At 27.9% G+C, this 57,671-nt stretch carries 62 protein-coding genes (2 of these 62 cut by a window edge); 2 read left to right on the plus strand and 60 right to left on the minus strand.

Annotated elements, in window-relative coordinates; translation table 11 throughout:
- The 26 genes from CJ192_RS02530 to nth all read right to left on the minus strand — a co-directional run.
- On the minus strand, nucleotides 1-148 hold the 5' end (the start) of the coding sequence (locus CJ192_RS02530) for a Mur ligase family protein (RefSeq protein ID WP_102197648.1). It extends 1,184 nt beyond the left edge of the window; 148 of the gene's 1,332 nt are visible here — the first part of the coding sequence; the start codon lies at nucleotides 146-148; its stop codon lies off the left edge, out of view.
- A 98-nt stretch (nucleotides 149-246) separates the two neighbouring features.
- Nucleotides 247-951, minus strand: coding sequence for a glucosaminidase domain-containing protein (locus CJ192_RS02535; RefSeq protein WP_102197649.1), 705 nt, complete (start codon nucleotides 949-951; stop codon nucleotides 247-249).
- 80 nt (nucleotides 952-1,031) lie between these two features.
- Nucleotides 1,032-1,601, minus strand: coding sequence for an orotate phosphoribosyltransferase (pyrE, locus tag CJ192_RS02540; RefSeq protein WP_102197650.1), 570 nt, complete (start codon nucleotides 1,599-1,601; stop codon nucleotides 1,032-1,034).
- Nucleotides 1,602-1,611: 10 nt separating this feature from the next.
- Nucleotides 1,612-2,511, minus strand: a complete 900-nt coding sequence (locus CJ192_RS02545; protein ID WP_102197651.1) for a dihydroorotate dehydrogenase — start codon at nucleotides 2,509-2,511, stop codon at nucleotides 1,612-1,614.
- A complete protein-coding gene (locus CJ192_RS02550) occupies nucleotides 2,511-3,227 on the minus strand; it encodes a dihydroorotate dehydrogenase electron transfer subunit (protein WP_102197652.1) in 717 nt (238 codons plus the stop codon). Before CJ192_RS02550 ends, CJ192_RS02545 begins: the two co-directional genes overlap by 1 nt.
- Nucleotides 3,214-4,080, minus strand: coding sequence for an orotidine-5'-phosphate decarboxylase (gene pyrF / locus CJ192_RS02555; RefSeq protein ID WP_102197653.1), 867 nt, complete (start codon nucleotides 4,078-4,080; stop codon nucleotides 3,214-3,216). The genes CJ192_RS02550 and pyrF overlap by 14 nt, the downstream gene beginning before the upstream one ends.
- Nucleotides 4,081-4,183: 103 nt before the next feature.
- Nucleotides 4,184-4,612 (minus strand): aspartate carbamoyltransferase regulatory subunit, encoded by a 429-nt coding sequence (locus tag CJ192_RS02560; RefSeq protein WP_004816407.1) that lies wholly within the window; start codon nucleotides 4,610-4,612, stop codon nucleotides 4,184-4,186.
- Nucleotides 4,605-5,534 (minus strand): aspartate carbamoyltransferase, encoded by a 930-nt coding sequence (gene pyrB / locus CJ192_RS02565; protein ID WP_102197654.1) that lies wholly within the window; start codon nucleotides 5,532-5,534, stop codon nucleotides 4,605-4,607. Before pyrB ends, CJ192_RS02560 begins: the two co-directional genes overlap by 8 nt.
- A gap of 57 nt (nucleotides 5,535-5,591) precedes the next feature.
- Nucleotides 5,592-6,125, minus strand: coding sequence for a CYTH domain-containing protein (locus CJ192_RS02570; protein WP_102197655.1), 534 nt, complete (start codon nucleotides 6,123-6,125; stop codon nucleotides 5,592-5,594).
- Nucleotides 6,125-6,805, minus strand: coding sequence for a metallophosphoesterase (locus CJ192_RS02575; RefSeq protein ID WP_102197656.1), 681 nt, complete (start codon nucleotides 6,803-6,805; stop codon nucleotides 6,125-6,127). The genes CJ192_RS02570 and CJ192_RS02575 overlap by 1 nt, the downstream gene beginning before the upstream one ends.
- Nucleotides 6,802-8,709, minus strand: a complete 1,908-nt coding sequence (locus CJ192_RS02580) for an ATP-binding protein (protein ID WP_102197657.1) — start codon at nucleotides 8,707-8,709, stop codon at nucleotides 6,802-6,804. Before CJ192_RS02580 ends, CJ192_RS02575 begins: the two co-directional genes overlap by 4 nt.
- Nucleotides 8,702-9,733: a metallophosphoesterase family protein gene (locus CJ192_RS02585; protein WP_102197658.1), complete on the minus strand. Its 1,032-nt coding sequence runs from the start codon at nucleotides 9,731-9,733 to the stop codon at nucleotides 8,702-8,704. Before CJ192_RS02585 ends, CJ192_RS02580 begins: the two co-directional genes overlap by 8 nt.
- The gene (locus CJ192_RS02590; protein WP_102197659.1) at nucleotides 9,730-10,299 is read right to left on the minus strand and encodes a histidine phosphatase family protein; all 570 of its coding nucleotides are present in this window, start codon (nucleotides 10,297-10,299) and stop codon (nucleotides 9,730-9,732) included. The genes CJ192_RS02585 and CJ192_RS02590 overlap by 4 nt, the downstream gene beginning before the upstream one ends.
- Nucleotides 10,300-10,350: 51 nt before the next feature.
- Nucleotides 10,351-13,851, minus strand: a complete 3,501-nt coding sequence (locus tag CJ192_RS02595) for an FtsX-like permease family protein (protein ID WP_102197660.1) — start codon at nucleotides 13,849-13,851, stop codon at nucleotides 10,351-10,353.
- Between the two features lies 1 nt (nucleotide 13,852).
- Nucleotides 13,853-14,554 (minus strand): ABC transporter ATP-binding protein, encoded by a 702-nt coding sequence (locus tag CJ192_RS02600; RefSeq protein ID WP_102197661.1) that lies wholly within the window; start codon nucleotides 14,552-14,554, stop codon nucleotides 13,853-13,855.
- A gap of 4 nt (nucleotides 14,555-14,558) precedes the next feature.
- The gene (smpB, locus tag CJ192_RS02605) at nucleotides 14,559-15,002 is read right to left on the minus strand and encodes an SsrA-binding protein SmpB (protein WP_004813238.1); all 444 of its coding nucleotides are present in this window, start codon (nucleotides 15,000-15,002) and stop codon (nucleotides 14,559-14,561) included.
- A gap of 1 nt (nucleotide 15,003) precedes the next feature.
- Nucleotides 15,004-17,106, minus strand: coding sequence for a ribonuclease R (gene rnr / locus CJ192_RS02610; RefSeq protein WP_102197662.1), 2,103 nt, complete (start codon nucleotides 17,104-17,106; stop codon nucleotides 15,004-15,006).
- A 77-nt stretch (nucleotides 17,107-17,183) separates the two neighbouring features.
- Nucleotides 17,184-17,411, minus strand: a complete 228-nt coding sequence (secG, locus tag CJ192_RS02615; RefSeq protein WP_004816836.1) for a preprotein translocase subunit SecG — start codon at nucleotides 17,409-17,411, stop codon at nucleotides 17,184-17,186.
- A gap of 109 nt (nucleotides 17,412-17,520) precedes the next feature.
- The gene (gene eno / locus CJ192_RS02620) at nucleotides 17,521-18,816 is read right to left on the minus strand and encodes a phosphopyruvate hydratase (RefSeq protein WP_004813233.1); all 1,296 of its coding nucleotides are present in this window, start codon (nucleotides 18,814-18,816) and stop codon (nucleotides 17,521-17,523) included.
- Nucleotides 18,817-18,837: 21 nt separating this feature from the next.
- Nucleotides 18,838-19,590, minus strand: coding sequence for a triose-phosphate isomerase (tpiA, locus tag CJ192_RS02625; protein WP_102197663.1), 753 nt, complete (start codon nucleotides 19,588-19,590; stop codon nucleotides 18,838-18,840).
- 9 nt (nucleotides 19,591-19,599) lie between these two features.
- Nucleotides 19,600-20,796 (minus strand): phosphoglycerate kinase, encoded by a 1,197-nt coding sequence (locus CJ192_RS02630; RefSeq protein ID WP_102197664.1) that lies wholly within the window; start codon nucleotides 20,794-20,796, stop codon nucleotides 19,600-19,602.
- 47 nt (nucleotides 20,797-20,843) lie between these two features.
- Nucleotides 20,844-21,851 (minus strand): type I glyceraldehyde-3-phosphate dehydrogenase, encoded by a 1,008-nt coding sequence (gene gap, locus CJ192_RS02635; protein WP_004816388.1) that lies wholly within the window; start codon nucleotides 21,849-21,851, stop codon nucleotides 20,844-20,846.
- Between the two features lie 74 nt (nucleotides 21,852-21,925).
- Nucleotides 21,926-22,852 carry a thioredoxin-disulfide reductase gene (gene trxB / locus CJ192_RS02640; protein WP_102197665.1) on the minus strand — a complete coding sequence of 309 codons (927 nt, stop codon included), beginning with the start codon at nucleotides 22,850-22,852 and terminating at the stop codon, nucleotides 21,926-21,928.
- 13 nt (nucleotides 22,853-22,865) lie between these two features.
- On the minus strand, nucleotides 22,866-23,324 hold the full coding sequence (locus CJ192_RS02645; RefSeq protein WP_102197666.1) for a tRNA (cytidine(34)-2'-O)-methyltransferase: 459 nt from the start codon (nucleotides 23,322-23,324) through the stop codon (nucleotides 22,866-22,868).
- Complete coding sequence (locus tag CJ192_RS02650; RefSeq protein ID WP_102197667.1) at nucleotides 23,317-24,150, minus strand: HAD family hydrolase; 834 nt, start codon at nucleotides 24,148-24,150, stop codon at nucleotides 23,317-23,319. Before CJ192_RS02650 ends, CJ192_RS02645 begins: the two co-directional genes overlap by 8 nt.
- Nucleotides 24,147-24,812, minus strand: coding sequence for an endonuclease III (gene nth / locus CJ192_RS02655; RefSeq protein WP_102197668.1), 666 nt, complete (start codon nucleotides 24,810-24,812; stop codon nucleotides 24,147-24,149). The genes CJ192_RS02650 and nth overlap by 4 nt, the downstream gene beginning before the upstream one ends.
- A 78-nt stretch (nucleotides 24,813-24,890) precedes the next feature.
- Between nth and rodA the strand changes: the two genes are divergently transcribed.
- Nucleotides 24,891-26,042 (plus strand): rod shape-determining protein RodA, encoded by a 1,152-nt coding sequence (rodA, locus tag CJ192_RS02660; RefSeq protein WP_004816750.1) that lies wholly within the window; start codon nucleotides 24,891-24,893, stop codon nucleotides 26,040-26,042.
- Between the two features lie 35 nt (nucleotides 26,043-26,077).
- Here rodA and CJ192_RS02665 read toward each other — a convergent pair whose 3' ends face one another.
- The 27 genes from CJ192_RS02665 to efp all read right to left on the minus strand — a co-directional run bounded on the left by CJ192_RS02665 (nucleotide 26,078) and on the right by efp (nucleotide 49,032).
- Complete coding sequence (locus tag CJ192_RS02665; protein ID WP_102197669.1) at nucleotides 26,078-26,614, minus strand: TIGR01440 family protein; 537 nt, start codon at nucleotides 26,612-26,614, stop codon at nucleotides 26,078-26,080.
- 59 nt (nucleotides 26,615-26,673) lie between these two features.
- The gene (locus CJ192_RS02670) at nucleotides 26,674-27,303 is read right to left on the minus strand and encodes a V-type ATP synthase subunit D (protein WP_004816436.1); all 630 of its coding nucleotides are present in this window, start codon (nucleotides 27,301-27,303) and stop codon (nucleotides 26,674-26,676) included.
- Nucleotides 27,296-28,669 (minus strand): V-type ATP synthase subunit B, encoded by a 1,374-nt coding sequence (locus tag CJ192_RS02675; protein ID WP_102197670.1) that lies wholly within the window; start codon nucleotides 28,667-28,669, stop codon nucleotides 27,296-27,298. The genes CJ192_RS02670 and CJ192_RS02675 overlap by 8 nt, the downstream gene beginning before the upstream one ends.
- A complete protein-coding gene (locus CJ192_RS02680) occupies nucleotides 28,666-30,417 on the minus strand; it encodes a V-type ATP synthase subunit A (RefSeq protein ID WP_102197671.1) in 1,752 nt (583 codons plus the stop codon). The genes CJ192_RS02675 and CJ192_RS02680 overlap by 4 nt, the downstream gene beginning before the upstream one ends.
- Nucleotides 30,401-31,021, minus strand: coding sequence for a hypothetical protein (locus tag CJ192_RS02685; RefSeq protein WP_004816500.1), 621 nt, complete (start codon nucleotides 31,019-31,021; stop codon nucleotides 30,401-30,403). Before CJ192_RS02685 ends, CJ192_RS02680 begins: the two co-directional genes overlap by 17 nt.
- Nucleotides 31,022-31,035: 14 nt before the next feature.
- Nucleotides 31,036-31,272, minus strand: a complete 237-nt coding sequence (locus CJ192_RS02690) for a V-type ATP synthase subunit F (RefSeq protein WP_004813208.1) — start codon at nucleotides 31,270-31,272, stop codon at nucleotides 31,036-31,038.
- A gap of 1 nt (nucleotide 31,273) precedes the next feature.
- Nucleotides 31,274-31,699 (minus strand): ATP synthase subunit C, encoded by a 426-nt coding sequence (locus CJ192_RS02695; RefSeq protein WP_004816693.1) that lies wholly within the window; start codon nucleotides 31,697-31,699, stop codon nucleotides 31,274-31,276.
- Nucleotides 31,700-31,709: 10 nt separating this feature from the next.
- Nucleotides 31,710-33,125, minus strand: a complete 1,416-nt coding sequence (locus tag CJ192_RS02700; RefSeq protein WP_102197672.1) for a V-type ATP synthase subunit I — start codon at nucleotides 33,123-33,125, stop codon at nucleotides 31,710-31,712.
- 17 nt (nucleotides 33,126-33,142) lie between these two features.
- Nucleotides 33,143-34,015 carry a V-type ATP synthase subunit I domain-containing protein gene (locus CJ192_RS02705; protein ID WP_102197673.1) on the minus strand — a complete coding sequence of 291 codons (873 nt, stop codon included), beginning with the start codon at nucleotides 34,013-34,015 and terminating at the stop codon, nucleotides 33,143-33,145.
- Nucleotides 34,016-34,019: 4 nt separating this feature from the next.
- A complete protein-coding gene (locus CJ192_RS02710) occupies nucleotides 34,020-34,997 on the minus strand; it encodes a V0D/AC39 family V-type ATPase subunit (protein WP_102197674.1) in 978 nt (325 codons plus the stop codon).
- Nucleotides 34,998-35,017: 20 nt separating this feature from the next.
- The gene (gene miaB / locus CJ192_RS02715) at nucleotides 35,018-36,370 is read right to left on the minus strand and encodes a tRNA (N6-isopentenyl adenosine(37)-C2)-methylthiotransferase MiaB (protein ID WP_102197675.1); all 1,353 of its coding nucleotides are present in this window, start codon (nucleotides 36,368-36,370) and stop codon (nucleotides 35,018-35,020) included.
- A 70-nt stretch (nucleotides 36,371-36,440) separates the two neighbouring features.
- A complete protein-coding gene (locus CJ192_RS02720) occupies nucleotides 36,441-38,519 on the minus strand; it encodes a bifunctional 4-hydroxy-3-methylbut-2-enyl diphosphate reductase/30S ribosomal protein S1 (RefSeq protein WP_102197676.1) in 2,079 nt (692 codons plus the stop codon).
- 1 nt (nucleotide 38,520) lies between these two features.
- Nucleotides 38,521-39,111 carry a lysophospholipid acyltransferase family protein gene (locus tag CJ192_RS02725; protein WP_102197677.1) on the minus strand — a complete coding sequence of 197 codons (591 nt, stop codon included), beginning with the start codon at nucleotides 39,109-39,111 and terminating at the stop codon, nucleotides 38,521-38,523.
- On the minus strand, nucleotides 39,101-39,751 hold the full coding sequence (cmk, locus tag CJ192_RS02730; protein WP_102197678.1) for a (d)CMP kinase: 651 nt from the start codon (nucleotides 39,749-39,751) through the stop codon (nucleotides 39,101-39,103). Before cmk ends, CJ192_RS02725 begins: the two co-directional genes overlap by 11 nt.
- Entirely contained in the window at nucleotides 39,744-40,967 is a 1,224-nt protein-coding gene (locus CJ192_RS02735; protein ID WP_102197679.1) for a BaiN/RdsA family NAD(P)/FAD-dependent oxidoreductase, read from the minus strand. The genes cmk and CJ192_RS02735 overlap by 8 nt, the downstream gene beginning before the upstream one ends.
- A 5-nt stretch (nucleotides 40,968-40,972) precedes the next feature.
- Entirely contained in the window at nucleotides 40,973-41,668 is a 696-nt protein-coding gene (locus CJ192_RS02740) for a pseudouridine synthase (RefSeq protein WP_102197680.1), read from the minus strand.
- Nucleotides 41,655-42,194, minus strand: a complete 540-nt coding sequence (gene scpB, locus CJ192_RS02745) for an SMC-Scp complex subunit ScpB (protein WP_102197681.1) — start codon at nucleotides 42,192-42,194, stop codon at nucleotides 41,655-41,657. The genes CJ192_RS02740 and scpB overlap by 14 nt, the downstream gene beginning before the upstream one ends.
- Nucleotides 42,187-42,900 (minus strand): segregation and condensation protein A, encoded by a 714-nt coding sequence (locus CJ192_RS02750; protein ID WP_039913935.1) that lies wholly within the window; start codon nucleotides 42,898-42,900, stop codon nucleotides 42,187-42,189. The genes scpB and CJ192_RS02750 overlap by 8 nt, the downstream gene beginning before the upstream one ends.
- The gene (locus CJ192_RS02755) at nucleotides 42,890-43,429 is read right to left on the minus strand and encodes an NUDIX hydrolase (RefSeq protein WP_004816420.1); all 540 of its coding nucleotides are present in this window, start codon (nucleotides 43,427-43,429) and stop codon (nucleotides 42,890-42,892) included. The genes CJ192_RS02750 and CJ192_RS02755 overlap by 11 nt, the downstream gene beginning before the upstream one ends.
- Before the next feature lies 1 nt (nucleotide 43,430).
- A complete protein-coding gene (gene recN / locus CJ192_RS02760) occupies nucleotides 43,431-45,122 on the minus strand; it encodes a DNA repair protein RecN (RefSeq protein ID WP_004816591.1) in 1,692 nt (563 codons plus the stop codon).
- Entirely contained in the window at nucleotides 45,123-45,575 is a 453-nt protein-coding gene (locus CJ192_RS02765; protein ID WP_004813173.1) for an arginine repressor, read from the minus strand.
- Nucleotides 45,572-46,411, minus strand: coding sequence for a polyprenyl synthetase family protein (locus tag CJ192_RS02770; protein ID WP_102197682.1), 840 nt, complete (start codon nucleotides 46,409-46,411; stop codon nucleotides 45,572-45,574). Before CJ192_RS02770 ends, CJ192_RS02765 begins: the two co-directional genes overlap by 4 nt.
- Nucleotides 46,404-46,589, minus strand: a complete 186-nt coding sequence (gene xseB / locus CJ192_RS02775; protein WP_102197683.1) for an exodeoxyribonuclease VII small subunit — start codon at nucleotides 46,587-46,589, stop codon at nucleotides 46,404-46,406. Before xseB ends, CJ192_RS02770 begins: the two co-directional genes overlap by 8 nt.
- On the minus strand, nucleotides 46,579-47,760 hold the full coding sequence (gene xseA / locus CJ192_RS02780; RefSeq protein ID WP_102197684.1) for an exodeoxyribonuclease VII large subunit: 1,182 nt from the start codon (nucleotides 47,758-47,760) through the stop codon (nucleotides 46,579-46,581). Before xseA ends, xseB begins: the two co-directional genes overlap by 11 nt.
- Nucleotides 47,761-48,150 (minus strand): transcription antitermination factor NusB, encoded by a 390-nt coding sequence (gene nusB, locus CJ192_RS02785; protein ID WP_102197685.1) that lies wholly within the window; start codon nucleotides 48,148-48,150, stop codon nucleotides 47,761-47,763.
- Nucleotides 48,150-48,464, minus strand: a complete 315-nt coding sequence (locus CJ192_RS02790; RefSeq protein WP_004813168.1) for an Asp23/Gls24 family envelope stress response protein — start codon at nucleotides 48,462-48,464, stop codon at nucleotides 48,150-48,152. The genes nusB and CJ192_RS02790 overlap by 1 nt, the downstream gene beginning before the upstream one ends.
- Nucleotides 48,465-48,474: 10 nt before the next feature.
- Nucleotides 48,475-49,032, minus strand: coding sequence for an elongation factor P (efp, locus tag CJ192_RS02795; protein WP_004813166.1), 558 nt, complete (start codon nucleotides 49,030-49,032; stop codon nucleotides 48,475-48,477).
- Between the two features lie 139 nt (nucleotides 49,033-49,171).
- On the opposite strand from efp, the gene CJ192_RS02800 reads away from it, so the two are divergent.
- The gene (locus CJ192_RS02800) at nucleotides 49,172-50,350 is read left to right on the plus strand and encodes a nucleotidyltransferase family protein (RefSeq protein ID WP_102197686.1); all 1,179 of its coding nucleotides are present in this window, start codon (nucleotides 49,172-49,174) and stop codon (nucleotides 50,348-50,350) included.
- A gap of 9 nt (nucleotides 50,351-50,359) precedes the next feature.
- On the opposite strand, the gene CJ192_RS02805 is transcribed toward CJ192_RS02800, so the two are convergent.
- The 7 genes from CJ192_RS02805 to nifJ form a co-directional block, all read right to left on the minus strand.
- Nucleotides 50,360-50,842 carry an ATP synthase subunit B family protein gene (locus CJ192_RS02805; RefSeq protein WP_004816705.1) on the minus strand — a complete coding sequence of 161 codons (483 nt, stop codon included), beginning with the start codon at nucleotides 50,840-50,842 and terminating at the stop codon, nucleotides 50,360-50,362.
- Nucleotides 50,842-51,333 (minus strand): pantetheine-phosphate adenylyltransferase, encoded by a 492-nt coding sequence (gene coaD / locus CJ192_RS02810; RefSeq protein ID WP_004816816.1) that lies wholly within the window; start codon nucleotides 51,331-51,333, stop codon nucleotides 50,842-50,844. The genes CJ192_RS02805 and coaD overlap by 1 nt, the downstream gene beginning before the upstream one ends.
- Nucleotides 51,311-51,871 carry a 16S rRNA (guanine(966)-N(2))-methyltransferase RsmD gene (gene rsmD, locus CJ192_RS02815; protein WP_004813159.1) on the minus strand — a complete coding sequence of 187 codons (561 nt, stop codon included), beginning with the start codon at nucleotides 51,869-51,871 and terminating at the stop codon, nucleotides 51,311-51,313. The genes coaD and rsmD overlap by 23 nt, the downstream gene beginning before the upstream one ends.
- On the minus strand, nucleotides 51,871-53,850 hold the full coding sequence (locus CJ192_RS02820; RefSeq protein WP_102197687.1) for an ATP-dependent DNA helicase RecG: 1,980 nt from the start codon (nucleotides 53,848-53,850) through the stop codon (nucleotides 51,871-51,873). Before CJ192_RS02820 ends, rsmD begins: the two co-directional genes overlap by 1 nt.
- A gap of 5 nt (nucleotides 53,851-53,855) precedes the next feature.
- The gene (locus CJ192_RS02825) at nucleotides 53,856-55,427 is read right to left on the minus strand and encodes a DAK2 domain-containing protein (RefSeq protein ID WP_004816492.1); all 1,572 of its coding nucleotides are present in this window, start codon (nucleotides 55,425-55,427) and stop codon (nucleotides 53,856-53,858) included.
- A 7-nt stretch (nucleotides 55,428-55,434) separates the two neighbouring features.
- Nucleotides 55,435-55,788: an Asp23/Gls24 family envelope stress response protein gene (locus CJ192_RS02830; protein ID WP_004816737.1), complete on the minus strand. Its 354-nt coding sequence runs from the start codon at nucleotides 55,786-55,788 to the stop codon at nucleotides 55,435-55,437.
- Nucleotides 55,789-55,951: 163 nt separating this feature from the next.
- On the minus strand, nucleotides 55,952-57,671 hold the 3' end of the coding sequence (gene nifJ / locus CJ192_RS02835; protein ID WP_102197688.1) for a pyruvate:ferredoxin (flavodoxin) oxidoreductase. Its footprint extends 1,811 nt past the window's final position; 1,720 of the gene's 3,531 nt are visible here — the last part of the coding sequence; its start codon lies off the right edge, out of view; its stop codon occupies nucleotides 55,952-55,954.

Genomic DNA, 57,671 nt, shown 5'->3' on the forward strand with positions numbered 1-57,671 from the left:
TGGTATTTTCGCTTAAAGTTTTTAAAATATCCTTATCGAGATTATAAGCAATTTTACCAGGAAGGCTTGTTGCCTTATGGTTTGTAATTTTTAGTAAAAATCTACTAAGTTTTGCAACTTTTATAATTAAATTTTCTTTTATACTCATGAAAAAATTATAACAGAAAATCAGTCACTTAGTCTATTGTCTTTTAAAAATAATTTAAAAATATGCAAAAAAATAGGCTACAACTTATGTGTTGTAGTCTATTTTTCAGAAATTATATTTTTGGAAACTTCTATCATCATATAATCAACCTTATCAGACCATTCTGGATCACTTGCATAAAGTTTTCCTATAGCTTTTGTAGAAATTCCATTATAATATTTTCCTTTTTCACTTAAATAATTTTCTTTTAGAAATTTAGCTACATGAGCTATTGACTCACCCTTATCTTTAAATTTAGTTGCTGAATTTATTGGATCTTGGTCAATAGCATTAAAACCAAAAAGATTATTTTTTTCTTTAGCAAGATATGAATGTCCATTTCCCGTTTCATGTTTTGCCATGGCCATAAGTAAAATAGCATTTACTCCATTTTTTTCTTCAGCTTTTTTAAAATCTTTTCCAAGACCTTGTAAATTAGTGTTTTTAAGACCATATTCAAGCTCTTCTGCTGTTAAATTAGTCTTATTTGTTAAATATAACATTGAATTTTTACTAATTTTATCAGAATCATTATTTTTTAATTCTTCTAAATCTTTTTCTAATTTTTCAAATCTTTTTAATCTAGATTGTTTTAAACTTAAAGTTTCATTGCTAATTTCATTTACTCCACCAATCAAATTATCTCTTTTGTCCTTATTTTTTGCAGCAAAAGACGATCCTTCTAGTCCTGTTGATAGAACAAGCACAAGGATTATTGCTAAAAGAGATAAAAATGATATTTTAAGATTTTTATTTTTTATCATTTCTCATCCTTTTTTTGATATGTAAATAGTAACAAAACTGTTACAATTATTATATCATTCCTTGTGCTTTCTTGCAAATCTTATTTTCTAGAACCAGGTTTTACAGCTGGAGTGTCTTTTAAATCTTCTGGAAGTTTATCAGGATCAAAAGTTTCTATATCAAGTTTAGTAGCTGATAATAATTTCAAACCATTTATTTCATCACCTGATGACCTATTTACAATAGAAGTAAGAGCATTTACGTTTGCCCCGTATTTTTTAACAACATCTACTGTTTCAAATGAAGATTTACCTGTTGTAATAACATCTTCTACAATAATTACATTAGTTCCTTCTTTTATATCAAATCCTCTTCTTAAGGTCATTATATTATCAACTCTTTCTGTAAAAATTGCCTTTACACCTAAGGCTCTTGCAACTTCATAGGCTATAATTATTCCACCCATAGCAGGTCCTACACATAAGTCAACTTTTATTCCGGCTTCTTTTACTCTTTGGGCAATTTTTTCGGCAACCTCTTGACAGTAAACAGGATTTTCAATTAATTTTGCACATTGTATATATTTTTTTGAGTGTTTACCACTTGATAATAAAAAATGTCCTTCCAAAAGTGCATCTGATTTTTTTAATAATTCTATAGTTCTATCCATTCTATTCCTCCTAAATAATATTTCTTATTTCTTCTAATGAATTTAATTTTTCTTTTTTCATATAAGTTTCTAAATCTTCAATTATATTCGTCATAGTATTAAAATCAACAAAATTACTTGTTCCAACTTGTACGGCACTTGCTCCTGCCATAATAAATTCCAAGCAATCTTTATAATTTGAAATTCCACCCATGCCAATTATTGGTAAGCTTGTTGCCTTACTTGCTTCATATACCATTCTCAAGGCTATTGGTTTTATACATGGGCCAGAAAGTCCGGCTGTTTTATTTTCAAAAACCGCTTTTTTATTATCAACATCTATAGCCATTGCATTAAAGGTATTTACTAAAGAAATACAATCGGCACCAGAGTTTTCAGCAATTTTTACAAATTCTTTTATATCTCCAACATTTGGTGATAGTTTTACCATCAATACTTTTTTTGTTGTCTTTCTTACCTTTTCAATTACTTCACAAGCTTTCATGGGATCTGTTCCAAAAGCCATCCCACCCTCTTTAACATTTGGGCAGGAAATATTTAATTCAATAATAGGAAGGCTAGTATTATCTAAAAGCTCACTTCCTTTTACGTAATCATCAATACTATGACCGCCAAGATTTGCTATTGTTACTGTGTCTTTTTTTTCTAAAAATGGTAATTCTTCTTTTATAAAATATTCAATTCCAGGGTTTTGTAAACCGATTGAATTCATAATTCCAGAAGCAGTTTCATAAATTCTAATTCCCTTATTTCCTAAATTCTTATGTAAGGTTAATCCCTTTGAAGAAATCCCACCTAGTTTATCTAAGTCAATATAATCTGCAAATTCTTTTCCAAAACCAAAAGTTCCACTTGCAGCTATTATTGGATTTTTAAATTCAACCCCACAAATATTTACTTTTAAGCTCATCAGAAAATCTCCTTTGAATCAAATACAGGGCCTTCTTTACAAACTCTTATAAATTCGCCCTTAGAATTTTCAACCGTACAGCCTAGACAAGATCCTATTCCACAAGCCATATGAGCTTCCATAGAAATTTGAATTTCAGTATTTTTATTTTTATTTGAAAGAGTTTTAAGCATTGGATTTGGACCGCAGGCATAAATAATATCATATTTTTCTGTATCTATTTTATCGGTAATAAAGATTTTATCTTTTTTATCAATTGTTACTGTTGTTTTCTCTACATAATCATTAAAATAATCTGTAAAATATTCCTCATCACTAAAACCTGCATAAAAATCTGCTTTTTGATCTAGGGATTTTGCAAGGTATAAAAGAGGTGCAATTCCAATTCCTCCAGCAACTATAGCTGCTTTTTTTCCTTTTTTTATTTCAAATCCCTTACCCAAAGGACCCAGTAATTTTACTATAGATCCTTCTTTTAAATCACTTAAAATTTTTGTACCTACACCTTTAACTTGGTACAAAAAAGACATAGTTTCATCATCTTGATCACATACTCCAAAGGGTCTTGAAAGAAGGGGTGAATTTCTAAAACTGTCACATCTTAACATAAAAAATTGTCCAGGTTTAGCATTTAATTTCGTTTTTAGCTTACAAAAATAAATATCATCTTTTATTTTCGTATTAAATATTATCTTCGCATCCCTATAAGATTGCATTATCTTGGATTTCCTTTCTTGTTTCTATACATTTTTCTCTTGCATAAAAACCTACCTTATCTTGACCATCCTCATAATTCATATAATTTTTAAGAATAGCCCTAGATGAATTTACGACCCCTCCATTTAGAGAGTTTAAAAGATTATATACGTTTAAAGAATCTGCTTTTTGTGCTCCAAAACCAGGTATTAAGAAAAACATGTTTTTATATCTTTTTCTTATTTTTTCAACTTCTTCTTTGTGAGTTGCACCAACTACAAGTCCTATTGGACCATACCCAGAATCATCTACAAGTTTATCATTTAATTCTTTTAACTTATCGCCTATGGTATAGAATAATTCGCTATCATCTTCTAATTTTAAACATTCAAAATCATTTGCTCCTGGATTTGATGTTCTTAATAGGACAAATACTCCCTTGTCATTATTTTTTATAAATTCTAAATAAGGAGAAATTGAGTCCATTCCCATATATGGGTTTAAAGTCATAAAATCAGCTTCAAAATCTCCAGAAAAATGAGCTTTGGCGTATTGACTTGCACTTTGAGCAATATCAGATCTTTTTACATCTGCAATTGATAAAAGGTCATTTTCTCTTAAATAGGATAGAGTTTTTTTGTAAGCTTTCATTCCCTCTATTCCATATGATTCATAATAGGCTATTTGTATTTTATATATTGCACAAACATCCTTAGTGTTATCTATAATCTCCTTGTTAAAGTCAAATAATTGATCACAAATATTTTTATTTTCTTTCATTTTTTCAGGTATGTAGTCAAGGGATGTATCAAGTCCAACACAAACAAAACCATTTCCTTCTACCTTCTTATAAAGCCTTTCCATTAATTTCATTAAAAAAATTCCTTTCTTAATCTTTCTAGTTTTTAAATTTTTGTAAAGATTTAATTTTATTTATAAATTTACTCATCATAAAAATAATAAGAAATTTGTTCCTTTACTCCTCTACATCATAAATATGATCACAATAATTACATTTGTACATTTTTTCTTTTCTATCTATCAATATAAATTTACTTTCTACATTTCTTTCATTAGCTGTAATGCATGAAGGATTTTGGCATTTTAAAATCCCCTCAATTTTTTCCGGTAATTCTATGTTTTTCTTGATTACAACTTTTTCATCTTCTATGAAATTTACAGTTGCACTTGGATCTATAATTGCAACAGCATCTAAATTAATATCCAAATTGTTTGCAATTTTTACTATGTCTTTTTTCCCATTAGAAGTTGAATTTGCATTTAATATTAGGGCAACTTCATCTTCAATCTCATCTAAATGTAAAAGATTAAAAATTTTTATTCCTAATCCTGTTTTTATATGGTCTATTACAATTCCTTTTTTTAGTGATGTAATTTCAAGCATTATTAGCCTCCAATAATTTTATAATTAGTGCCATTCTTGCATACATTCCGCATTTAACTTGCTTAAAATATAAAGCTCTCGGATCCTTATCTACATCTTTATCAATTTCATTAACTCTTGGAAGTGGATGTAGGATAGCAAGATCTTTTTTAGCATTAGCTAATTTTTCTCTTGTCAATACATAGGAATCTTTTAATCTTGTATATTGGTTGTCTGAGAAAAATCTTTCTTTTTGTATTCTTGTCATGTATAAAATATCAAGATCATCAATAGAATTATCTAAGGATCTTTTTTCTATGTATTCTATCTTATTTTTTTCAAAAACACTTTTTTTAATATAGTTAGGTAATTTTAATTCATCTGGCGATATTAAAACATATTCATTATTGTCAAACATGGTCATTACCTTTAAAAGTGAATGAACAGTTCTTCCATATTTTAAATCTCCACAAATACCAATTTTAAGCCCTTCAAGTTTATTTTTATATGTAGAAATTGTAAGAATATCTGTAAGAGTTTGAGTTGGGTGTTGGTGTCCACCATCTCCAGCATTAATTATTGGACAATCTGAAGTTTCTGCTGATAATTTTGCAGCCCCTTCTTGAGGATGACGCATTGCTATCACATCAACATATTGACTTACAGTTTTAATTGTATCTTGTAGACTTTCGCCTTTTGTTTGGCTTGATGCTTTAGGATTTGAAAATCCTTCGACACCTCCTCCAAGTCTTAACATAGCTGATTCAAAAGAAAGTCTTGTTCTAGTAGAAGGCTCAAAAAAAAGAGTCCCTAATAACTTTCCATTACAATAATTGGAAAATTGTTGAGGACTCCTCATTATGTCTTCTGCTAAATTAATTATTTCAATTAAATCATCTTTGTATAAATCTTCTGCACTAAGCAAATTTTTAATCTTTAGCATTTGACACTCCTTTTTTGTTTTTTTTATTATATCAAAGGAGTTTTTGTACGTCAATATTTATTTATAATTTTCTATTAAATCGTTAATTGATTCTGTAGTAACATTTTTTCTATCAATTTCAAATTCATCTAAAATTTCATCCATCAAATTAAGGTTTGTAAATTCAATTTCCATATAAGCTTCTGGGTATACATTTTTTGACCAAATATCTATATCAAATTTTTGTCCCCTGTATGAATATGAAATTCTTTCTTTATCCCCAACATATTTTTCGACCAAACCAATTTCTTCTAAAATTTTGATCATATTTGAAGTTGAATCAATTGTTGTTGTATATTCATTATTAACCCTCACCTTATCTTTGCTGTCTACAGATTCTTTAAAGGTTAATTCAGTTTTCTCTCTTTTGTCATTTAAGGTTTTTTCCCTAATTCTCAAATAACCATTTGAAAATTCGCTAGCATTTTTTGGTGCGAATGTATGGTTTTTTTGAATTTCTACTCCAATAAATTCTGCACCTTTTTCTTCTAATTTCTTTTTCATTTCTTCTACATCAATTTTTAGTACTTTGATTTCTAATTCTCTATCCATTAACTTATCCTTTCTGGCAAAAAATCTATATAGTCTCCTGCCACACATTTTATTTCTATATCGTCTACTATACCTTCAATAATCTGTTTGTGCCCTTGTCCATGTAGATGACCATATATCACACATTTTACTTGAAAATCCTTGCAAATTCCAAAAAATTCATTTAAAGTCTTATCGCTATTAATGGGTGGATAATGAAGCATCACAATTTTCTTCTTATTTTCTTTGTTATATTCTAAAGAATTTTTTAATCTTTGAAGCTCCCTTTTAAAAATTTTTTCATCGTGATCAGTAAATTCACTGTTATCCCTACTAATCCAACCACGAGTTCCACAGATATCATAACCTTCTATAAAAAAAGAATTATTTTGTAAAAAATCTATTGTTTCTAATTCAAGGTCATTCAATTTCTTTAAGGATTGCCACCAATAATCGTGATTTCCTTTCAGCATTATTTTTCTACCATTTAGTTGATCAAGCTTTTTAAGGTCAATAAAGGCATTATCAATATCCATAGCCCAGGAAATATCCCCAGATATTAGTACAGTATCTTCTTTTTTTACAATTTTATTCCAATTATTAAAAATTTTATCTTGATAATTGTCCCAAGCTTTTCCAAATATTTCCATTGACTTTTTTTCGGTATAATCAAGATGCAAATCTGCTATAGCATAAATCATATCTTATCCATATCCTTTACTTCTATTTCTATGCCCTCAGCATTTAATATTTTTTCTTCCCTATCATGGCAAGTAAAATAAATCATTTGAAATTGATTTGAGAGATCTAATAAATATAACAAGGCAGTCCTTAATCTCTTATTGTCATAATTTATAAAGGCATCATCAAAAATCAAAAAAGAATTTTTTATTAAATCATTTGAAATTGAAAATCTTAAGGAAAAATTAACCTGGTCAAAAAATCCCACAGATAGTTTATCTAAGCTAATTATTTCATTATTTTCATTATAAATAATTGGGTTTAGCTTATCATCTAAGCCTATATTTATATATTTTCCCATAGAAATTTGACCAATAATTTCACTTATACGATTAGAAATATTCTTCCTGTTATGATTTAATTTATTCTCATTTAATTTTATTATTTCTATAGCCTTCTTAGATGATTTTATTTCAATTTCTAAGTCTTTCTCTTCCCTTTTTAACCTATTTATATCATCAACTAGGTCAATTTCTTTAGAAATTTCATCTTCTATCTTCGCTAATTTTTTTTCAAGTTTTAAATTATTTTCTAATAAATTGCTATATGATTTTTCATATTTTTTTATTTCTTCTTCAATTTTTGAAATGTTAAAATCTTCAATATCAAATTCACTTATATCTTCACTTATTTCTTGTTTTTCAAGAATTTTTAATATTTCTAAAATCTTATCCCTTTCAATTATGAGTTTTTCATACTCCTTATAATCTTCTTTAGCTTTCTCGTAGAGAGATTTTGTAGAAACTGAAATTTTAGAAAACTCATTACTGATTTTTATATTAAGATTATTAATTTCTTCTTTTTTATTTATATCCTTTGATTTAGTTTTAAAATAATAATATATAAGAATAGGAATAATAAAAAATAAAATGTAATATTTTTTAGTAAATATTGAAACTATTAATAAAAGTGATGAAATTATAAGCAAAGAATAATTATTTTTTTTATTAGATTCTCTATAAAATTCAGCCTTTCTTTCTAAAAGACCATCTACTTTGTCGAAGTAAAGTTTATCTATAGTCTCAAATTTTCTGTACTTTTTTAATTTCTCATCTAATAAAGCTAAGGAGTCTTTCCTAGACTTATATTCAATATAATTTGAATTAGCCTTATATTTTCTGTAATTATCCCTATCATTTTTTAATTTTTCTAGGATATTTTTAATATTATTTATATCTTCTCTTTGTTTTTTTAATTTTACAATATCGCTATTATAGGATCTTCTGATATTTTTAATATTTTCAATCTCTTTATATTTTTCTTCTAATTCTTTTTTATTTTTTGCAAAAGGTTTAGTGTAAGCTCTAGGACTTCCTATTTTATTTAAAATTTCTTCAATATTTTCAACAGCTTTTAATTGAGAAAACACAAGATCTGAAGACGGATTTTTTAAAAAATCAACAAGCTTTTTCTTAGAATCCTTATCAATATTTTGCATCTGATAATTATCTATTATACTTTTATATAAACTATAATTTAAATCCAAAAAATATTCTCCAGGATAGGATAAATTAGACTTTTTGCTTTCAATTTCCTTATTCGTAGATAAATCATGTATCTTATAAGATCCATCTTCAAAATTTCTTTCAATCCTATAATCCTTACCATCAGAAGATAAAATCATATTACCAGCATATTTATAAGATCCCATTGGCTTATATTTTTCTTTCTTATAGGAAAAATTTCTTTTATTATTTCCTACATCAAAGCCATAAAATATACCCTCAATAAAGTCAGATACGGTTGATTTTCCACTTTCATTATTTCCATAAATTAAATTAAAACCTGGTTTTAAAATGATAGTTTTATTTTGGAATTTACCAAAAGATATTAAATTTATTTCTTTGATAAATATTTTATTCATTTTTGCTCCTCAAAATAGCATCAAAACCAATTTCTAAACATCTTTTATTTATCTCATCATCCATATCTAAATCTTTAATACTTTCATAAAAGTCTGAAAGTAAAGTATTGTTATATATTTTTGCCATATTAAAATAATAATCCTTATTTTTTAAAAAATTTATTTTTAAATAGGATAAATTCAACTTATCTTTTAGTTTTTTTTCATTTATAAAAATCTTATCATAATTAGAAAGATTTAAAGTAAGAAAATTATATTTTTTATCTAGTATCTTATCTAAATATATTTCAAAGTCTTGGTAATTTTTATAATCATTTAAATCTACGTTTAATTCTTTAAAATTCATTTGTGAAGAGTTGATAAACTTCACCTTTCCATCTTCATAAATATTGTAACCGAATTCACTTTTATCCTTGAAACTAGAAGGTTCTATACTTCCTACATAAAAAATCTTATCAGAAAAAGACCTTCTTTTATGAATATGTCCAAAACCAACATAGTCAAATCCCATTTCCTTAATTTTTTCCAAATCAAGATTCATATATGAAGAGTTTATTTGTTCAAATTCACCATGTCCTAAAAAAATATTAAAATAATTATAGTTTAAATTAATATTATAGTTAAATCTCTTGTCAAATATCCTATCCTTATAAGAAATCCCATAAATTCTAATATTTTTCTGTTCAAAAAATTCTATTCTTTCACTAGAAAAAATATGGAGATTGGGTGGAATATCTAAGAAAAATATTTCATTTTTTGAGTCAATATAGTCATGGTTACCACAAATATAGTAAATATCTTTTTTAAAATCTCTAAAAAGATCAAATAATTTTTGATAGTCTTTCAAAGTAAAAAAATCTCTTTCGTAAAGATCTCCAGAAATTAATAAAAAGTCCTTGTCTTGGTTATTCTTAAGGATTTTTTCAAAACTATCCCACCTAACTTTTCTAATAAGCTTGCTATATTTAGAAGAAAAACTTAACTTATCTGCTAGGTGTATATCTGAAATATGGGCAAATTTCATATCAAATTCACACACTCTATAATTTTTTTATTATCACTTATGTCAAATACCGTAAGTGAACCATTGTCTATCCAAAAATTTTTAAAATTATCTAAATCTTTTAAAACCGTAAATAATGAAGACCTAATAGCTATACCATGACTTACACACAAGATATTTCCATCAAAAGATGATTTTTCTTCCATAAAATCATTTATTCTATTAACCAAATCTTTTACACTTTCACCATTAGGATATCTAGTTGTATAAGGATCTTTTTTTAATTTTTCATAGAAATTTTTATATTTTTTTATAGTATCCAAAACTTTTTGACCCCTAAAGTCTCCAAAATTTAACTCATTTAATCTCTCATCTTCAATGAATTTTTCAAATCCCAAAAACTTTGCAGTTTCCTGGCTTCTTATTAATTTTGATGTAAAAACTTTATCTATTTTATATTTTTTTAAATTTTCCCTACTCTTGCAAAGGTCAATTCCTGCATTTTTAGCAAGTCTCGTTTGAGGAGTAGAAAATCTCCATTCTTTATTTGATTCTGTTAATCCATGTCTTAAAAATATTATTTTCATATAATCACCTTTAATAATTATAACACATAAAAAAGCAGGCTCGAATGCTTTTTATTCGCCTGCTTTCATTGCTTCTGCCATATTTATTTTTTTTAGTTTAAAATGAACAATTATCATTATTAAAAATGAAGTAAAAAGGGTTATAAAGGCTGATATTACATAAGATGATAGGTGTGTTTTGTTTGAAATAAAAATTCCATCTGGTGCAACAATATTTAAAACATATCTTAACATTATATATCCTAAAATATAACCAAGGATTATACCTAAGAATGTTAAAATATAAGTTTCCCTGTAAATATAAGCTGTGGTTTCTCTAGGGTAAAATCCTAAAACTTTTGTTGTGGCTAATTCTTTTTTTCTTTCGCTAACATTAATATTAGTTAAATTATATAAAACAACTACCGCAAGTATCATTGAAACTAAGGTTATTATCGCAATTACCAAGTTTAAATTTGCCATCAAAGAATCCATGCTTTCATAAAACTTGTTTGGCTCTATTAATGCTTGGCTAATTTTATTAGATAAAATTATATCCTTTGTTTTTTTGTCAGACTTTACTATATCTCCATTAAAACTTACATTCTTGTTAAATGTATTTTTATAGGCATCTTTAGACATGTAAATATAATCATCTATATAGTTTTCAGAAATATCTTTTACCTTAACTTTTTTTGTCTTATTATCTAAGTCAAATTCTAAATCTTTATCTAAATTAATATTTTTAGATAAATTTTTACTGATTATAACACTCTTATCATTAAAATTAATTTTATTTTTCTTCTCATCTCTTATATTAATAAATTTATCCACTTTTGATACATCATCAAATACTATTAAATTAACTTTCATATTTCCCTTTTTTGTGGAAACATCAACTTTCTTATATAAGATTTTCAAAGACTTAGCATCATTTAATATTTTTTGGTAAGCTTTTTTATCACTTTCTTTTGCATTTTCATCAAAAAGTGAAATGTAATCATATTTAGTAATTTGTCCTCTTTGAATTTTTGAAGTATCTTTTACAGAATCTGTCATAGCAAAACCAAAAAATAAAAGAGCTGTGCATCCACCTATACCAAAAATCGTCATAAACATTCTTGCCTTATACCTAAATAAATTTCTTAAGGTTATTTTGGTCATAAATGAAAGTCTTGTCCATATAAACTTAATTTTTTCTAAAAATATTCTAGAACCTTTTTTAGGAGCTTTTGGCCTTAGTAAGTCTGCAGTTTGTTCCTTTACTTCACTTATACTTGTAAAATATACTGTTAAAGAAATTAAAAGAGTAGATAAAAATATAGTTAATAAGGCTATCCAAAAAGAGTTAATAAAACCTAATGATAAAATATCAAATCCTGATGAATAAGCATTAAATATAATCTTACAAATTAAATATTTTCCAATGAAACAACCTAAGATAGAACCTAAAATTGTAGGAATTAAGGCATAGATAAAAAATTTTCTTCCTATATCAAAATTACTATAACCCAAAGCCTTTAAGGTTCCATTTTGTACCCTTTGCTCTTCAATATATCTTTTTATTGTAGTTAATGAGACTAGTAGGGCAATAAAATAGAAAAATGTAGGAAAAACTTTAGATAATTCATCCATATTTAAGCTATTTTTATAATAAGTATCGATGGATTTATTTGAAAAGATATCATCAATTTCATAAGTAGGATCCACCAAATTAACAAGATTTTCTCTTGCATCTTTTATTTTTTTATATCCTCCATCTATCTCTTTTTGAGCCTTTTTAGATTCCTCATCAAATTTTTTATTTGCTTGATCTAATTTTCTCTGATTTTCTAAAAGATCATTAAAATTCTTAGCTAATTGATTTTTTCCATTTTCTTTTTGATAATTAAATTCTCTAAGTCCTTTTTGGTATGAATTTAAAGAACTATTTAATTTCTCTTCATTTTTATCAAGTTCTTTTTTTGCTTGGCTTAATTTTTTAGATGATTGGTCTTTTTCATCATTTAATTTCTTAACAGATGTTTCATAAAGAGATTTTTTATTATCTAAATCACTTTTTACCTTATCAAGCTTTCCTAAATTTTCATTTATTGGATCCATTGCCTTATTATAAGATAGGTCAAATTCTTCTTTTCCTTTATTATATTCTGAATTTAAAGCTGAAATCATCCTCTTACTTTTTTCAATCTTAAAATATAAATTTGATTTTTTTTCATTTAAACTTTCTAACTCATTTTTTAACTTTAAGATTTGGTCTTTATTCAAATTATTATTACTAGCGTTAGAAAGTGTTTCTAATTTAATGCTTACATTTTGGATCTTTAAATTTATATCCTCAAGGCTTTTCTCATCATTAGATAAGCTTAAATTTTCATCATCAATTTTTTTCGCTAAATTATCTAAAGAAGTTTTTTTATCTGAAAAACTATTTTCAATTAAAGACTTATTAGTAATGATTTCATCATACTTTTTATTTAATTCTTTATATCCTTCATCTAATTTTATTTTAGAATCTTCAAGTTTTTTCTCATTTTCTCCTATATTTTTATTAAATGAATCTAAATTTCTTTTATAGGCTATTTTTCCTTCATTTAATTTTTTAAATCCTTGGTCGATTTGATTTTTTGAGCTAGCTAAGGTCCTTTCTCCACCTCGAATTTTTGTTTTATATTCATTTTCTGCCTTATTATAAGCAGAAAGACCATCTAATAATTTTTGATTAGCATTAATTAACTTATTTTTTTCATCTTTTAATTTTTTCTCATTATCATTTAATTCATCTTCTTTTTTATCAAGTTTTTTATTAGTATCGTCTTTTAAATTCTTTAGAACTTGGCTAGGTCGATTTTTGAAATCTTCTTTTAAATTTTTTCTCTTATTTTTCACAAATGTTTTATAATCACTAGAGAACCTATCCATATTTCTCGTTTTTTTATAAGTAATATCAACTTGGCTAATGAGATCCTTTTTAAAATTATTTTTATTGATATAGGCAAATCCATAGACCATTTCTTTGCCCTTTATAGACATATCTCTTAAATCTTCCATCAAATATTCAGAAGAATTTGCAAAACCAACTATCTTGTAAGTTTTATTTTTTATCAAATCATTTATTTTATCATCTTCAAGTGCCTTAAAACTGATATAATCCCCTAATTTATAATCACTTTTAAATAACTTGTCTAATATTATTTCACTATCCTTAGAAATATTTTTACCTTCTATAATATTTAATTTTTCTATGTCCTTATCAAATGATTTAACTGATACAAGCTTATCTTTTGCGTACAAGTCGAGATTATTTCTATAAGATATCTTATCTATATCCTTATCTTTTTCGATTATTAACCTATCTTCATTTTTTATTCCATAACTTGCCCTTATACTAATATCTGGGTGCTTATTATTATTTAAAGTTTTTCCTAGAGTTTTTCTCATAGAAGGTCCAGTCATAAAAAGAGCAACCACAACCATAGAAGCTAGCATAATCATTATAAATATAGAAAAAATCTTTCCCTTAGTCTTTTTTATATCCCTAAAAATTGACTTATAATAATTATTTTTTTTCATTTTACCACTCTATATCTTCAACATTTACTGGATTTTCATTCTTATATGAATTTACTATTCTACCATCCTTTAGCTCATATACCTTATCTGCTATATCTTTTATAGCTCCATTATGGGTTATAATTATAACTGTAGTATTTAGATTTTTAGCTGTATTTTGTAGTAATTTTAAAATTGATTTTCCAGTTTTATAATCTAGTGCTCCGGTTGGCTCATCACATAATAATAGTTTTGGATTTTTTGCAATAGCCCTTGCTATTGCAACTCTTTGCTGTTCGCCACCAGAAAGTTGTGATGGAAAAGAATCTTTTCTATTTGAAAGTCCTACCTCATCCAAGGCCTTACTTGCATCAATATTATCTTTTGCAATTTCACTTGCAAGCTCAACATTTTCAATACTAGTAAGGTTTGGAATCAAATTATAAAATTGAAAAACAAATCCAACATCATCTCTTCTGTATCTGGTCAAATCTTTTTCATTCATATTAGATAACTCTTTCTTATCTACTATAATCTCTCCTTGGCTTAATGTATCCATTCCGCCAATCATATTTAAAAGAGTTGTTTTGCCTGCTCCACTAGCCCCTACTATTATAATTAGTTCTCCTTGTTCAATTGAGAGATTTATATCATTATTAGCAATTATCTTGTTTTTCCCAACTTTAAAATATTTATATACATTTTTTAATTCTATATATGCCATAATATTAATAATTCTTGAGTGCTCTTTCTATTTTTCTCTTAGCATCATTTTTCTTAATTGTTTCTCTCTTGTCATAATTTTTCTTACCCTTGGCAAGGGCAATTTCAGCTTTAATAAGTCCTTCTTTTAAATAAATTTTATTCACAATCATTGTATATCCTGCTTGAGAAACTTTTCCTATAAGCTTATCAATTTCTTTTTTATGAAGTAAAAGTTTTCTAGTTCTAATTGGATCAATATTTTTTTCGTATGATTGTTTATAAGGAGTGACGTTCATATTGTAGATAAATAATTCGCCCTTATAATCTCCAACATGTGATTCTTTAATTGAAACTTTCCCTTCCCTTATACTTTTGACTTCATTTCCCTTTAGTTCGATTCCAGCCTCATACTTTTCTTCCAAAAAATAATCATGCCTTGCTTTTTTATTGTTTGCTAATATTTTCAAATTATCCCTCCATCAAATCAAAATCAATATTTCTCTTATCTAGATCGACATTTTTAACTTCTATCATTACTTTTTGCCCAATCTTATATCTTTTATTCTTGTCTATATTAATACAACTTAGCTTATCCTCTATATATTCAAAATGACTATCAGAAAACTTATACATAAAGCAACCTTCGACGGTGTTTTCTAATTCTACAAAGATTCCAAAATCTGTTATTGATGAAATAATTCCTTCAAATCTTTCTCCAATAAATTTTTTCATGTACTTACACTTATAAAGATCTTCCACATCTCTTTCACATTCTTCACTATTTCTCTCCGTAATAGACAAGTGTTCGGCAAATTTTGAAAGCTTCTTTTCAAGTGAGGTTTGGTTTATTGACTCCAATTTATTATCAATAAAATCTTTAACCAATCTATGAACAATAAGGTCTGGATACCTCCTTATTGGAGCTGTAAAATGTGTATAATATTTTGTGGCAAGACCAAAGTGCATATCTCTATAATTGGTATATTTTGCCTTTCTCATAGTCCTAAGCATCAACATATTAATAAGACTCTCATCATCTTTTCCGCTTATTTGTTTTAAGATATCTTGAAAATCTTTTGGATGAAGTTCTTTTCCCTTAATATTATATCCAAGAGTATTTAAAATATTTTTAAAAGATTCTACCTTTTCTTCTTTTGGCTTTTCATGAATCCTGTAAATTGATGGAAAATCCATGAAGGCAAATAAACTTGCTATAGTCTCATTTGAAACCAACATAAATTCTTCAATCATCTTATTTGCAGATCCTCTTTCAAACAAAGAAATATTTAAAACATCACCTTGATCACTTACATCGATTTGACTTTCAGTAAAATTAAAATCAATAGATCCTCTTTTTTCTCTCTTTTTCTTTAAAATTTTATATAGGTCATTAAATAAATCCAATTTCTCTAATAAAACTTCATCATCATAAACTTTTTTATTATAATCTAAATAATCATTTACATCGTCATAGATAAGCCTATAATCAGACCTTATAAGAGCCTTATATATCTTATAATCTATTACCTTACCCCTATCATTAATTTTCATCTTTAAACTTAAAGAAAGTCTATTTTTATCAGGATTTAAGGAGCAAATGCCATTTGATAATTCTTCTGGTAGCATTGGAAGAACAAGATTATAAAGGTAGGTAGAATTTCCTCTTTGGTAGGCTTCTTTATCAATTTCACTTTTTTCTCTTACATAGTGACTTACATCAGCTATATGTACATAGAGTGTATAATCTTCATTTTCTTTTTCAATAGATATAGCATCATCAAAATCTTTTGAATCCCTACCATCGATGGTAACTGTAAAAAGATTTCTTAAATCTTCTCTATTTTTAACCTTTGATAAATCTACGTCTTTTTCAATAAAAACTGCTTCTTTTTTTACTTTTTTAGAAAAATTTTCCTTCAGACCATGGGATTTTACAATAGAAATTAAATCCACATTTGCCTCATCTTTGTTTCCTAAAACCTCTATTACCTTACCTTCAGGTGATCCTTTTTTTGGATAATTTATTATCTCAACAAGAACTTTATCATTACTTTTGGCTTTTTTTGAATTTTTTTCATCTACGTATATATCAGGTGAGATATTATTAGAATCACTTATTACAAAACCAAATCCCTTATTTTTTTGATAAAGTCCAACTATCTTATTTGAATTTCTTTCGATAATTTCAACTACTTTTCCCTCAGCATTTTTACCAAATTCCTTATTTTTTATTATTTTAATCCTAACCCTGTCCAAATTATTTGCAGTATTAAGATTATTAGCTGAAATAAATACATCCTTAAAGTCTCTATTGTCAGAAATAAAAAATCCATATCCACCTTGGGCTAGATTTATTTGACCAATCAAAGACTTATCTTCAATACTTAAAGGGTGAATTTTCTTTTTTGAGCTTATTTTAATTTCATTATCTTTAGCAAGCTTTTTTATTATCTTTTTTACATCTTTTTTTATATATTTATCACAATCCAAGTACTTTAACATTTCTTTAATAGTCATTGGTTTGTAATTTTCATCATTAACTATATTTAAAATTAAATCTTTAAAATTCATTTTTTCTCCTATTAAAAAAGAGGCTAGTAAAAGCCTTTTTAACTTGCTTAACAAATTAAAAATTTCTACTAAACCCCTTAGCTTATTGCAAGTAGTATTGTACTTAATAAAAATAAGACAACACCAGCAAAAATTACAACTTTGTCTAACATTTCATTTTTTGATCTGTGAGCGCTTCTACCAAAAACATTTGTTTCTTGACCAGCAAGTGTTCCTAGCCCATCAGTTTTTGGTTCTTGTAAGGTTACAGCTATAACCAAAACTACAGAAGCTATCATCAATAATACTGATAATACTGTTGTCATCTGACACCTCCGTTTTCATACTATTTTATAATATCATAAAAATATAATTATTACAATAAAAAAGAGGGGCTTAATAATATTTTACCCCTCTATTTACCATTTTATAAAATTATTTGTTAATATTATAGAATGCTTTTAGTCCTTTAAATTGTGCTGTATCAAATAATTCGTCTTCTATTCTTAGAAGTTGGTTATATTTTGCAACTCTATCTGTTCTTGATGGAGCTCCTGTTTTAATTTGTCCAGCATTTACAGCTACTACTAAATCAGAAATTGTTGTATCTTCTGTTTCACCAGATCTGTGAGAAACTACTGCAGTATATCCTGCTTCTTTTGCCATTTCAATAGCATTTAGTGTTTCTGTTAATGAACCGATTTGGTTAACTTTTATAAGAATTGAGTTAGCAACTCCTTCTTTGATACCTTTTTCAAGTTTTTTAGTATTTGTTACGAATAAGTCATCACCTACTAATTGAACTTTGTTTCCAAGTCTTTGTGTAAGTTTTGCCCATCCTTCCCAGTCATTTTCATCTAAACCATCTTCGATAGAAATGATTGGATATTTTTCTACTAATTCTTCTAACCAGTCTATCATTTCATCTTCTGTTTTAACTGTACCTTCTCCATCTAAGTGATATTTTCCATCTTCTTTGTTATAAAATTCACTTGAAGCACAGTCCATAGCTATATAAACATCTTTTCCTGGTTCATATCCAGCTTCTTTTATAGCTTCACAGATAATTTCTAGAGCTTCTTCGTTTGATTTTAAGTTTGGAGCAAATCCACCTTCATCACCTACAGCAGTGTTATAGCCTTTTGATGAAAGAACTTTTTTAAGATTGTGGAATACTTCAGCACCGATTTGTAATGCATGAGCAAAGCTTTCAGCTCCAAGTGGGAAAATCATAAATTCTTGGATATCTACAGAGTTATCAGCATGTTCTCCACCATTTAAGATGTTCATCATTGGTGTTGGAAGAAGTTTTGCATTTGTTCCTCCTATATAATTATATAAAGAAACGCCTTGTTCATCAGCTGCTGCTTTTGCTACTGCTAAAGAAACACCTAGGATTGCATTTGCACCTAATTTTGCTTTATTTTCAGTTCCATCAAGCTCGATCATTGCTCTATCAACACCAATTTGATCAGAAACATCATAAGTGAATTCTAATTCTTCAGCAATAATTTCATTTACATTTTCTACTGCTTTAAGAACTGATTTTCCTAAATAATAATCTTTGTCCCCATCTCTAAGTTCAACAGCTTCCCATTCACCTGTTGATGCACCTGATGGTACACTTGCTCTTCCGAAGCCACCTTCTTCAGTTGTAACTTCAACTTCTACAGTTGGATTTCCTCTTGAATCTAAAATTTGTCTAGCATATACACTTGTAATTAAGCTCATCTTATTCTCCTTATATTTAAATTATTTTTTATGGTTAACTAATTGTTCGAAATCTTCTGCCTTAAGGCTTGCTCCACCAATAAGACCACCATCAATATTTTCTTTAGCTAAAAGTTCTTTAACATTATTTGGTTTCATTGATCCACCATATTGAATTCTTATTTTTTGAGAACAATCTTCACAGAAAGCTTCTTTTATATAGTTTCTGATAAATAAACACATATCATCAGCATCTTCAGCTGAGGCAGTTTTTCCAGTTCCTATAGCCCAAATTGGTTCATATGCAATTATTACTTTTGTAATATCTGAACCTTCAATTCCCTTAAGATCTCTTTCAAGTTGATCTTTAACTTTTTCTTCTTGTTTGTTAGCTTCTCTTTCTTCTAAGGTTTCACCAACACAAAGAATTGGAGTTATACCATGATCTAGAGCTGAAAGAACTTTTTTATTAATTAATTCATCGTCTTCTTTGAAATATTCACGTCTTTCTGAATGACCCAGAATTACATAATCAGCTTTTATGTCATTTAACATTGTTGGAGAAATTTCTCCAGTATAAGCTCCACTTTCTTCATAGTGCATATTTTCAGCACCAAATTTTATATCAGAATCTTTTAATATTTCACTAGCTAGTAAAAGGTCAATTGCTGGTACACAAACACCTTTTTCAACACTTTCATCAAGGTCAAGTTTTACTAACTCTTCTAGCAAAGTTTTTGCTTCACTAGGTGTCATATTCATTTTCCAGTTTCCTACTATTACTGGTGTACGCATATTTACTCCTTATTTTTCGTCAATACAATCTATTCCTGGTAGAGTTTTTCCTTCTAAAAATTCAAGACTTGCTCCACCACCAGTTGATACGTGAGTGATCTTATCTTTTAGACCTGCAAGTTCAATTGCAAGTGCAGAATCTCCTCCACCTACTATTGTAATTGCATCTGATTCTGCAAGGGCTGCTGCAACCTTATTTGTACCATCTGCGAATTCTTTTATTTCAAATACTCCCATTGGTCCATTCCAAACAACAGTCTTAGCTTCTTTAATTTTTGATGAGAAAAGTTCTGCAGTTTTTGGTCCTATATCTAGGGCTTCTTTATCTTCTGGTATAGAGTCAATATCAACTGTCTCAGTTTCAGCACCTGCTTTGATTTCATCTGCTATAACAACATCTACTGGTAGTAGTAGTTCTACGTTGTTAGCTTCAGCTTTCTTGATTAATTCAAGTGATAAATCCATCTTATCTTCTTCTAGAAGAGATTTACCTATTTCTTTTCCTTGAGCTTTGAGGAAGGTATAAGCCATTCCTCCACCTATTAGGATTGTATCTACTTTAGTTATTAGATTTTCGATTACCCCAATCTTATCAGATACCTTAGCTCCACCAAGGATTGAAACAAATGGGTGTTCTGGGGCTTCTAGTGCCTTACCCATTACGTCTATTTCTTTTTCTATTAGGAATCCTACTGCTGAAGGAAGAATGCTTGCTACTCCAACGTTAGATGCGTGTGCTCTGTGGCTTGTTCCAAAGGCATCATTTACATATAGGTCTGCAAGAGATGCTAGCTTTTTAGCAAATTCAGGATCATTTTTTGTTTCACCAGCAACATATCTTGTATTTTCTATTAGGCAAACTTCACCTTCTTTAAGATTTGCCACTTCTTCTTTAACTTTGTCATCTACTACTTCTGGGCTTGGGAAGAAGTGGAATTTATCTTTGTAGTGATTCTCTAGCCAATCTGCTACAGGTTTTAGAGCAAATTCTGGCTTAGCTTCTCCCTTTGGTCTACCTAAGTGGCTCATTAGGATTACCTTAGCATCATTTTCTAGTAGGTAATCAATTGTTGGAAGAGCTGCTCTAATTCTTGTATCATCAGCAATTTTTTCGTTGTCTTCTTTTGATAAAGGAACATTGAAGTCAACTCTTACAAGAACTCTTTTTCCGTCTACATTTAAGTCTTTTACTGTTTTTTTATTCATAATTCTCCTCTAAAAAAGGCGAGAATAATATCTCGCCCGTTTAACTCTTAAAGATTTGCTAAGTAATCAAGTGTTCTAACTAGGTTAGATACGTATCCCATTTCATTGTCATACCATGCAACAGTTTTAACAACTTGAGTTCCATTTGCTCCTTCAACTATCTTTGTAAGTTGAGAATCAAATACTGAACCTGCTGGGTATCCTACTATATCGCTTGATACAATATCATCTTCTGTATAAGCAAATGCATCTGATGAGTATTTTTTCATAGCTGCATTAACTTCTTCAACAGTAACTTTCTTTTCAAGAACTGAGTAAAGTTCTGTGATTGATCCTGTTATTGTAGGAACTCTTAATGCTGATCCATCAATTTTTCCTTCAACTTCTGGAAGTACTTTACCTACAGCTTTTGCAGCTCCTGTAGATGCTGGAATTGTATTTTGTGCTGCAGCTCTACCACCTCTTAAATCTTTTTTACTTGCTGGTGTATCTTGGATAGCTTGAGTTGCTGTATAAGCGTGGATTGTTGACATTTGTCCTGAAACAAATCCAAATTCATTTTTCAATACATTAACCATTGGTGCTAAACAGTTTGTTGTACAACTTGCTCCTGAAACAACTGTTTCTGATCCATCAAGAATTTCATGGTTTACACCATATACTATTGTTTTTAAGTCACCTTTTCCTGGTGCAGAAATTAGAACTTTTTTAGCTCCAGCTTTGATGTGTGCTTCAGCTTTTTCTTTTTCTGTAAAGAATCCTGTACATTCAAGAACTATATCAACACCTAAGTCTTTCCAAGGTAAATCTTCTGGATTTCTTTCAGCAAATACTTTTATTTCTTTACCATTGATTTTAAATCCATCTTCTGTTAATTCAGCATCTCCGTTGAATCTTCCTTGAGCTGTATCATATTTGAATGCATATAATAAACCTTTTTTATCAATAAGGTCGTTGATTGCAACTACTTCGATATTTTCTTCTACTTCAGAGATTCTTCTTAATGTAAGACGTCCAATTCTTCCAAATCCGTTAATAGCTACTTTTGTTGTCATTATTTCCTCCTAAGTGCTTTTCAATGTGTTTTACAATAATTATTTTACTAATTGTCGTTTTTTTGTCAAGTTGTCTACCACTCGCCGTTTTCGATGTACTTGTTTGCCATCTCACTTGCAATACATCCATCACTTGTTGCTGTTACCATTTGCCTAATTTTTTTGACTCTGGTATCTCCAACTGCAAATACTCCCTTAACATTTGTTTTCATATCTTCATCAGTTGGTATATAACCATTTTCAAGTTTTACTTGATCTTTAAACAAATCGGTTTGTGGGATATTGCCTATATATATAAATACCCCAATTGGACTATTATCATCATTTTTTATTGATTTTAATTCTCCATTTTGGGTATTTTTTAAAATTAATTCCTTAACTTCAGTATCTCCCTTGATTTCATTTACTGTATAGTTAAGTAAAAAATTAATTTTTTCGTTTTCCTTACACCTATCAATCACTGTTTGACTTGCTCTAAGGCCCTCTCTTCTGTGAATTATATTTACACTTTTTCCAAATTTTGTTAAATATAAGGCTTCTTCAAGAGCAGCTTCACCACCACCTACTACATAAATGTCAAGTCCTTGGTAAAATGGACCATCGCATGTTGAGCAGTATGATACTCCAAGGTTTGCAAATTCTTTTTCACCCTTTACATTTAATTTCCTGTGACTTGCACCAGTTGATAAGATTACAACTTTTGCTTCATAAACCTCATCTTTTGTGTAAACTTTTTTTATGTCACCAGTTAAATCGACTTTTGTAACTTCTTTATATTTAATATCACAAAATTGTTTTGCTTGCTCTTCCATTCTTTCAGATAAGGCAAGTCCACCAGCGCCTTTCATTGATCCTGGATAATTTTCTACATGTTCTGTTGTAGCAATTTGTCCACCTGAAATATCTTTTTCTAAAATCAATGTTTTTAATTTAGCTCTACCTGCATATAAACCTGCAGTAAGTCCAGCAGGACCTGCTCCAATAATTATTACATCTAGCATATAACCACCTCTTTTATATTTTAAAATTATTTTGTCTAAGTCCCTCATAAAGTACTATGGCAACAGAATTTGCCAAATTAAGGGACCTATTTAATTTATTTGTCATTGGAATTGTATAAATTTTTTCCTTATATTTATCTAAAATCTCTTTTTCAATTCCTTCTTTTTCTCTACCAAATATGAAATAATCTCCATCTTTATAAGAAATATCGGCATAATTTTTATCACTGCCTGTTTCAATTAAATAAATATTTTTATCTTTCACATAGGTAAAAAATTCATCTAAGGAATCGTGTACTACTAAATCAAGTTTATCCCAATAATCTATCCCTGCCTTTTTTAAACTTTTATTAGAAAAATCAAATTTGAAGGGTCTTATAAGGTGTAATCTTGATTCTGTCAAAACACAGGTTCTTGAAATATTTCCTACATTTCCTGGATGTTCTGGCGAAATCAATACTATATTAAACATTAGAATTTTTCTCCAAAACTATATTTATGGCTTCTACAAGACCAAAATCATCGTTTGTTGATACTATATAATCGGATATTTTTTTAACTTCATCAATTGCATTTCCCATAGCAAAAGATAAGCCAACATTAGATAGCATAGGAATATCATTATCTTGGTCACCTATTGCTGCCATTTCTTCTTTATTTATACCCAAAAGATTTCCAATCTCACTTAGGCCCCTATATTTATTAACATTATTTTGCATGATTTCTATCATTCCAAAGGCTGATGTTGTTGGATAAAGTCCCATGTCAGCCACTTTTTCTAAAATTTTTCTTTCTTCTTCAGGTTTATTTACATCTGGAAATATTTGAAATTTAAAAGCAGAATCTTTTCTTAATTCCAATTCTTTTAAAGGCTTAGTTGAAAATGAAAAATTTACTTGAAAGTTCATTCCATATGAAGAATTATTTTCTAAATGATCAAATCTTTCTGGCCATATCCTATTTGAATAGTAAGTATCTTTATCATAAAATTGATAAAAAAACTTGTTGCTTTCGCTAAAATTAATTAGTTCTTTAACTTCTTCATGTTTTAGATGGTTTTCATATATTAAATTTTCTTTGTTTATAAAAGCCAAGGCACCATTATTAGTAACCATAGGATTATCAATTCCTGTCAAATCCATCAAATATCTTACTGATGGAGTAGCTCTTCCTGATGTAAATACGAATTTTATTCCGTTCTCATCAAGTTTTTTTAAAGCTTTTATTGTTTTTTTTTGTAATATTGAATTACTATCTAGACTTGTTCCATCCAAATCCATAGCAAATAATTTTATCATTTTCTCTCCATATAATCTTCACATAAATCTCTTAGGTCACATTCTTCACAAAGGGGATTTCTTGCCTTACATATTTTTCTTCCATGTGCAATTATTTGATGGTGAAGCTTGGACCATTTTTCTTTAGGTAAATTTTTTCTAAGATCTTTTTCTGTATTTAAAACATCCTTACTGTGGGCAAGGCCTATCCTATTTGAAACTCTTTGAACATGAGTGTCCACAGCTATTGCATCAATTCCAAATGCATTACTCATTACAACATTTGCTGTTTTTCTTCCAACTCCTGGAAGTTTAATGAGATCTTTCATGTTAGAAGGAACTTCTCCATCAAATTCTCTAATTAGCATTATTGATGCATTTTTTATATTTTTTGCCTTATTTTTATATAATCCGCAAGTTTTAATATAATCTTCTATTTCTTTTATATCCATTTTTGAAAAATCTTCTGGCTTATTAGCATATTTGAACATATGGTTTGTAACCTTATTTACCCTTACATCAGTACATTGGGCAGATAAAATTGTAGCAACCAATAGCTCAAATGGTGTCGTAAAGTCAAGAAAACTTTTTTCTAAGTTTGGATATAAATTATCGAGTCTTTCTATTACTTCATTAATTTGCTTCTTATTTAAAATAACTATCACCTCTTTACCGGATATCATTATACCCCTTTATGGAAAAATATTAATTGAAGAATACTTATTTCTATTATATAATTAATTTTGAATTGGAGTGATGAAATGTTTAATTTAAAGAAAAAAGAATTTGAAAAATTTGACTGGCCCTTATTTTTAAGCGTTGCCTTTTTAAGTATTTATGGACTAATTGTCCTTTATTCAGCATTTTCTGGAAATATTTTAAAAATTCGAAGTCAAATATTTGCTTCTATATTAGGATTTATTTTTATAATCTTAATTTGTACTATGGATATGGATGTCATAAAAAAAGCAGCTTATCCGATTTATGGAATTTCGCTAGCCCTTTTGATTTTGACCATATTTTTAGGACAAGGTGAGCAACAATGGGGTTCTAATTCCTGGTTAATTTTAGGACCTATCCAAATACAACCATCCGAAATCACAAAAGTTGGTATAATTTTTGCCCTTTCTGCTTATCTAGAAAAATATAAAGATGATATTAATGATCCTAAAAGATTATTATTTACTATAGTTTTTGCAGGCCTTCCAATTTTATTCATCTTGTTGCAGCCAGATTTTGGAACAGCCATGGTATATATATTTTTTATAGCAGTTATGTTATTTTTAGCTGGTCTTTCTTGGAAATGGATAATCTCCCTTCTCCTTCTTGCTGGAGTATTTGGATTGATTTTACTTTTAAATCTAGAAGGTTATAGGGCTGACAGAATCCATGATTTCTTAGATCCATCAAGAGATACATCAGGAAGTGGTTGGCAACAACAACAAGGGCTAATTGCAATTGGATCAGGTATGTTTACCGGAAGGGGATATATGAAGGGTACCCAAGCCCAATATGGATATATTCCTGAGAAGGAAACTGACTATATTTTTTCAGTTCTTGCAGAAGAGCTAGGCTTTATTGGAGCTGTACTTATGCTAGTAGCTTTTGTTATAATTATTTATAGACTTTTAATTATAAGCAAGAATTCAAAAAATTCTTTTATATCATTTATGGTTTCAGGTATTTGTGCAATGTTTTTTATACACATATTCGAAAATGTTGCAATGACAATCGGTTTAATGCCAGTAACAGGAATACCTCTTCCATTTTTCTCATCTGGAGGAACATTTTTACTAATTTGTTTTATAAATATTGGACTTGCCCTTTCGGCTTCAATGCAAAAATCATCATATGATATTGAAGATACAAGTGAGTATGAGACAATTAAATTTAATAGTAACATAAAAAAATAGCTTTGCAAATTGCAAAGCTATTTTAAATTTAAAAATTATTCATATCTTGCCCTTATCCCACCAATTAATTTAGGCCTTGACTTGAGGGCTGTCAAATGAGCTGAACCAATATTTTTTACACTTAACCTAAGAGGAACTTGAACAAATTTTATATGCATGCCTATATTTGCATCACCAATGTCCATACCAAAATCTCCACTTATATGTTCTATAACAACAGGATCTTTAAAGTTTTTATAAGCTGCTGTAGCAAAAGATCCCCCAGCATGAATTTTTGGTACAACTGATACAATTTCATACCTATCTCTTATGGCAAGGTTTTTTTCAACTACAATAGCCCTATTTATATGTTCGCATCCTCCAACTGCAAGATAAATTTTTTTCTCATTTAAAATTTTAAGAAGTGTTGTTACAATTATTTCTCCTACTTCTTCGCTAGAATGAGACCCAATATTATAACCTACAACTTCAGAAGAAGAACCGCCAAGAACAAAAACATCTCCTTCTTTTGCATGGCTTTTATCAAGAATTTCAAGACAAGCTGCCTCTATATCATTTTTTATCTTATCCATAAATCCTCCTTATATGTCTTTTTTATAAATATACCCAATAAAAAAAGATAAATGATATATCATTTACCTTTTTGAATTTTTTTATCCTTAACCATTTTTGTTTTAGAAAATTCTTCTCTTTCTCTTTCTTCTATTTGACCTGAAATGGACTTTATTATAGACTTATAATTTGGAATTTGTACTTTCTCTAGAGAATTTACCTTCTTTGAAGTTTTTTTGATTTCAGTATCCAAATTTTTAATAGTTGTATCAAGTTCTGCTAATTTATATACCTTTTCTTTCAAATCATTCAAAGAAATAAGAGCTTCATCAAACAAAGAATTTGTTAAATTTAATGAATATGACAAGTCTAATTTCTTTTCATCAAAACTAATTTCAAAAATTTTTGTTTGCATAAATTTTTTCTCTTTTAAAGATATGGAATTATCTATCGGAACAGATAAGGCTATTGATTTTAGCCTATCTTCCCCAGTAGTTACTATAGCCTTTTTAATATTTTTCTTAACATCTTTAATATAAGAATTTACAATCTTATTTAATTCATTTCTTTGGTTTATTTTTGCATTATACTGACCAATCAAGGCTTTTCTTTTTTTATCAAGAATATCATAACCCTCGTTAATCAAATCAAGTTGACTCTTGGCCTTCATTAAATTTGCCTTTGTTGGAGCAAATTTTGTCTCAGTCATTTTTATCCCCCAAGAATTTTTCTTTATTTTCTGGACTAACCCTATGAATTTCTTCGATTGGTAAAATTTTCAAAATATCCCATCCTAAATCTAAAGATTGTTCAAGACTTCTATTCTCATAAGGATCTTGACTTAAGAATCTACTTTCAAATTCTTTACCAAATTTTAAGTATGCTTTATCAACATCTGATAAATCATCTTCACCAACAATTTGTGAAATATTTCTAATTTCTTGAACTTTTGAATAAGATTCATAAAGTTGGTTCATAAGATCTTCATGATCTTTTCTTGTATATCCTTCACCAATTCCGTCCTTCATAAGTCTTGATAAAGATGGCAAAACATTAATTGGTGGATAAATTCCTTTTTGGTCAAGCATCCTATCAATTACAATTTGTCCTTCGGTAATATATCCAGTTAAATCCGGAATTGGATGAGTTATATCATCGTTTGGCATGGTTAAAATAGGAATTAAAGTAACTGATCCATTAACTCCTTCAATCATACCTGCTCTTTCATATAAACTTGCAAGATCTGAATATAAATATCCAGGATATCCCTTACGAGAAGGTACTTCTTGTCTAATTGAAGAAACTTCACGAAGAGCTTCTGCGTAAGAAGTTATATCAGTAATTATTACCAGAACATGTTTATTTTTTTCAAAGGCCAAATATTCGGCAGCTGTAAGAGCACATTTAGGTGTTATTAATCTTTCCATAATTGGATCATCAGCCAAATTTTCATACATTACAACCTTATCTTTAACACCGGCCTTTGTAAAAGCATCTTCAAAAAACATAGCTTCATCTTTTTTAATTCCCATTGCTGCAAAAACAAAGCAAAAATCTTCGTTGGTTTTTAATTTTGCCTGTCTAACAATTTGAGCTGCAATTTCATTGTGTGGCATACCAGATCCAGAAAAAATTGGTAATTTTTGACCACGAATAAGAGTTGTTAGAATATCTATAGATGAAATACCTGTTTGGATAAAGTTTCTTGGATACTCTCTTGCAACAGGATTTAGTGGATTTCCTTCAACTGAATAAAATTTATCAGAATAAATTTCTCCACCATCATCTATTGGTCTTGCTATACCGTTAAAAGTTCTTCCTAAAATAGATTCATTTAAAGGAATTTCCAATGGTTTTTCTTCAAATTCTACAACTATATCATTTAAAGAAAAATCTTGGGTGTTTCCAAAAACTTCTACAGTTACAGTCTCATCATCAATCTTTACAACTTGACCAATAAAATTTTGACCCAAAGTGTTTATTTTTACAACAGCGTTATAGGCAATATCTTCAACTTTTTCAAGTTCAATAATTGATGCTTCTATTTTTTTAATCCTTGTATATTGCTTTCTCATTCTTCACCTTCTTCTAAAGTTTGAAAATATGAGCGAATATTATTATTTAATTCAACAAATTTTTCAAGTTCATCATTTTTAATATCATATTTCATGGAATTAATTTTTGCTATTAAGCCTTTATTATAAATTTTATTATAGGAAATTCCCTTATCAATATATGCGTTTGAAAGTTTATAGTAATTTTTTATAACCTTAAGCATCTGAATTTGTTTGTCAAGTGGAACATACTTATCTATATCGTTAAAGGCATTTTGTTGCAAAAATGCAATTTTTAACATACTTGCTACATCTAAAAGATTTTTTTGTTTATTTGATAAAGAATCTTTACCAACTAACATTACAATAGATTGTAGTTTTTCTTCTTCTGTCAAAATTTCCATCATGCTATTTCTTAACAAAACAATATCTTCACCTGTTAAGTCTTCATAATAGCCTGCCATTTGATTTAAATAATTTGAATAAGATGTTAACCAGTTTATAGCAGGATAATGTCTAGAATAAGCAAGGTTTTTATCAAGACCCAAAAATACATTTACACTTCTTCTTGTATTTTCAGTTACAGGTTCTGAAAAATCTCCTCCTGTTGGAGATACTGCTCCAATTAATGTTACAGACCCATGACTTCCATTTAAGTTATCAAAATCCCCAGCTCTTTCGTAAAATTGTGAAAGTCTTGAACCAAGATAAGCTGGATATCCTTCTTCAGCTGGAATTTCTTCGAGTCTTGCAGATATTTCTCTCAAGGCTTCTGCCCATCTTGAAGTAGAATCTGCCATTAAGGCTACATCATAGCCCATATCTCTAAAATATTCTGCCATAGTTATTCCTGTATAAATACTAGCTTCTCTTGCTGCTACTGGCATATTAGAAGTATTAGCTATTAGTATAGTCCTTTCCATAAGACCTCTTCCAGTATTTGGATCAATTAAATCTGGAAAATCTTCTAGAACTTGGGTCATTTCGTTTCCACGTTCTCCACAGCCTATATAAATAATTATATCTGCATTTGAATATTGAGCTAATTGGTGTTGAAGCATTGTCTTTCCTGTTCCAAAACCACCTGGAATAGCAACAGTTCCACCCTTTGCTATTGGAAAGAAGATATCCAAAACTCTTTGACCTGTTAACAAAAGTTCACTTAATTGTTTAGATCTTTTTATAGGTCTTTGAACTCTTACTGGCCAATATTGGTAAAGTTTTAAATTTTCTACACCATGATTTGTTTTAACTTTTACAATTGTGTCTTCCAATTTATACTTACCATCATCTTTAACTTCTATTACTTCTCCATCAACAGTTGACATTAGTCTATGTTCAATAACTGATGTTTCATCTATTGTGGCATAAATTTGACCTACATTAATTTTATCTCCATTTTTAACTTTGATTTTAACATCCCAGTTTCTTTCTTCATCTAAGTTTGAAAGTCCAAGTCCAGATGGAATAAAAGATCCGTGCTTGGCCTTTATCTTATCAAGAGGTCTTTGGATACCATCAAACATATTCCCAATCATTCCTGGTCCAAGTCTAACTGATAAGGCCCTGTTTGTTTTTATTATTTCATCATTTACCTTTAAACCTGATGTATCTTCATAAACTTGGATTGTAGCAAGATCTCCGTCAATAGAGACAACTTCACCAATTAGTTTTAAATCGCCAACTGTAACCATCTCTCTAATTTTTAAAGATGATGCATTTCTCGCTTGAATTACAGGTCCATTTATAGATTTAATTGTTGGAGTCATTTTCATCCTCCATTTCTTTTTCATATTCATCAGAAATTATTTTATAAAATTTACTTCCGATTTCGTATTTATAGTTTTCTAATTTTTTTTCTAAAGAATAATCATATTGATAAGTTAAGTCCTTGCTTTTTATTACAAAGCCTCCAATTTTAGTATCATCTATAATATCAGTGTCAAAGTCAAATAGATCTTGATCAGATCTTTTTACACATAAAATTAAATCTTGATTATCCTCTGATAGTTTTTTAAAAACTTTACTTGCTTCAATTTTTAGTTTTTCTTTATATTGTTCACTTTTGCTATATTCAATTAATTCATCTTTGATTTCATCAATTAATTGATTTAACAAAGATTCCTTAAATTTATTATATGAAGTTTTTTTATGTTGAGATATATTTGCAATTTTTTCATTCTTTCTAGAATTAGCAAATTCTTTTCTCTTTTCTATATATTTCCTATAGTTTTTATCTAAACGATCTTTCATTTCATTTAAAGTTTTAGAAGATGAATCTGTAGATTCATATAATTCCTTTTCACTTTTTCTTTTTTCATTTGACCAGACCATTTTTCTAAAACTAGAAATTTTTGCACTTAAATCTAGCATTTAAGTCTCCTTTACTAATCTAAAACTACTACTAAAGGAGTAGCATTATCTACCCTATAATCTTCAACTTCTTTTTTTATTTTTTCATAACAAAATTTAGAAAAAATAATTAAGGCCAAATCTTTTTCTTTGGCAAGTTTTTGAAAATTTTCAGATATTTCATTTTCTTTTTCTACAATGACACCTTCAATTCCTCCAAGCCTAAAGCCTAGAAGTAAAGACATATCATTTGTTATAATTTTTGCTTTCATTTTAAGCGAATAAAATCATTATTGAAATAATTACACCAAAGATTGCAATACCTTCAGCAAGACCTACGAAAATTATTGTTCTACCAAGAATTGACGCATCTTCTGAAATTGCACCTAAAGCTGCTGATCCTACTTGACCAACTGCATATCCTGTTCCTATTGTTGCAAGTCCTGTTGAAAGTGCTGCACCAATATATTTTAAACCATTTCCGGCATCACTAGCAGATCCTGCTGCTGCAGCTTTTACACCATTTGGTAAAACTAAAACTAATATCATAACCATTATTGGAACAAATGTTGATAAATTAATCTTTAATGCTTTTCTTATTTTATCTTTTGAGCCATCTTCGTTATTTTTTAATAGGTACAAACCTGAATAAATTGTCATTACTACACAAGCTAATGCTAATATTGAAACTAAAATCATTTTTTTCTCCTTATAATTTACTAATTGGACTAAATTTTTGTCCATCACCCTTGTAATATTTACTAAACATTTCGTAAAATTCCAGTCTTAAACCTTGAATAAATACAATCATACCTTCAAGACCTATAATTAAAATATTTCCTAAGATCAAAATTATTATCCCAATAAATCCGCCACCTACAAGTTTGCTCATTACTTCAAATGCCATATATAATCCTACGTGGTTTATGGCAAATGCTCCAACTCTTGTAAAAGATACAAGATTTGAAAATACAGATAGTAGAGCCTCTATAATTGAAAAGGAACTCTCTATATAATAATCAGAACTTGATTGGTCATATATTGGATAAATATCTAATAATTTTCTTGAAATAGGTTGTTTAAATACCATCATTACTATTGATAAAATCAATAATATAATTGAAACTATCATTGGCATAGGATTAACTTTGACTATATTTAACATTATTAAGATAAATGAAATCATCATCAATAATCCTGCAAATCCTTCTTTACCAAAAACACCTTCTTCAAAATCTTTTTGCTTGTGAAGTTTATTGTAAATTCCTAAAATATAGGCTATTACCATCAATATTACACCAAAAGCAACAGATGCTATCAAAACTTTAATTATATTATCAAAAGGCTTAATTAAAATTGTTGGAATCAAATCTTCTATACCAAAAACAGAACCATACATCAAGCCAAAAAACGATGCTGAAAAACCAATTCTTCTAATTAATTGACCGAAAATTTTACTTTTCTTTTCTATCAAAAAACTAGCTAAAACAAATACTAATCCTTGGCCCAAATCTCCAAACATCATTCCGTATAAGAGCATATAAGTTATAGCAAAAAATCCTGTTGGATCTATTTCGTTATAATTTGGTGCTCCATACATATTTACCAAGAATTCAAAAGGCCTAGTTATTTTATTATTTTTTAACTTTGTAGGTGGATTAGCTATTGTTTGGCTATTTTTTTTTTGGTCGACTAAGCTATCTTCATACTTGTCGACTGTATCTTTAACTAATTGTATTTTAGACTCTGGGACCCAACCTGATAAATAAAAATATTTTCGACCCTTTAACATTTTATCCTTAAGCTTTGATGATTTTTTATAAAAATCTATGGTTTTAGGTAAATTTTTAAGATCATCGATATTATCATCTTTTATTTTTTTAAGTTTATTGTCTATTTCTTTAAGTTTAGCCTTATTATCTTCATATTCTTTTCTTATTTCCTCAATACTTTTGCCATCTGGTATATCCTTGTCAATAAAGCCAAGCGAAGATATAGTCCTATTTACTTCATCTTCTACACTCTTTGGATAAACTAATAGATAATCTTCATTCCCACTTTCTATAGATTGGTCACGATTATTTCTTGACCTATCTTTAAAGCCAAATTTTTCTAATAAATTCATAAAACCTCCTTTCTTTATTATTCAATAATTTTTTTGAAAAATTCCTTAACTAAGTTTTCTTTCTTAGCCTTAAATACTTTTTCACTTTCTACTTTTTGCTTTTCATAGAAGCTTTCAATTTCTTTATTCTTATAATCTGCCTCTTTTAATATATCATCATAGAATTTATTAGCATCTTCTTTTGTTTTTTTATCGTAATCTTTTGACAATTCTAAGCTTACTTTATTTACATTATCTTTTTCATTTTTAATGATATTATCTGTATCTTTTCTTAGCTTAGATGTTTCATCATCTATGCTATAAATACTTTTTAAGGCCTCTTTATTTTTTTCTATATCAGGATCATTTTTTTGTAAATGAATAATTAGTGATGGAATAGATTCATAGTTATTTTTTAAGATAAATCTTCCATCTTTACTAACTTCCCCTAGCCTATAATTGAAATAATTTAAACTTGTTATTTTGTTTATATCAATTTCTTCGTTTTCAAGAGCTTGCAAATTGTTTAAATACTCTTCAAGTTTGTCATTTCTTTCTTCTAAGGCTTTTTTCTTTTCAATATTCTCTTCAAATATTTCTAGCAAATTTTTAAGTTTTTCATCATTAATTCTTCTGCCGCCCTTAGAATCATCTAAATTTAGAAAATCTTTTATATCTTCAAGTTTATTTATAAATGAAGGATCTACTTTATCAAAACTTTCAAGATCATTAAAGTCCTCAGTTTTTTCAATATTTTCTTCACTGGCTCTAATTGAAAATTCTCTGTTTTGTATTTGTCTAAAAGCATCAACTTGGTCAAATTCATCAATATCTATTAAATCTTCTAAAAAATCATCAAGATTATCTAGCCTTGCCATAATATTAACCAAGTGCATTTTTTCGACAGCCATATTATCACCTCTTTATTATATAATGTTTCTTTTCATCCTTATCAAATGTTTCATCAAATTCTAATATACTTACAATATTTTTATTTGAAATTGTCATCATATCTACTATATATATTAAATTTAACAAGTCATATTTAGAACTTGATAATTTCTTTGAATTTTCACTTAACAAATCTTCTTTAGCCTTGTAAAAGTTATAGGTAGAAAGAAATAAGTCTTTATAATTTGTTTTTAAAATCTCATCTTTAAATTTATTAAAATCTAAACTTGATAATTTTTTCAAGTCTTTTGTTCTTAAATATTTACCCCCCTCAATTAAATAATTAAATATTTCATAGTTATTTAGAGAGAAGTTTTTCTTTAACCTATATAACATTTCTATATTAAAAATATCTATTTGCTTACCTACAAAATCTTTTAATTCAAAGCCAATATTCTTTGGTAACTTCTTTGTCTCTTCAAGTAATTGTCTATAATATAATTTATTTAAAGAATTTGAAATTAAAAATATAATAGATTTCTTTTCTATGTTTTCATTTAAAAATGGATAAAGAGTCCTATAATACTTACTTGAATTAGACTTTCTTACAAAACTTTCAAAATCATCATCTTTTGAGACATTTATATCATGTGAAAATTTTTCTCTTTTTATAATATCTAAACTGTCATCTAAATGATTGTTAATAATAGCTTGAACTATTAATTGCATAAGTTGTAATTCAAATTTTGAAATATATTTTATGAAAAATTCCTTTTCTTCACCTTTTAAGAATTTCAAAAAAGAATACAAGTCATCGTATAGTTTATTTGAAAGAAAGATTTCTAAATCTTTTTTAGAAGATAAATTAGGTATTTCACTATTATTATTTCTAATTATATCGAGCTTTCTTTCCAAACTATCTTCATATAATAAATCTCTACAAGTTTCTTTTTTAGGCAATTTACCAAGTTTAGCTTTTGCTTTAACTACATAAGCCTTCATAGTGCCTTCTTTCTTTTTATTTAAACTAAATGACCAGAAATGGTAAATGATGTGTTATCAGTTATTTTTACTTTTACAATCTGTCCTATTAATTTCTTATCAGCTTCAACATGAACTAGCTTAAAGGTATCTGTTCTTCCAGTAAGAACATTCTTGTTATTTTTACTTTCAGATTCTAATAAAACCTCAACAACTTTTCCAACATATTCTTTATTTTTTTCATTAAATACTGGATATAAGGTATCTAGTAATCTATCAAACCTATCTTGAACTATTTTTTCATCAATCGTCTCAAGTTTTGCTGCTTTTGTTTTTGGTCTTGGTGAATATTTAAATGTGAATGCTGTATCAAAACCAACTTTTCTACAAACATCCAAAGTCTCTTGGAAATCTTCTTCCGTTTCTGTAGGATAGCCCACAATAATATCAGTAGAAATTGCTATATTTGGAATTTCTTCCCTTAATTTTTTAGCCTTTTCTAGATATTGCTCTTTGTTGTATTTTCTATTCATATCTTTAAGAACCTTATCAGAACCTGACTGCATAGGTAGGTGGAAATAATTACAAATATTATCATTTTCTTTAATTACCCTAATCAAATCATCAGATAAGTCTTTAGGATGGCTTGTTGTAAATCTTAGTCTTTCAAGACCTTCTATTTGAGCGCATCTTTCTAAAAGTTCTGGAAAAGTTACATTAAAATCAGACTTATTTCCGTAAGAATTTACATTTTGCCCAAGTAGGGTTATTTCTTTGTAACCATTTTTAACCAAATTTTCTATCTCTTCTATAATATGAGATGGTCTTCTGCTTTCTTCTCTTCCTCTTGATTGAGGCACTATACAGTAAGAGCAGAAATTGTCGCATCCAGTCATTATATTTACATATGCTTGGAAATTATTTTTACTATTGTAATTTACATAATCATCTTTAACATTATCTTCAGATACATCTATAACCCTTTCTCCTGTTTCTAGATACTTAAATAATAAATCTGGTAGGGAATTAATATTTTTTGTACCAAAAATAATATCAACTTCTTTATGTTTTTTCTCAATAACTTCCCTTGCAACACTTGTTTGCATCATGCAGCCTGACACAGCAATTATTTTTTCGGGATTTTCTTCTTTTAATTTTTTTAAACTGCTAACTTGCCCATATAATTTTAATTCTGCATTTTCTCTTACCAAGCAAGTATTAAATAAAATAAAATCAGCTTCATTTCTATCGTCTGTCAGTGTATAACCTAAATCTTCTAAAATATAAGATATTCTTTCAGAATCATGTTCATTCATCTGGCAACCAAAAGTTGTTATATTATATTTTTTGCCTTTAAAATAATCCTTATACTTTTCATTAATTTTTAATTGCATATATCTCCTTAAAACCAAAAAAGAGATGATTTTACCCATCTCTTTTTGTATAATTGTAATTTATCAAATATTATTCTTCAGTAGAATCTTCGTCTTCTATTTCAATACCTGATAGTACTTCTTCTATAGCAAATCCAATGTTGTTATTTAAATCATTATCACCAAATTCGTTATTTGATTCTTTCTTTTCAGCTCTTCTTTTAGCTTTTGCATTAGATCTGTTTTTGTTTTCTTCGTTATTATTTTTTCTTGGTTTTCTTTCTGTTCTTTCTGGAGCTTCTTTTAAAGCTTTGATAGAAAGACCAATTTTTTCTTCTTCTGGGTCGATGCTTAAGATTTTAACTTCTACTTCGTCACCAACTGTTAGTTCATCTGATGGTTTTTCTACATGTTCCCATGAAATTTCAGAAACGTGGATTAAACCTTCAACGCCTTCACTTACTTCTACGAAAGCACCAAAGTCTAATAAGTTAACAACTTTTCCATTTATAACATCACCAACTTCATGATTGTTAGTAAATTCTGCAAATGGTTTTTCTAAAAGTTGTTTTCTTCCTAAAGAAATTCTGTTCTTTTCTTTGTTAAGTTTTAATATTTTAACTTCAATATCATCTCCGATATTTAAAACATCCTTTGGATGTTCTACTCTTGTCCAAGCTATATCTGAAACATGAAGTAATCCATCAAGACTTCCTATTTCTACGAAAGCACCAAAGTCAGTTAGCCTTGCAACTTTACCTGTAATTACTTGGCCTTCTTCTAATTCATCCCATTGTTCATCAAGTTTTTCTTCGACTATATCTTTTCTTGATAAAACTAGACGATTTTTTCTTTCATCAATTGAAATGATTTTAAGATCCCAATGTTCTCCTACAAATTTTTTGAAGTTTTTAACAAAATATGGTGCAATTTGGCTTGCTGGAACAAAACCGTTGATTCCCATAACTCTTGCTGTTAATCCACCCTTGTTTGATCCAGTAATATCACCTTCTACTGTTTGATCATTTTCAAAAGCTTCTCTTAGGTTTTTCCAATTTTTCATTCCTTCTACTCTTCTAGTAGATAAAGCTACGTTACCTTCGCCATCATCAAGTTTAATTACATAAACTTCGATTTCTTGGCCAACTTCGAAATAATCTTTTGGGTTTTCTTTTTCTTCTTCAGTCATTTCGTCAAGTTTTACGATTCCGTCTGCACGATATTGAATATCTACAAAAACCTCATCATCTTTCACATCAATAATTGTTCCATTTACAACATCTCTTGGATATATTTTTTTCATACTATCTTCAATGCTGTTCATTAATTCTTCATTTGTTAAATCATCCATCCTATTAACTACCTCCTCGATAACCTTATCTGGTGTGGATGCACCAGCGATTACCCCTATTATATTAAAATTTGAGAGCTTTTGCAAAGGTAGATCTTTAACAGTTTCTATTCTTTGAACATTTTTACAATACTTTTGTGCTATTTGATAAAGCTTGTTTGTATTCGAACTATTAAAACCACCAACAACAACCATACAATCAACTTCTTTTGAAAGACTCTTACATGCTTCTTGCCTTAATCTAGTCGCATTGCAGATTGTATTTTCTATTACTACATCATCATTCGTCTTCTCTAACTCATGAGCAATATTCTCAAAAAAATCAATTCTGTTTGTTGTTTGACTAACAACATAAAGTTTTGACATATTTGTAATATTTTTTGCTTCAGTCTCATCTTTTATTATTATACCATCATTTATGTAAGATGCCATAGCTTTTATTTCAGGATGATTTTTATCTCCAATAATTACTACCTTATATCCTTGATTTTCTTTTTCTTTTATTTTTTTATAAATATTTAACAAAACTGGACAGGTTGCATCTATTACATCATTTTGATTTTTTCTTATATTATCTTTTAATTCTTCCCTAACTCCATGGCTTCTTATTACAATTTGGGAATCATTTAATTTTATAACTTCATTTTCATCAATAACTCCAACGCCCTTATCTTCAAGCATTTGAACTTGAGTGGGATTATGGACTAAAGGACCGAGTGTATAAGTTTTTATATTTTTTTCACTTGCTTTATTTGCAAGGTCAACACTTCTTCTAACTCCGTTACAAAATCCAGAATTTTTAGCTACAATTACTTTCATCTTAAACCTTTCTTAGAAATTTATGATTTTCATACATCTTCTCATAAGTTTCATCCATTAATTTTTCCATTGCATCTTTTGATTTATATTCTTTAAAATTTTCAACCTTTACAGGATTTTTTATATATAAGTCTGTTTTACAAAATGGTTTATAAGAAGAGATAATTTCTATTGTTAATATATCTGTTTTTGATTTAAGTGCAATATATCCTGCCCCATCTTTTATATTTTCTCTTTTTATTTCCTTTACTCTAGTTCCTTCAGGAAATATTCCCAAAATTTTTCCTTCTTTTATTAACTTTATAGAATCTCTTAACACACTTAAATCTTTTCCATCTCTTTGGGCAGGTAGGGCTTTTAATTTTTTTAAAATACTTTTTAAAATTGGTATTTCAAATAATTCTTTTTTAGCAATAAAGTGAACCTGTCTGTTTACAGCTAAGGCTACAAAAACAGGGTCAAGTAAAGACTTATGATTTGCACATATAATATACTTTTGATCTTTTGGTATATTTTCAATACCATGTACTTTTATTCTATAGATAGGCGTTACTATAAGCCTAATCAAAAAATAAATAAACCTATAAAACATCTTCTTTATCCATGTTTTCTATTATCTTATCAATTGTTTGAGCAATTGTTAAATCTGAAGAGTCTATTTCTATTGCATCATCAGCTTTTTTTAAAGGAGAAATTTCCCTATGAGAATCTAAATAATCTCTTTTTTCTATATCTTCTTTAATTTCTTCGAAACTTTTATCTATTTCATTTTGGTCAAAACGTCTTTTAGCCCTAACGTAGGATGATGCAGTAAGATAAAATTTATATTTAGCATTTGGAAAAACAACAGTACCAATATCTCGTCCATCCAAAATTATCGATTTATTATTTGAAATATTTCTTTGCATTTCCACCAAATATTCCCTAACTTCTGGCATTGATGAAACCCAAGATACATTTTCAGTAACTTCCTTATCTCTTATTTCTTTACTTACATCTTTTCCATTTAAAAATACCTTGTCTTTATTTATATCTATATTTATATTTTCGAGAATATTTTTGTCAAAATCATCAGATTTTTTTATATTATTTTCCAATAAATAAAGGGTCAGTGCCCTATACATAGAGCCGGTATTTAAATATGAAATTTTCAATTTTTTTGCTAACAAATTTGCAATTGTACTTTTTCCTGATCCACTTGGACCGTCCAAAGCTATTATAAAATTATTCATTAAAACTCCTTAAATCTTCAGCGCAGGCATAGGCTTGCGAAAAGGCAATTTGTAGGTTATATCCGCCTGTTAGAGCGTCAACGTCTGTTACTTCACCTACAAAATATAGGCCTTGAACTTTTTTTGATTCCATATTTTTAGGATTTAATTCCTTACAATCAACTCCCCCAGAAGTTACTACTGCATTTTTTACATGACTTAATCCATTAAACTCTAATTTAAAATGTTTTATTACATCTATTAATTTATATCTTTCTTCTTTTGTTATTTGATTTACCTTTTTATGAAAATCTATTTTTACCCTTTCTAAGATTACTTCTACAAAGGCATTTAGTAAAAGATTTTTTAACACATTTACTATATCCTTGTTTGAATCATTTTCAAAATCTCTCACTATCCTATTATCTAGCTTTTCAAAATCTAGTGCTGGTTTTAAGTCTATATATAAACCTTTAACTTGGCTTTTATTTATTAATGAAGACATGGTAAGAACTATTGGCCCTGTTATAAAATCTTTACCTATAAGCATTTCGCCAAATTCACTAAAATTCCTATCTTTTGTTTCAACATTTAATGAAACATTTCTTAAAGAAATTCCATTTAATAAATCTAGGTCCTTATCTTTGAATCTTATTGGACACAAGGCAGACTTTGTTTCAATAAGATTATGAGAAAATTCTTTGGCAAATTTATATCCATCGCCAGTAGATCCTGTTAAGGGATAGGAAAGACCTCCAGTTGCAATAACTAGCTTATCAAAACTATAAGTATCTTTATTTGTTTTTACTAGAAATTTTCCTTTTTCATCTTTTAATATTTTTTCTACCTTTTCATTTAATTTTAAGTCTATATGATTTTTTGTAATTAAATTTTCAAAAAATTTTATTACATCACTTGATTTCTCACTTTTTGGAAATACCCTATCTCCTCTTTGAACTACAAGTTTTAAACCTTTATTTTCTAAATAGTCCATAAGTGCATAGTTATCAAAGTTAGTAAAAGATGAGTACATAAATTTTTTGTTTACAACAATATTATCAAGAAATTCATCAAAAAATTTGGCATTTGTAATATTACACCTGCCCTTTCCTGTTATAAATAATTTTTTTCCTATTTGCTTATTTTTTTCAATTATGATTACCTTATTATTTTTATTTTTAGCATTTATTGCAGTGAAAACTCCTGCAGCTCCTGCTCCTATTATTCCTATATCCATATTTCTTATAAACTTCCTAAATACTCTAGCTCTTTTTTATCAAGCTTTTTATATTTCCCATTAGATAAATTTCCTAGCTCAATTTGACCAATCTTTATTCTTTTTAAATCTATTACATTTGATCCAAAGTGTAAAAACATCCTTCTTACTTGCCTATTATATCCTTGATGAATTACAACTTGATAGGTTCTTTCTTTCTTATCTAGTAAACTTATCTTTGCATCAGATGTTTTTTCATTTTCTGATAATTTTATACCCTTTCTAAAAAGAGCTTCATCGTCTTTAGTAAGCAATTTATCAACTTTAACTATATAGGTCTTTTCTATTTTTTTACTTGGATGAATTAATTTATTTGTTATTTTTCCATCATTTGTAATTAACATTAAACCATGGGAGTCCTTATCAAGCCTCCCAGCACAAAAAAATCTCTGGTCAATTTTTATTAAACTATTTAAGTCTTTTTTGTTATGAGGATCATAATTTGATGAAATAAAGCCTATAGGTTTGTTTAATTTATAATAGAACTTTTCTTTAATTTCTAAAAGCTTGCCCATAACTTCAACCTGGTCATCTTCCTTAACTTGGTAGGATAAGTCTTCTAGTTTTTTTCCATTTACAAAAACTAAGCCTTTTTTTATATACTCTTCACTTTTTCTTCTTGAAGCAAGCCCTGCCTTTGCTATATATTTATTGATTCTCATCAAACTCTCCCAACACTTCTTGATCAATTTTTGGCAAATCATCAAGAGTCGAAATATTAAAATATTTTAAAAATAAATCAGTTGTGGCATAAATAATTGGTTTTCCAATTTTATCAAGCCTACCATTTTCCTTTATCAACTTTTTTTCAAGTAGATTATCTATTGTTGATTGAGATTTAACACCTCTAATTTTGTCAATTTCTGCCCTTGTTATTGGTTGTTTGTAGGCAATGATTGAAAGAGTTTCTAAAGACGAATTTGATAATTTTTTATCGGATTTTTTTACAATATTTGCTATATATTTTTCATGTTCAGCTCTTGTAGAAAACTGATACTTATTTTCATATTTTTTTATAAGAAGTCCGCTTGATTTTTCATTTCTTTCTACCATAATTTCATCAAGAGCATTTCTTATTTCAGATTTATCTGCATCAAAAATTATTTTTGATAAATCATCAATATCTATTGGATCTCCCCATATATATAAAATTTCTTCAATTATTCCCTTTAAATAATATCTATTCATCTTTTTCCCTTTTTATTATCAAAAATTCATTTATATTTTCTTCTTCCAAATAAATTTCCTTAAGCCTAACTAGCTCAAGAAGAGCCAAAAAAGTTCCGATGCAAGAAGCCTTAGATTTTATTTCATCAATAATTGAATTTAACCTAATTGATGTCGAAAATTTTAATGTATTTCTTATTTTTTTAATATAATCATTTACATCTAGTCTTTTTATTGTCTTAATAAGGTCTGGTTTTTCAATTTTTTCATTTTTGTAGGCCTTAATTAATTTTGTAAATTCATTTTTTAATATATTTACATCTTTACTTATTATTTCATCTTCGTTTTTATATTGGGATAAGTCTTCTTGATATTTAGTATAAAATTTTTTCGATTCTTCTTCCAAAAATTTTAAATCATCCTCAACACTTTTTATCTTTTTATATTCAATTAAATATGAAATAAAATCTTCCTCTATTGTGTCATCTTTTTCTTTTGGCATTAGCTTACTTGATTTTATATACAACAAAATAGAAGATATATAAATAAACTCACTTAATTGTCCAAGAGGTATATCCATTTCTTTGATAGCCTCCATATAAGGGCTTGTTATATCTTCTATTTTAATATCATAAATATCTACTTTTTGTTTTTCTATAAGTTTTAACAAGACATCAAAAGGACCTGTATAAACCTCTAGATCAATATTTAAACTATTATTTTTCATCAATCAATCTTTTTGCATATAAAACTGCAATTATGGTTTTTGCATCAGTGATTTCACCATTTATAACCATATTATAAACATCATCTACTTTATAAGATTTACTTTCTAAAAATTCATCTTCGTCTTCTTCAAGTTTGGACTCTTCTAAATTTTTTGCTAAAAAGAAAGACAATTTATCATTAGTAAATCCAGGAGATGCATGCATATCAAACAGATATTCAATATCTACTGGTTTAAAACCAATTTCTTCTTGCAATTCTCTTTTGGCAGTTTCGATTGGTTTTTCGTTTGCTTCAACCAGACCTGCTGGAATTTCTAAGGTGAATTCATCAACTGCTTTTCTATATTGGCGAACCAAATAAATGGAATCTTCTCCATCAAAAGCAATTATTCCTACCCCTTTCATATGGTCAACTATTTCTCTTTTTGAATATTTTTTATCGGGCATCTCTACAGTTTCCACCCTTAGGGAAAGAATCTTACCCTCATAAATATTGTCAACTTTTATTGTTTTTTCATAATTATCCATATTAGTTTCCTCTTCTTAAATTCTCTGCCATATCTAGCATTTCTTTAGCAGATTCTATAGTTTTTTCGGTTATGTCAACTCCTGCTAGTAGTCTTGCAATCTCTTTTGTTCTTTCTATATCTTTTATATTCTTTGAATTTGATATTGTCAAATCATCTTGGTCATACTTTTCAATTAAAATATGATTTGTTGATAAAGAAGCAATTTGTGGTAAATGGCTAATTGCAATAATTTGTCTTTTTTTAGAAAGATCTAGTATCTTTTCACCAACAATTTGTGCAGTCCTTCCACTTATACCCTGATCGATTTCATCAAAAATCATAGTATCTATTTTATCATAATCTGCAAATATTTTTTTAAAAGAAAGTACAATCCTAGAAATTTCACCACCAGAAGCTGTTGAAGATAGTGATTTTAAATCCTCACCCTTGTTGGTTTTTATTAAAAAATCAATATTATCAATTCCATTAGAATCTATATTAGTTTTTTCCATAAATACAACTTTAAAATCACCATTTTTTATGTTTAAAGATTGGATTTCTTTTTTTATTTCTTTTTCTAGATTTATTGATTTTTCTTTTCTGATTGATGATAATTTTTTGGAATATTCTTCTAATTTTGAGTCTATTTTTTCTATATTCTTATTGATATTTTTCTTAAAATCACTTATTTTCTCTAGTTCTTTCAATCTCAAAGAAATTTTTTGATGATATTTTAAAATATCTTCTATTTCATTGCCATATTTTCTCTTTAAATCAAATATTTTTTGATTTATCATCTCAAGTTCATACAATCTTTCTGGATTTTGATCTAAGCTATCTTTGAATCCATCCAAATCTGAATAAATCTCATTTACTAGGTCTATAACTGTATTTATCTTCTCATTTACATCTTCTATTTCCTTATCGATAGATGAAAATTCTGATAGGTTTGAAGAAAGACCTGCCAAAAGAGAACTAATTGTAGCTTGATCATAATCAAAAGATGAAATTAGCTCTTCACTTTTTTCTATACTTTCTCTTAGTTCTGTTACAGAATTTAATTTTTTATATTCTTGATAGATTGCCTCTTCATCTATATTTTCTAAATCAATTTGTTCTATATCATCAAGTTGATAATTTATAAGCTCTTTCTCCCTTAAGACTTCTTCTTGAGATAGGTTAAATTCATCAAATTTTTTAAGCAGTTGATTTTTTTTATTATATAGACTTTTAATTTCTTCTTTTAGAAAAATAGACTGATCATTTTTTTGGTAAGAATCTATAATATTTAAGTAATTATCCTTATCCATAAAAATATTAGAATCGCCTTGCTTATAAATGTCAATTAGTAATGTTGCTATTTCCTTTACCATAGAAAGATTTACAGCCCTGTTATTTAACCTAATTGAGGAAGATTGTTGTGAAATTGTCCTAGTAATTATAAGTTTATTATCATCAAAAATAATATCTTTATTTTCTAATTTTTTTAATGTTTGATCGTCTAATATAAAGACAGCCTCTATTATAGTTTTATCATCAAATTTACCAATTACATCCTTATTAGCTCTTTTCCCTAAAACTATATTTATAGCATCTAAGATTAAACTTTTCCCTGAACCAGTTTCTCCAGTAAAAACATTAAATCCCTTATCAAAAAATAAATGATCTCTCTTGATAATTACAAAGTTATTTATAAATAACTCAGCTAACACTTACTTCACCATACTTCTTAAAGTTTCTATTAAATCGTCAATGTCATCAAGATTTTTCGGTGTAATAAATATGGTATCAAGTCCTGTTACTATTCCACCAATATTTTCAAGCTTTGCATTTGTTATAAAAAGCCCACACACTGTTGCTGTATAAGAAATAGTTTTTATAACAACAAGTTGATAAGACCTTTCTACGGATAGGACTGATTCTTTAAAGATTTTTTCCATTCTTTCATTCAAGGAATCATAAACTGTATCTATAACAGTATATTTGTATTCATAATCATCAGTTTGAACTTTGGAAATTCTAAGTTCTTTTATATCTCTAGAAATTGTAGCTTGAGTAGCATCAACTCCTTGATCTCTTAATAATCTTGAAAGTTGACTTTGTGTTTTCACTTCATTATTTTGAATTATATCTAAAATAAGTCTTTGTCTAGTATATTTTTTCATTTGATCCTCTCTGTTAAATAGTCAATTAAATAAATATGAAAATCATTATTATCAAAATCTTTGATATTTTCTTTTGCCTTTTCATTAAAATCTAATAATAATTTTTTAGCTTCATCCATTGAAAGACAAGATAAGATATTTAACTCTATTTCATCATATTTGTCTAAAATATCATCTTGTAATTGAAAGGCCATCCCCAAATAATAAGCGTAGTTTTCAAGTTTTTCTAATTTTTCATCGTCTATCTGACAATATAAACCTGCCATCATTAGAGCTGCCATAAATAATCTGGAAGTTTTATTTTTATAAACATCCAAAATGTAAGAAAGATTTTCATTTTTATTTGCTTTTATGTCAAAAATTTGACCCTTAATCATTCCATCTTTTCCACATGCCCTTGCCAAATACCTTGCTGGTTTAAGAAAACGTTGGTCCTCTATACTCAAATTTAAAATATTTTCAAATGCAAATGACAAAAGACTATCGCCAACTAGAATAGCTTGGTCTTCTCCAAATTTTTTATGAACTGTAAATTTTCCTCTTCTATAATCATCATTATCCATGCAAGGCATATCATCATGTACTAAGGAGTAAGCATGAACCATTTCAAGTGATAAGGCACAATCAATAATATTTTTATCTAACTTATCTCCTAAAAGCATCCTACATGTTTCTAAAAATACAATTGGTCTAATTCTTTTGCCTGAATCACTTGCATAAATCAAAGCCTCATTTAAGGGATTATCACCCATAAATTTTTCCTTCATAGCTTGATCTATAATTTTTTTGTCAGTATTTAATATCCTATCAAATTCTTTTTTGTTCATATTAGTCATTATTTATTACTTCTACCTTTGCTTTGTAGTCATTAATTTTATCGTTGAGTGTATTATAAATTTCCTTTGCCTCTTTGTAAATTTCAAGGCTTTTATCGAGATTATCCTTGTTTTTTTCTAAGTCTTCTAACAAGGATTCCATTTTTTTATAATTTTCTTCAAATGAATTATCCATCATATATCTCAGCTTTCACTTCTCCATCACTAAATACTATTTTAACCTTATCCTTGATTTTTAAGCTATTTTTAGAATAAATTAACTTATCCTCTAAGTCCTTAATATAAATACTTTTCTTTTTGATTTCTAAAATTGAATTTATAGAATTAAGCCTATATTTTAAAAGTGAAATTTTATTTTCTTTTTGTCTTATATCATTTTCTATAGTTTTATTAAATTTATCAAACAATAGATTTAAATCATTTGATTTTTTTTCTAATAAATTCTCAATTTTATATAATTCTAATTTATCCCCTAGATTTCCTAATTTTAATTCTTTTAAGTCTATATTCCTATTTAAGGTCTTTTTAATATTTATAAATAAGTCATTTATCTTATCTCTAATTTTTTTATAATTTCTCACTAAATAGGATCCTGCTTCAGTTGGTGTCTGCAAGGACACATCACTTACTAAATCAGTTAAGGATAGGTCTATTTTGTGTCCTATGGCTGATATAATTGGAGATTTAGCCTTGTAAATTTTTTCTACAAGGTCTTTTTCATTAAAAACTTTAAGGTCTTCCTTGCTGCCACCACCACGAGTTATTACTATTGCATCTAATTTTTTTTCATCCAAAATATCAATGGCATTAATAATCTCACTTTTGGCACTAAGGCCTTGAACTTTTACAGGGTAAAGATAAATATTTATATCCGATATTTCCTTATTAATAACCGAAATAAAATCAACAATAGCTGCTGATTTATCTGATGTTATAAGTCCTATGTTTTTTGGATAGGAAATTATTGATTTTTTTCTTTCTTGGTCAAAATAACCTTTTTTATAAAAATCTTCTTTAAGTTTTAAAAATTTTATATAGTCTTCAGATAATCCTTTGCTTTCAATATTATTTACAGCAATAGAAATTTTGGAGAAAAAGCTATTATAAATTAAATTACCCTCTACAATAACTTCGTCTCCATTATTATAAACTCCTAAATCCTTATCTTCATAATAGTAAATTGCACAATCTATGACTTCTTCATCTTCTTTTAATGAAAAATAAATATGATTATGAGATATCTTATAATTAGCTATTTCACCTTTTATACTTACATTTTGAAATAAGGGATCAAGTTTTATAGAAGTCTTTATATATTGGTTAAATTGTTTAACACTCAAAGATTTCAATTAATTACTCTTTTCTGCAATTTTCCCTAAAAAACTATTAATAAATTTATACCCATCGCTTGTTGAATATTTTTTTGAAATATTCACAGCTTCATTTATAGATACACTTACAGGGATATCTAAGTATTTCATTTCATTTACACTTAAAAATAAAATTGCCCTATCAACCTTAGCAAGTCTTTTTAAAGAAGATAAACCTATTTGATTAATAAGTATATCTTCTATATTTTTAAAATTTTCAATATATGATTTTAATGACTGAAATAAAAAAGAATCTCTTTTTAAGTCTAAGTCATGATTTATAATAGCTTGATCTATATCATCAATATTTTTAATTTGATTTTCAAATATTATTTTAAAGACCCAGTCTCTTTGTTTTGCTCTATTCATTATATTACTAAACTATTCACTTCGACATTAACTCTCTTTACAGATAAGCCAGTCATAGTTTCAACTTGTCTTTTTACATTTTCTTGAACATTTTTTATTGTTTTTCTAACATTTACATCTGCACTAAGAACAAGATTTAGGTCTATAATTACAAAACCATTTACTACAGAAATTTTTGTATCTTTTTTTGCTTCTTTGTTGGATTTTGTATTGGATTCAACTACACCATTAATTTCCTCACAAGCTTTTTTAGCAATAGCTTCAATAGTTTCATTTGCAATCTTTACACTTCCATATTTAAATGCTCTTGTCATTATTTCTCCTTTATACTCTTGATAGATATTCCCCTTTTCTAGTATCTATCTTAATAACGTCACCTTCATTTACAAAAACTGGTACATTTATTACAGCTCCAGTTTCAACTTCTGCAGGTTTTGTTACATTTGTTGCTGTATCTCCCTTAATAGCTGGCTCTGTTTTTACAACTTCAAGCTCTACAAAATTTGGTGCTTCAATAGAAAATGGATTATTTTTATAAAATCTCATTGTAGCTGTATCATTTTCCTTTATGTAAGGAATAGCTTCTGCAACAGCATCCTTGTCTACAGGAATTTGTTCAAAAGTTTCTGGATCCATAAAATAATATAATTGTCCATCATTATATAAATATTGCATTTCTTTTGTAGATATAATTGCTTGTTCAAATTTTTCATTTGGGTTAAAAGTTACATCCTTATTTCCACCTTGCATAACAGACTTAATCTTAGCCCTAACAAAAGCAGCTCCCTTTCCTGGTTTTACGTGTTGGAAATCAATTACTTGGTAAACATCCCCATCGTATTCAAAAGTTATTCCTTTTCTTAAATCATTTGCTGATATCATATGTCCTCCTAATTCGGTCTTTTTATAATATTATACCACTATTAAATAATTTTTTAAATTATTATGTAATAATATGTAATAATTAGAAATAATTTTTCACTTAATTTTCTAATTTGCTATAATGTACTTAGGTGATTTTATGAAAAAATTAGCAATTATTTCCGAATATAATCCATTTCACAATGGTCACAATTTTATACAAAAAAAAGCAAAAGAAATAACCAAAGCTAACCTTGTTATAGCAATAATGAGTGGAGATTTTGTACAAAGAGGTGAGCCTTCTTTGATAGATAAATATAAAAGAGCAGATTCTGCTATGATTTCTGCTGATTTAATTATTGAAATGCCTTCATTTATTTCATTACAATCTGCAAATTTATTTGCTAGAAAAAATATTGAAATATTAAATAAATTGAAAATTGATTACCTTGCTTTTGGTATAGAAAATATTAGCGAGGAAGATTTTTTTAAATCAGTTGAAAACATCCTGAATAATAATGAGAATATAGATAAAAAAACAAAATATTTTTTGGATAAGGGCCTATCATTTTCCAAGGCATCCTATGAGGCTTCAAAAACATATGCCCTTAATGAAGATTTTTTTTCTGCCAATAATATTTTAGCTCTTGAATATATTAGGGCTATAAAAAACTCTAATTCGAAAATAAAGGCCATTCCAATTAAAAGAATTAAGTCAATGAATAAAGATAAAAATTTAGATAAGAAAACATTCGCATCATCTACTGCTATTAGAAATAATATAAATAATTCGAATATAAAATCTTATCTTCCAGAATCATCTTTGGAAAATATAGAAAAATTTAAAAACCAATACAATAATTTCCCAGATATGGAAAAATTATATGAACTTTTTAGGTATAAAATATTAATTGAAAATATAAATATGAGCAATATTCTTTGCTATGAAGAAGGTATGGATAACTACTTAAAAAAATTAGCAGAAAAAAACTTTTTATATAATGATTTTATTAATGAAGCAAGTAGTTTAAGGTTTACAAAATCAAGAATAAAAAGACTTATGATAAATTACTTATTGGAAAATACTATAGATCTTAATAATATAGAAATTAATTTTATAAAAGTATTAGCTTTTAATGAAAAATCTACTCGATTTTTCAAAGACCAGGCTGTTTCAATTTTAATACAAAAAAAAGATGAAAAAAAATTAAAAGATAATGAAAAAATTATCTATGATCAAATGATAAAGGCATCTAACCTTTATTCTTTTTTAATAAATAGAAATATGAACAGCGATTTTACCCAAAAAATCACAATAAAAAATTCCTCTAATAAATAGAGGATTTTTTTATTTTTGATTTAGTATATGTTTTCTATTTTTTTCCAATGATTGAGCTAGTTGATTAAAATTATCGCATGATTTTGAGAATAATTGATCAACATATTGGTATGATTGTTGTTTGATACTATTTGCTTGTTGATTTGCTTCTTCTAAAATTCTTTGTGCTTCTTGTCTTGCCTCAGCTGTGATTTGGTGTTCAGAAATCATTCTTTGATATTGACTTTTAGCTTGTTCTTTGAAATTTTTTATCTCATTATTTGCATTATCAACCTTTGACCTAGCCTCATTTTCAGCTTCTTGCAAAATTCTATCTTTTTCATCATTAATCCATTGGGCATTTTTAATTTCTGTTGGTAAAGAATCTCTCATCTCCCTAATTATTTCAAAAATTTCATCAGGATCAACTGATACCTTTCTTGAAAATGGAACAGAACTAGCATTATCCATTATATCTTCAATTTCATCAATAAGTTCATTAATATTTGCCATTATTTTCCTCCTAGTTTATTTTTTTCATATATAGCTTTTTTTACATTTTTTGATACAAATTTAGATACATCTCCACTAAAACTAGCTAGCTCTCTTATTCCACTCGAACTTATAAACGAGAATTTTGGGTCAGAAAGTAAAAATATTGTTTCTAATCCTGGATAAAGGTTGGCATTAAACTGAGCAATATTAATCTCATACTCGTAATCAGTAACAGCCCTTATTCCCCTAACTATTGTCTTAGAATTTTCTTTTTTTGCAAAATCAACCAACAAACCTTCAAATGTTTTTACTTTCACATTTTTTAGTTTATTTTCTTTAATTTCTTCTTCTATTAATTGTTTTCTCTCTTTAATTGGAAAAAGAGAGTGCTTGGCTTCATTTATCAATATAGCAACGACTACCTCGTCGAACATTTGGTCAAGTCTCTTTATTATATCTAAATGTCCGATTGTTATCGGATCGAAGCTACCTGGATATATCACTTTCATAGCAATAAACTTTTACGATCTTCCTTCCATATTTTTTTTCTTTAATTAATTGTAAATTTTCTATGTAAGAAAAATCAATATTCCTATCTGATTCGCTTATTATTATACCATTATTATTTATTAAATGGTAGTCTAATAAAGTCTCAACGCTTATTTTCAAATAATCTTCCTTATAGGGAGGATCTAAGTATATGTAATCAAAAGTTTTGTTTTCCTTATGTAGAATTTCCAAAACTTTTCTAAAATCTCCCCTAATTACATAGGCATTTTTACAAGCAATTTTTTCTATATTTTCTTTTAGTATTTTATAATTTGAATTATTAAGTTCTCCAAAAACAACTTCCCTTGCACCATGTGATAAAAATTCTATGCCCATTTGACCAGTACAGGCAAACAAATCTAGGGCTGTAAAATCATTTTTGTAAGGATAAAGCATAGCTAAAACTGCCTCTTTAACCTTATTATCTGTTGGTCTTGAATTATTTGCCTTTGGAGATTTTAAATTAAATCCTTTATATTTTCCTGCAACTACTCTCATTAATTAAGTACTATCCTTTTATCTATATTAAAATATTTTTCCAAATAAGAAAAATTTACACCTTCAAATTTTATTTCTTTAAGGTAGGTAAAAATTTTAAAGCAAAGATCTATTTCATCTTCTTTTAAATTAAAATAATTAATTTCATCTAAGTTTCGCCCATGCTGAATTGTAGATAAAATTTTTCCAGCACCCCTTAATTTTAAGTCTTTTTTAGCAATCTCAAATCCATCATTAGAATTTTTAATTATATTTAATTTGCTTCTTTGATCTATCTTTTTACTTACTAAATAGCAAAAAGACTCATGTTCTCCTCTTCCAATTCTTCCTCTTAACTGGTGAAGGGATGATAAGCCAAAATTATTGGCATTATAAATTACCATACAATTAGCATTTGAAACATCTATCCCAACTTCAATTACAGTTGTAGAAATTAAAACATCAATTTTTCCATCAGAAAATTCTTTTAAAATATTTTCTTTCTCATCTGCCTTTAATTTCCCATGAAGTTTTTCAATTCTTTTATCTGTAAACTTAGTTTTATATCGTTTATATAAATTTTCTACAGAATTTTCATCTTCACTATTTATAGAATCACTAACTACATAAACTTGTCTACCTTGATTTAAAAAATTACTAATTTTTGAAAATAAAGAATCTTCCATTGACATAAGTACTAATTCAGTAATAACTTGGCCCCTGCCTTTTGGCAATTCCGTAATTTGTGATAGGCTAAGTAAATTTTTCATTTTTAAAAATAAGGTTCTTGGAATTGGAGTAGCAGTCATAGTAAGATAATTCGCCTTATTTCCCTTTTCATATAAAGCTTGTCTTTGCCTAACCCCAAACCTATGTTGCTCATCAGCAACTATTAACTTCAAATTTTTAAACTCAACATCATCAACAATTAAGGCATGGGTTCCAATTACAATATCAATTTGACCATTTTTAATTTTTTCTTTTACTGAATCTTTATTTTTAGTAGAAGAAGTTAACAATTCTACCCTTAGTCCAAAACTTTCAATCAAATTTTTGTTTTTTTCAAATTGTTGGATAGCCAAAACTTCTGTTGGAACCATCATACAGCTTTGATAAGAATTGAGTGAAAAAATAATCATAGCAATAAGGGCAATAATTGTCTTTCCACTGCCAACATCTCCACACAAAAGCCTATTCATAATATTAGAACTAGTACAATCATTTAAAATCTCAACAAGAGAATTATATTGACTTTTAGTAAGTTTAAAATCTAAGCTATTTAAAATTTTATCCAAATCAAATTTTAAATTTAAGTCTTGGTATGAATTTTCCTTTTGCATAACATAGATGAAAATCAATTCTTTTAAAAAATCAATAATTTTAATTTCAGATTTTGCTTTTTTTAACCTATCAAGACTAGTTGGAAAGTGTATTTCTTTTAAATTAGAAAGCTTATCAGAAAAACTAAATTTATCAAGAATATCTTTATCAAGTAATATTTCATTTTGATCAAAAAAATTTAAGGCTTGGTCAATAAAATCTGACAAATTTTTATTAGTAATAGATTTTGTAAGAGGATAAATTGGCACAATATTTCCAATTCTACCATCATCTATATCAGTAAATTCTGGATTATGACATTCATACTCATATCCATTTTTTACTATCTTTGTATAAAACTTATAACTTTGTCCTAATTTAAGTTTTCTTGGTGAAAATTTATCATTAAAAAATACTATCTTTATTCTTTTATCATTTTCACTTCCATAAAGATATGAAATAGAAAACTTCTTACTATAATTTGTATAGACTTTCGACTCTATCTTCCACTCAAAATAATGTTTATTTCCATCAAGACCATGGGATAAATCATATTTTTTTGACCTATCCTCATACTCTCTTGGATAATAATTATATAAATCTTCTACTTTATAAATAGATAATTTTTCTAAATATTCTTTCTTCTTTTTTCCTAAACCTTTAAGATCTAAAAGATCCATCTAAATTACTCCAAGGTAATTGTATAATAATATAAAGGTTGACCACCATAAATTAATTCAACATCACTATCTTTAAATTTCTTTTGAGCATATTTTTGAAGTTTTTTTGCTTCCTTATCTTCAACATCCTCTCCATAATAAATTGTAATCAAGGAAGTATCTTCATCAACAGCATTTTTTAAAGTTTCTTTGGCTGTTCTTTCAATTGTATTTTTGCTAGTTACAATTTTGTTATCAACAATTCCAATAAATTCATCTTTTTTAATTTCAACATTATTTACATTAGTATCCCTAACTGCAATAGTGACTTCCAAAACTCTTACATCCTCTATTGCATCATTGAAATTTTCCATATTTTCTTCCAATGATTCATCTTCATCAAAAGATAAAAGAGCAGAGAATGATTCTGGAATAGACCTAGTTTCAACAACCCTACATGTCCTATCAGACAAATCACAGGCTTGTTTTGCACTCATAATAATATTTTTATTATTTGGGAAAATTATAACATTTTCACTATCAACTTTTTCTATTGCCTTATATATATCCTCAGTAGAAGGATTCATTGTTTGACCACCAGATATAATCTTATCGACGTTCAAACTTTCAAATACCTTATCATATCCATCCCCTCTTGATACTGCTATAAAACCATATTTTTTAGAAGGTTTTCTATTAAGTTTTATGTCATTAAGAACTTCAGGATTAGTATTTTCAACATTCATAGATAAAACTTGTCCAAAATCAATTACAATATCCATTAGATCTTTTATATCATCGCAATCAAAAGAAAGTTTCAAAATTCCATTATCGAAATCTTCAGTTAATGATGTAGAAGATTGGTTGATTTTTTCAATTAAGTCATCCTTCTTATCTTCATCAACACTTATAGTTAAATCTACATTAAAATCTTTTGAAGGTAAATCCTCGATTTCAATTTCTGATAAGTCAGTTTCTATGCTTATTTCTCCATTTAATGCCTTAAGAGCACCTTCAAGTAAAAACATTAATCCTTGTCCACCAGAATCTACAACCTTAGCTTCTTTTAAAACAGGAAGTAAGTTTGGTGTATCAAGTAAAGCTTTATGGCCTGCCCCAATAATTTTATATAAATATTTATCTATATCTATATTATCCTCAAAAGAATTTTCAGCTTCCTCAGCCATAAGTCTAGATACAGTTAAAATTGTACCTTCTGTAGGTTTCATAACAGCCCTATAAGCTGTTTTGTTAGCTGTCACAAAAATATCCTTGATTACATTTGCATCAATTATATCCTTGCCCTTTAAAGCTTTAGACATGCCCCTACAAAGCTGAGATAAAATAACGCCAGAATTTCCTCTTGCTCCCATCAAGGTACCTTGACTCAAAGCCTTAGCAATATCATAACAAGATTCAGATTCAGTTTGTTTTACTTTTTCAACACCAGATTTCATAGTCATAGTCATATTAGTACCAGTATCTCCATCTGGAACTGGAAACACATTTAAACTATCAACGACGTCTCTTTTTTCATTAAGCAGTTCAAAAGCCTTAATAATAAGGCTTTTGAACTTATTACTATCGATTTTTTTCATTTTCCACCTAACTTCTAATTCCTTGAACTAAAATATTAACATTTGATACGCCAACATTAAGAGAATGTTCAACATTGTACTTAACATTTTCTATGATATTTTGACATACAACTGCAATTCTTACACCATAATTTAAAAATAATGATATATCAATACTTACACTTCCATCTATATTTCTAACAACTTTTACGCCCCTATTCATATTTTCTATGCCTAAAAGTTTATATAATCCATCTTTTGTGCTTCTGCTAGCAAGACCTACTACTCCATAGGATTCCATAACAGAAGATGCAGCAATATTTGCAATTACTGTTTCTGATATGCTAATTTTACCGTAATTGTTTTTATACTTAATTGCCATAAACTCCTCCATTTTATTTTGAATATATAAATTATTATACCATAAATAGGAAATTATTATAATTTTGTTGAGATTTTAATATTATAATCTTTTTATATTTTAAAATTTTGCACAAAAAAAGGATGAGCAAGCTCATCCTTTAATTTTTTTATATTAATTTATCTTATTTTCCAGCTAATCTCTTATATGTTTCGTATCTATCTTTAGCAGCTTTTTCAGCTTCTTGATATAATTGGTCAGCTGTTTCAGGGAATGATCTCTTAAGTGAAGAGTATCTTACTTCTCCTTGGATAAATTCTTGGAATGATTCCTTAGGTTCTCTTGAATCTAATTGGAATGGATTCTTTCCATCTTCAGCAAGTCTTGGGTCGAATCTCCATAAGTGCCAGTAACCAGCATCAACTGCTTGTTTTTCTCTAAATTGAGATTTACCCATACCAATTCTGATACCGTGGTTGATACATGGTGCATAGCAGATGATTAGAGATGGTCCATCATAAGATTCTGCTTCTTTCATAGCTTTAATTGTTTGGTTTTGATTAGCACCCATAGCAACTTGTGCTACGTAAACATATCCGTATGAAGTCATCATTAAACCAAGGTCTTTCTTTCTAACCTTTTTACCAGATGCAGCAAACTGTGCTACTGCTGATAATGGTGTAGCTTTAGATGATTGTCCACCTGTATTAGAGTAAACTTCTGTATCAAATACTAAGATATTGATGTTTTCTCCACTAGCAAGTACGTGATCTACTCCACCAAATCCGATATCATAGCTCCATCCGTCACCACCAAAGATCCAAACTGATTTTTTGATCATATAATCTTTTAGTGCATAAATTTTGTGTAATAAGTCTTTAGCTTTTTCATCGCTAACTGATTTAGCTTTTTCCTCAAGGTTAAGAATCTTAGCTGTTGCTTCTTTTGAAGCTTTAACATCTTCTTTTCCTTCTAACCAAGCTTTAAATGCTTCACTTAATTCTGAATCGCTTCCTAATTCATTAAATTCATTCATGTATGTTTCAAGAAGTAATTTATTTGAATCAGCAGCAAGTTTCATACCATATCCATATTCAGCAGCATCTTCAAATAATGAGTTACCCCAAGCTGGACCTTGTCCACAAGCATTTGTTGTGTATGGTGTTGCTGGTGATGATGCTCCCCAAATTGATGAACAACCTGTAGCATTAGCTATATACATTCTATCACCAAATAATTGAGTAACAAGTTTAGCGTATGGAGTTTCTCCACAACCTGCACAAGCACCTGAGAACTCAAGTAATGGTTGTTTAAATTGAGATCCTTTTAATGTCATTGGATCCATAACATCTTCTTTGTATCCAACTACATCATTTGCATAATCCCAATTATCTTTTTCTTTTTCAACTTCTTCTTCGAAAGGTTTCATTAGAAGAGCTTTCTTTGGAGCTGGACATACATCAGCACAGTTTCCACAACCTGTACAATCAAGTGGTGAAATTTGGATTCTGAAGTCATATCCATCCATTCCCTTACCAATTGCTTTCTTTGTTTCAAATCCTTCTGGTGCATTAGATTTTTCATCTTCTGTTACTAAGAATGGTCTAATTACAGCATGTGGACAAACATATGAACATTGGTTACATTGGATACAATTATCAATTTGCCATTCAGGTACGTTAAGAGCAATTCCTCTTTTTTCGTATTTTGTTGTACCTGGTTCAAAGTCTCCATTTGTGCTATCTTTGAAAGCTGAAACTGGAAGTTCATCTTCTTTTTGTTCAATCATTGGTCTAACAATGTTTTTAATGAAATCTGGAAGTTCTTTTTCTTCTTTAACTTCATCTTTTGCATCTTTCCATGATTCTGAAACATTAACTTTAACTACTGCATCAATTCCTTGA

Source organism: Anaerococcus hydrogenalis, assembly GCF_002871895.1.
Taxonomy (GTDB): Bacteria; Bacillota; Clostridia; order Tissierellales; family Peptoniphilaceae; genus Anaerococcus; species Anaerococcus hydrogenalis.

What these genes read in the sequence shown, in the direction of transcription:
- CJ192_RS02535 (WP_102197649.1), bottom strand. Translation starts at nt 951, where the DNA reads ATGATAAAAAATAAAAATCTTAAAATATCATTTTTATCTCTTTTAGCA.
- pyrE (WP_102197650.1), bottom strand. Translation starts at nt 1,601, where the DNA reads ATGGATAGAACTATAGAATTATTAAAAAAATCAGATGCACTTTTGGAA.
- CJ192_RS02545 (WP_102197651.1), bottom strand. Translation starts at nt 2,511, where the DNA reads ATGAGCTTAAAAGTAAATATTTGTGGGGTTGAATTTAAAAATCCAATA.
- CJ192_RS02550 (WP_102197652.1), bottom strand. Translation starts at nt 3,227, where the DNA reads ATGCAATCTTATAGGGATGCGAAGATAATATTTAATACGAAAATAAAA.
- pyrF (WP_102197653.1), bottom strand. Translation starts at nt 4,080, where the DNA reads ATGAAATTAATGGAAAGGCTTTATAAGAAGGTAGAAGGAAATGGTTTT.
- CJ192_RS02560 (WP_004816407.1), bottom strand. Translation starts at nt 4,612, where the DNA reads ATGCTTGAAATTACATCACTAAAAAAAGGAATTGTAATAGACCATATA.
- pyrB (WP_102197654.1), bottom strand. Translation starts at nt 5,534, where the DNA reads ATGCTAAAGATTAAAAATTTGCTTAGTGCAGAAGATTTATACAAAGAT.
- CJ192_RS02570 (WP_102197655.1), bottom strand. Translation starts at nt 6,125, where the DNA reads ATGGATAGAGAATTAGAAATCAAAGTACTAAAAATTGATGTAGAAGAA.
- CJ192_RS02575 (WP_102197656.1), bottom strand. Translation starts at nt 6,805, where the DNA reads ATGATTTATGCTATAGCAGATTTGCATCTTGATTATACCGAAAAAAAG.
- CJ192_RS02580 (WP_102197657.1), bottom strand. Translation starts at nt 8,709, where the DNA reads ATGAATAAAATATTTATCAAAGAAATAAATTTAATATCTTTTGGTAAA.
- CJ192_RS02585 (WP_102197658.1), bottom strand. Translation starts at nt 9,733, where the DNA reads ATGAAATTTGCCCATATTTCAGATATACACCTAGCAGATAAGTTAAGT.
- CJ192_RS02590 (WP_102197659.1), bottom strand. Translation starts at nt 10,299, where the DNA reads ATGAAAATAATATTTTTAAGACATGGATTAACAGAATCAAATAAAGAA.
- CJ192_RS02595 (WP_102197660.1), bottom strand. Translation starts at nt 13,851, where the DNA reads ATGAAAAAAAATAATTATTATAAGTCAATTTTTAGGGATATAAAAAAG.
- CJ192_RS02600 (WP_102197661.1), bottom strand. Translation starts at nt 14,554, where the DNA reads ATGGCATATATAGAATTAAAAAATGTATATAAATATTTTAAAGTTGGG.
- rnr (WP_102197662.1), bottom strand. Translation starts at nt 17,106, where the DNA reads ATGAATTTTAAAGATTTAATTTTAAATATAGTTAATGATGAAAATTAC.
- secG (WP_004816836.1), bottom strand. Translation starts at nt 17,411, where the DNA reads ATGACAACAGTATTATCAGTATTATTGATGATAGCTTCTGTAGTTTTG.
- eno (WP_004813233.1), bottom strand. Translation starts at nt 18,816, where the DNA reads ATGAGCTTAATTACAAGTGTATATGCTAGACAAATTTTAGATTCAAGA.
- tpiA (WP_102197663.1), bottom strand. Translation starts at nt 19,590, where the DNA reads ATGCGTACACCAGTAATAGTAGGAAACTGGAAAATGAATATGACACCT.
- CJ192_RS02630 (WP_102197664.1), bottom strand. Translation starts at nt 20,796, where the DNA reads ATGAATAAAAAAACAGTAAAAGACTTAAATGTAGACGGAAAAAGAGTT.
- gap (WP_004816388.1), bottom strand. Translation starts at nt 21,851, where the DNA reads ATGACAACAAAAGTAGCTATTAACGGATTTGGAAGAATTGGACGTCTT.
- trxB (WP_102197665.1), bottom strand. Translation starts at nt 22,852, where the DNA reads ATGCTAGATGTAATAATTATTGGAGCAGGTCCTGCTGGACTTACTGCA.
- CJ192_RS02645 (WP_102197666.1), bottom strand. Translation starts at nt 23,324, where the DNA reads ATGTTTAATATAGTATTGATTTCGCCAGAACATCCAGGAAATGTAGGA.
- CJ192_RS02650 (WP_102197667.1), bottom strand. Translation starts at nt 24,150, where the DNA reads ATGATAAAATTATTTGCTATGGATTTGGATGGAACAAGTCTAGATAGT.
- nth (WP_102197668.1), bottom strand. Translation starts at nt 24,812, where the DNA reads ATGATATCCGGTAAAGAGGTGATAGTTATTTTAAATAAGAAGCAAATT.
- rodA (WP_004816750.1), top strand. Translation starts at nt 24,891, where the DNA reads ATGTTTAATTTAAAGAAAAAAGAATTTGAAAAATTTGACTGGCCCTTA.
- CJ192_RS02665 (WP_102197669.1), bottom strand. Translation starts at nt 26,614, where the DNA reads ATGGATAAGATAAAAAATGATATAGAGGCAGCTTGTCTTGAAATTCTT.
- CJ192_RS02670 (WP_004816436.1), bottom strand. Translation starts at nt 27,303, where the DNA reads ATGACTGAGACAAAATTTGCTCCAACAAAGGCAAATTTAATGAAGGCC.
- CJ192_RS02675 (WP_102197670.1), bottom strand. Translation starts at nt 28,669, where the DNA reads ATGAGAAAGCAATATACAAGGATTAAAAAAATAGAAGCATCAATTATT.
- CJ192_RS02680 (WP_102197671.1), bottom strand. Translation starts at nt 30,417, where the DNA reads ATGACTCCAACAATTAAATCTATAAATGGACCTGTAATTCAAGCGAGA.
- CJ192_RS02685 (WP_004816500.1), bottom strand. Translation starts at nt 31,021, where the DNA reads ATGCTAGATTTAAGTGCAAAAATTTCTAGTTTTAGAAAAATGGTCTGG.
- CJ192_RS02690 (WP_004813208.1), bottom strand. Translation starts at nt 31,272, where the DNA reads ATGAAAGCAAAAATTATAACAAATGATATGTCTTTACTTCTAGGCTTT.
- CJ192_RS02695 (WP_004816693.1), bottom strand. Translation starts at nt 31,699, where the DNA reads ATGATTTTAGTTTCAATATTAGCATTAGCTTGTGTAGTAATGACAATT.
- CJ192_RS02700 (WP_102197672.1), bottom strand. Translation starts at nt 33,125, where the DNA reads ATGAATTTATTAGAAAAATTTGGCTTTAAAGATAGGTCAAGAAATAAT.
- CJ192_RS02705 (WP_102197673.1), bottom strand. Translation starts at nt 34,015, where the DNA reads ATGGCTGTCGAAAAAATGCACTTGGTTAATATTATGGCAAGGCTAGAT.
- CJ192_RS02710 (WP_102197674.1), bottom strand. Translation starts at nt 34,997, where the DNA reads ATGAAGGCTTATGTAGTTAAAGCAAAAGCTAAACTTGGTAAATTGCCT.
- miaB (WP_102197675.1), bottom strand. Translation starts at nt 36,370, where the DNA reads ATGCAATTAAAAATTAATGAAAAGTATAAGGATTATTTTAAAGGCAAA.
- CJ192_RS02720 (WP_102197676.1), bottom strand. Translation starts at nt 38,519, where the DNA reads ATGAAAGTAATTGTAGCTAAAAATTCTGGATTTTGTAACGGAGTTAGA.
- CJ192_RS02725 (WP_102197677.1), bottom strand. Translation starts at nt 39,111, where the DNA reads ATGTTTTATAGGTTTATTTATTTTTTGATTAGGCTTATAGTAACGCCT.
- cmk (WP_102197678.1), bottom strand. Translation starts at nt 39,751, where the DNA reads ATGAATAATTTTATAATAGCTTTGGACGGTCCAAGTGGATCAGGAAAA.
- CJ192_RS02735 (WP_102197679.1), bottom strand. Translation starts at nt 40,967, where the DNA reads ATGGATATAGGAATAATAGGAGCAGGAGCTGCAGGAGTTTTCACTGCA.
- CJ192_RS02740 (WP_102197680.1), bottom strand. Translation starts at nt 41,668, where the DNA reads ATGAGAATCAATAAATATATAGCAAAGGCAGGGCTTGCTTCAAGAAGA.
- scpB (WP_102197681.1), bottom strand. Translation starts at nt 42,194, where the DNA reads ATGAATAGATATTATTTAAAGGGAATAATTGAAGAAATTTTATATATA.
- CJ192_RS02750 (WP_039913935.1), bottom strand. Translation starts at nt 42,900, where the DNA reads ATGAAAAATAATAGTTTAAATATTGATCTAGAGGTTTATACAGGTCCT.
- CJ192_RS02755 (WP_004816420.1), bottom strand. Translation starts at nt 43,429, where the DNA reads ATGGATAATTATGAAAAAACAATAAAAGTTGACAATATTTATGAGGGT.
- CJ192_RS02765 (WP_004813173.1), bottom strand. Translation starts at nt 45,575, where the DNA reads ATGAAAAAATATACTAGACAAAGACTTATTTTAGATATAATTCAAAAT.
- CJ192_RS02770 (WP_102197682.1), bottom strand. Translation starts at nt 46,411, where the DNA reads ATGACTAATATGAACAAAAAAGAATTTGATAGGATATTAAATACTGAC.
- xseB (WP_102197683.1), bottom strand. Translation starts at nt 46,589, where the DNA reads ATGATGGATAATTCATTTGAAGAAAATTATAAAAAAATGGAATCCTTG.
- nusB (WP_102197685.1), bottom strand. Translation starts at nt 48,150, where the DNA reads ATGAATAGAGCAAAACAAAGAGACTGGGTCTTTAAAATAATATTTGAA.
- CJ192_RS02790 (WP_004813168.1), bottom strand. Translation starts at nt 48,464, where the DNA reads ATGACAAGAGCATTTAAATATGGAAGTGTAAAGATTGCAAATGAAACT.
- efp (WP_004813166.1), bottom strand. Translation starts at nt 49,032, where the DNA reads ATGATATCAGCAAATGATTTAAGAAAAGGAATAACTTTTGAATACGAT.
- CJ192_RS02800 (WP_102197686.1), top strand. Translation starts at nt 49,172, where the DNA reads ATGAAAAAATTAGCAATTATTTCCGAATATAATCCATTTCACAATGGT.
- CJ192_RS02805 (WP_004816705.1), bottom strand. Translation starts at nt 50,842, where the DNA reads ATGGCAAATATTAATGAACTTATTGATGAAATTGAAGATATAATGGAT.
- coaD (WP_004816816.1), bottom strand. Translation starts at nt 51,333, where the DNA reads ATGAAAGTGATATATCCAGGTAGCTTCGATCCGATAACAATCGGACAT.
- rsmD (WP_004813159.1), bottom strand. Translation starts at nt 51,871, where the DNA reads ATGAGAGTAGTTGCAGGAAAATATAAAGGATTTAATTTAAAATCTCCA.
- CJ192_RS02820 (WP_102197687.1), bottom strand. Translation starts at nt 53,850, where the DNA reads ATGGATCTTTTAGATCTTAAAGGTTTAGGAAAAAAGAAGAAAGAATAT.
- CJ192_RS02825 (WP_004816492.1), bottom strand. Translation starts at nt 55,427, where the DNA reads ATGAAAAAAATCGATAGTAATAAGTTCAAAAGCCTTATTATTAAGGCT.
- CJ192_RS02830 (WP_004816737.1), bottom strand. Translation starts at nt 55,788, where the DNA reads ATGGCAATTAAGTATAAAAACAATTACGGTAAAATTAGCATATCAGAA.